At 70.8% G+C, this 55,256-nt stretch carries 52 protein-coding genes and 2 pseudogenes (2 of these 54 only partly in view); 24 read left to right on the forward strand and 30 right to left on the reverse strand.

Going from position 1 to position 55,256, the window contains the following annotated elements:
- From ACFVXG_RS15205 to ACFVXG_RS15240, 8 genes are all read left to right on the forward strand, one after another.
- Positions 1 to 75, forward strand: the final stretch of a protein-coding gene (locus ACFVXG_RS15205; protein ID WP_387927667.1) for an exodeoxyribonuclease III. The gene continues 729 nt to the left of window position 1, outside the view; only the last 75 of its 804 coding nucleotides appear in the window; the start codon falls outside the window, past its left edge; it ends in the stop codon at positions 73 to 75.
- A gap of 409 nt (positions 76 to 484) precedes the next feature.
- On the forward strand, positions 485 to 1,156 hold the full coding sequence (locus tag ACFVXG_RS15210; RefSeq protein ID WP_387927669.1) for a response regulator transcription factor: 672 nt from the start codon (positions 485 to 487) through the stop codon (positions 1,154 to 1,156).
- A 10-nt stretch (positions 1,157 to 1,166) separates the two neighbouring features.
- Positions 1,167 to 2,435: a sensor histidine kinase gene (locus ACFVXG_RS15215; protein WP_387927671.1), complete on the forward strand. Its 1,269-nt coding sequence runs from the start codon at positions 1,167 to 1,169 to the stop codon at positions 2,433 to 2,435.
- 495 nt (positions 2,436 to 2,930) lie between these two features.
- Positions 2,931 to 4,100 carry a 7TM domain-containing protein gene (locus ACFVXG_RS15220; RefSeq protein ID WP_387927672.1) on the forward strand — a complete coding sequence of 390 codons (1,170 nt, stop codon included), beginning with the start codon at positions 2,931 to 2,933 and terminating at the stop codon, positions 4,098 to 4,100.
- Positions 4,097 to 4,945: a sugar-transfer associated ATP-grasp domain-containing protein gene (locus ACFVXG_RS15225; RefSeq protein ID WP_387927674.1), complete on the forward strand. Its 849-nt coding sequence runs from the start codon at positions 4,097 to 4,099 to the stop codon at positions 4,943 to 4,945. The genes ACFVXG_RS15220 and ACFVXG_RS15225 overlap by 4 nt, the downstream gene beginning before the upstream one ends.
- Before the next feature lie 18 nt (positions 4,946 to 4,963).
- Positions 4,964 to 5,341: a hypothetical protein gene (locus ACFVXG_RS15230; protein WP_387927676.1), complete on the forward strand. Its 378-nt coding sequence runs from the start codon at positions 4,964 to 4,966 to the stop codon at positions 5,339 to 5,341.
- A gap of 626 nt (positions 5,342 to 5,967) precedes the next feature.
- The gene (locus tag ACFVXG_RS15235; protein WP_387927678.1) at positions 5,968 to 7,188 is read left to right on the forward strand and encodes an AMP-binding protein; all 1,221 of its coding nucleotides are present in this window, start codon (positions 5,968 to 5,970) and stop codon (positions 7,186 to 7,188) included.
- Positions 7,079 to 10,570 carry a phosphopantetheine-binding protein gene (locus ACFVXG_RS15240; RefSeq protein ID WP_387927679.1) on the forward strand — a complete coding sequence of 1,164 codons (3,492 nt, stop codon included), beginning with the start codon at positions 7,079 to 7,081 and terminating at the stop codon, positions 10,568 to 10,570. The genes ACFVXG_RS15235 and ACFVXG_RS15240 overlap by 110 nt, the downstream gene beginning before the upstream one ends.
- Before the next feature lie 137 nt (positions 10,571 to 10,707).
- On the opposite strand, the gene ACFVXG_RS15245 is transcribed toward ACFVXG_RS15240, so the two are convergent.
- Positions 10,708 to 12,336, reverse strand: coding sequence for a multicopper oxidase family protein (locus tag ACFVXG_RS15245; RefSeq protein ID WP_387927681.1), 1,629 nt, complete (start codon positions 12,334 to 12,336; stop codon positions 10,708 to 10,710).
- 611 nt (positions 12,337 to 12,947) lie between these two features.
- Between ACFVXG_RS15245 and ACFVXG_RS15250 the strand changes: the two genes are divergently transcribed.
- From ACFVXG_RS15250 to ACFVXG_RS15265, 4 genes are all read left to right on the forward strand, one after another.
- Entirely contained in the window at positions 12,948 to 13,343 is a 396-nt protein-coding gene (locus tag ACFVXG_RS15250) for a ribonuclease domain-containing protein (RefSeq protein ID WP_387927682.1), read from the forward strand.
- Between the two features lie 471 nt (positions 13,344 to 13,814).
- A complete protein-coding gene (locus tag ACFVXG_RS15255; protein ID WP_387927684.1) occupies positions 13,815 to 15,344 on the forward strand; it encodes a serine/threonine-protein kinase in 1,530 nt (509 codons plus the stop codon).
- 290 nt (positions 15,345 to 15,634) lie between these two features.
- Entirely contained in the window at positions 15,635 to 16,627 is a 993-nt protein-coding gene (locus ACFVXG_RS15260) for a LysR family transcriptional regulator (RefSeq protein WP_387927685.1), read from the forward strand.
- Between the two features lie 184 nt (positions 16,628 to 16,811).
- Entirely contained in the window at positions 16,812 to 17,990 is a 1,179-nt protein-coding gene (locus ACFVXG_RS15265; protein WP_387927687.1) for a S1 family peptidase, read from the forward strand.
- Positions 17,991 to 18,135: 145 nt separating this feature from the next.
- Here ACFVXG_RS15265 and ACFVXG_RS15270 read toward each other — a convergent pair whose 3' ends face one another.
- The 14 genes from ACFVXG_RS15270 to ACFVXG_RS15335 all read right to left on the reverse strand — a co-directional run bounded on the left by ACFVXG_RS15270 (position 18,136) and on the right by ACFVXG_RS15335 (position 33,252).
- Positions 18,136 to 19,608: an NADH-ubiquinone oxidoreductase-F iron-sulfur binding region domain-containing protein gene (locus ACFVXG_RS15270; RefSeq protein ID WP_387927689.1), complete on the reverse strand. Its 1,473-nt coding sequence runs from the start codon at positions 19,606 to 19,608 to the stop codon at positions 18,136 to 18,138.
- 35 nt (positions 19,609 to 19,643) lie between these two features.
- The gene (locus tag ACFVXG_RS15275) at positions 19,644 to 20,768 is read right to left on the reverse strand and encodes a hypothetical protein (protein WP_387927691.1); all 1,125 of its coding nucleotides are present in this window, start codon (positions 20,766 to 20,768) and stop codon (positions 19,644 to 19,646) included.
- 400 nt (positions 20,769 to 21,168) lie between these two features.
- Positions 21,169 to 22,332, reverse strand: a complete 1,164-nt coding sequence (gene pcaD / locus ACFVXG_RS15280; RefSeq protein WP_387927692.1) for a 3-oxoadipate enol-lactonase — start codon at positions 22,330 to 22,332, stop codon at positions 21,169 to 21,171.
- Positions 22,329 to 23,717 carry a 3-carboxy-cis,cis-muconate cycloisomerase gene (pcaB, locus tag ACFVXG_RS15285; RefSeq protein ID WP_387927694.1) on the reverse strand — a complete coding sequence of 463 codons (1,389 nt, stop codon included), beginning with the start codon at positions 23,715 to 23,717 and terminating at the stop codon, positions 22,329 to 22,331. Before pcaB ends, pcaD begins: the two co-directional genes overlap by 4 nt.
- The gene (gene pcaG, locus ACFVXG_RS15290) at positions 23,704 to 24,261 is read right to left on the reverse strand and encodes a protocatechuate 3,4-dioxygenase subunit alpha (RefSeq protein ID WP_387927696.1); all 558 of its coding nucleotides are present in this window, start codon (positions 24,259 to 24,261) and stop codon (positions 23,704 to 23,706) included. Before pcaG ends, pcaB begins: the two co-directional genes overlap by 14 nt.
- The gene (gene pcaH / locus ACFVXG_RS15295) at positions 24,261 to 25,013 is read right to left on the reverse strand and encodes a protocatechuate 3,4-dioxygenase subunit beta (RefSeq protein WP_387927697.1); all 753 of its coding nucleotides are present in this window, start codon (positions 25,011 to 25,013) and stop codon (positions 24,261 to 24,263) included. Before pcaH ends, pcaG begins: the two co-directional genes overlap by 1 nt.
- Before the next feature lie 19 nt (positions 25,014 to 25,032).
- A complete protein-coding gene (locus ACFVXG_RS15300) occupies positions 25,033 to 26,223 on the reverse strand; it encodes a thiolase family protein (RefSeq protein ID WP_387927699.1) in 1,191 nt (396 codons plus the stop codon).
- 53 nt (positions 26,224 to 26,276) lie between these two features.
- Positions 26,277 to 26,921 carry a CoA transferase subunit B gene (locus tag ACFVXG_RS15305; protein ID WP_387927701.1) on the reverse strand — a complete coding sequence of 215 codons (645 nt, stop codon included), beginning with the start codon at positions 26,919 to 26,921 and terminating at the stop codon, positions 26,277 to 26,279.
- Positions 26,918 to 27,670 carry a CoA transferase subunit A gene (locus ACFVXG_RS15310; protein ID WP_387927703.1) on the reverse strand — a complete coding sequence of 251 codons (753 nt, stop codon included), beginning with the start codon at positions 27,668 to 27,670 and terminating at the stop codon, positions 26,918 to 26,920. The genes ACFVXG_RS15305 and ACFVXG_RS15310 overlap by 4 nt, the downstream gene beginning before the upstream one ends.
- Before the next feature lie 19 nt (positions 27,671 to 27,689).
- On the reverse strand, positions 27,690 to 29,474 hold the full coding sequence (locus ACFVXG_RS15315) for a bifunctional sugar phosphate isomerase/epimerase/4-hydroxyphenylpyruvate dioxygenase family protein (RefSeq protein WP_387927705.1): 1,785 nt from the start codon (positions 29,472 to 29,474) through the stop codon (positions 27,690 to 27,692).
- A gap of 11 nt (positions 29,475 to 29,485) precedes the next feature.
- Positions 29,486 to 30,355: a shikimate dehydrogenase gene (locus tag ACFVXG_RS15320; RefSeq protein ID WP_387927707.1), complete on the reverse strand. Its 870-nt coding sequence runs from the start codon at positions 30,353 to 30,355 to the stop codon at positions 29,486 to 29,488.
- A gap of 4 nt (positions 30,356 to 30,359) precedes the next feature.
- On the reverse strand, positions 30,360 to 30,806 hold the full coding sequence (gene aroQ, locus ACFVXG_RS15325; RefSeq protein WP_387927709.1) for a type II 3-dehydroquinate dehydratase: 447 nt from the start codon (positions 30,804 to 30,806) through the stop codon (positions 30,360 to 30,362).
- A 107-nt stretch (positions 30,807 to 30,913) separates the two neighbouring features.
- Complete coding sequence (locus ACFVXG_RS15330) at positions 30,914 to 32,278, reverse strand: MFS transporter (protein WP_387927711.1); 1,365 nt, start codon at positions 32,276 to 32,278, stop codon at positions 30,914 to 30,916.
- Between the two features lie 257 nt (positions 32,279 to 32,535).
- Positions 32,536 to 33,252: a TetR/AcrR family transcriptional regulator gene (locus ACFVXG_RS15335; RefSeq protein WP_387927713.1), complete on the reverse strand. Its 717-nt coding sequence runs from the start codon at positions 33,250 to 33,252 to the stop codon at positions 32,536 to 32,538.
- Between the two features lie 158 nt (positions 33,253 to 33,410).
- On the opposite strand from ACFVXG_RS15335, the gene ACFVXG_RS15340 reads away from it, so the two are divergent.
- The gene (locus ACFVXG_RS15340; protein ID WP_387927715.1) at positions 33,411 to 33,743 is read left to right on the forward strand and encodes a hypothetical protein; all 333 of its coding nucleotides are present in this window, start codon (positions 33,411 to 33,413) and stop codon (positions 33,741 to 33,743) included.
- A 426-nt stretch (positions 33,744 to 34,169) separates the two neighbouring features.
- Here ACFVXG_RS15340 and ACFVXG_RS15345 read toward each other — a convergent pair whose 3' ends face one another.
- The gene (locus ACFVXG_RS15345; RefSeq protein WP_387927855.1) at positions 34,170 to 34,679 is read right to left on the reverse strand and encodes a cytochrome P450; all 510 of its coding nucleotides are present in this window, start codon (positions 34,677 to 34,679) and stop codon (positions 34,170 to 34,172) included.
- Between ACFVXG_RS15345 and ACFVXG_RS15350 the strand changes: the two genes are divergently transcribed.
- Entirely contained in the window at positions 34,662 to 34,802 is a 141-nt protein-coding gene (locus ACFVXG_RS15350) for a hypothetical protein (RefSeq protein WP_387927716.1), read from the forward strand. The two genes, ACFVXG_RS15345 and ACFVXG_RS15350, sit on opposite strands and share 18 nt — an antisense overlap.
- Positions 34,803 to 34,935: 133 nt before the next feature.
- On the opposite strand, the gene ACFVXG_RS15355 is transcribed toward ACFVXG_RS15350, so the two are convergent.
- The gene (locus ACFVXG_RS15355) at positions 34,936 to 36,474 is read right to left on the reverse strand and encodes a recombinase family protein (protein WP_387927857.1); all 1,539 of its coding nucleotides are present in this window, start codon (positions 36,472 to 36,474) and stop codon (positions 34,936 to 34,938) included.
- A gap of 122 nt (positions 36,475 to 36,596) precedes the next feature.
- Here ACFVXG_RS15355 and ACFVXG_RS15360 point away from each other — a divergent pair.
- A pseudogene (locus ACFVXG_RS15360) lies at positions 36,597 to 36,710 on the forward strand (exodeoxyribonuclease III); the annotation flags it as partial.
- A gap of 498 nt (positions 36,711 to 37,208) precedes the next feature.
- Positions 37,209 to 37,972, forward strand: a pseudogene (locus ACFVXG_RS15365) (transposase family protein).
- Between the two features lie 168 nt (positions 37,973 to 38,140).
- Here ACFVXG_RS15365 and ACFVXG_RS15370 read toward each other — a convergent pair.
- Both ACFVXG_RS15370 and ACFVXG_RS15375 read right to left on the reverse strand, forming a co-directional pair.
- On the reverse strand, positions 38,141 to 38,500 hold the full coding sequence (locus ACFVXG_RS15370; protein WP_387927718.1) for a nuclear transport factor 2 family protein: 360 nt from the start codon (positions 38,498 to 38,500) through the stop codon (positions 38,141 to 38,143).
- Positions 38,501 to 38,524: 24 nt separating this feature from the next.
- Positions 38,525 to 39,310, reverse strand: a complete 786-nt coding sequence (locus tag ACFVXG_RS15375; RefSeq protein ID WP_387927719.1) for an SDR family oxidoreductase — start codon at positions 39,308 to 39,310, stop codon at positions 38,525 to 38,527.
- Positions 39,311 to 39,418: 108 nt separating this feature from the next.
- Between ACFVXG_RS15375 and ACFVXG_RS15380 the strand changes: the two genes are divergently transcribed.
- On the forward strand, positions 39,419 to 39,919 hold the full coding sequence (locus ACFVXG_RS15380; protein ID WP_387927721.1) for a winged helix-turn-helix transcriptional regulator: 501 nt from the start codon (positions 39,419 to 39,421) through the stop codon (positions 39,917 to 39,919).
- Between the two features lie 32 nt (positions 39,920 to 39,951).
- On the opposite strand, the gene ACFVXG_RS15385 is transcribed toward ACFVXG_RS15380, so the two are convergent.
- A complete protein-coding gene (locus tag ACFVXG_RS15385; protein WP_387927723.1) occupies positions 39,952 to 40,869 on the reverse strand; it encodes a glutaminase in 918 nt (305 codons plus the stop codon).
- Positions 40,870 to 41,086: 217 nt separating this feature from the next.
- On the opposite strand from ACFVXG_RS15385, the gene ACFVXG_RS15390 reads away from it, so the two are divergent.
- Positions 41,087 to 41,338: a hypothetical protein gene (locus ACFVXG_RS15390; RefSeq protein WP_387927725.1), complete on the forward strand. Its 252-nt coding sequence runs from the start codon at positions 41,087 to 41,089 to the stop codon at positions 41,336 to 41,338.
- 295 nt (positions 41,339 to 41,633) lie between these two features.
- On the opposite strand, the gene ACFVXG_RS15395 is transcribed toward ACFVXG_RS15390, so the two are convergent.
- Positions 41,634 to 42,161: a MarR family winged helix-turn-helix transcriptional regulator gene (locus ACFVXG_RS15395; protein WP_387927727.1), complete on the reverse strand. Its 528-nt coding sequence runs from the start codon at positions 42,159 to 42,161 to the stop codon at positions 41,634 to 41,636.
- A 110-nt stretch (positions 42,162 to 42,271) separates the two neighbouring features.
- Here ACFVXG_RS15395 and ACFVXG_RS15400 point away from each other — a divergent pair, with 110 nt between their 5' ends.
- Complete coding sequence (locus ACFVXG_RS15400; RefSeq protein ID WP_387927729.1) at positions 42,272 to 42,847, forward strand: NADPH-dependent FMN reductase; 576 nt, start codon at positions 42,272 to 42,274, stop codon at positions 42,845 to 42,847.
- Between the two features lie 108 nt (positions 42,848 to 42,955).
- On the opposite strand, the gene ACFVXG_RS15405 is transcribed toward ACFVXG_RS15400, so the two are convergent.
- Together ACFVXG_RS15405 and ACFVXG_RS15410 are read right to left on the reverse strand one after the other, a co-directional pair.
- Positions 42,956 to 43,651, reverse strand: coding sequence for an alpha/beta fold hydrolase (locus tag ACFVXG_RS15405; protein WP_387927731.1), 696 nt, complete (start codon positions 43,649 to 43,651; stop codon positions 42,956 to 42,958).
- Between the two features lie 64 nt (positions 43,652 to 43,715).
- Positions 43,716 to 44,561, reverse strand: coding sequence for a helix-turn-helix domain-containing protein (locus ACFVXG_RS15410; protein ID WP_387927733.1), 846 nt, complete (start codon positions 44,559 to 44,561; stop codon positions 43,716 to 43,718).
- Between the two features lie 136 nt (positions 44,562 to 44,697).
- Between ACFVXG_RS15410 and ACFVXG_RS15415 the strand changes: the two genes are divergently transcribed.
- The 3 genes from ACFVXG_RS15415 to ACFVXG_RS15425 all read left to right on the forward strand — a co-directional run bounded on the left by ACFVXG_RS15415 (position 44,698) and on the right by ACFVXG_RS15425 (position 46,975).
- Positions 44,698 to 45,441, forward strand: a complete 744-nt coding sequence (locus tag ACFVXG_RS15415; protein ID WP_387927735.1) for an SDR family oxidoreductase — start codon at positions 44,698 to 44,700, stop codon at positions 45,439 to 45,441.
- Between the two features lie 35 nt (positions 45,442 to 45,476).
- A complete protein-coding gene (locus ACFVXG_RS15420) occupies positions 45,477 to 45,833 on the forward strand; it encodes a nuclear transport factor 2 family protein (protein WP_387927737.1) in 357 nt (118 codons plus the stop codon).
- Between the two features lie 515 nt (positions 45,834 to 46,348).
- Entirely contained in the window at positions 46,349 to 46,975 is a 627-nt protein-coding gene (locus tag ACFVXG_RS15425) for a TetR/AcrR family transcriptional regulator (RefSeq protein ID WP_387927859.1), read from the forward strand.
- 131 nt (positions 46,976 to 47,106) lie between these two features.
- On the opposite strand, the gene ACFVXG_RS15430 is transcribed toward ACFVXG_RS15425, so the two are convergent.
- The 5 genes from ACFVXG_RS15430 to ACFVXG_RS15450 form a co-directional block, all read right to left on the reverse strand.
- A complete protein-coding gene (locus ACFVXG_RS15430; RefSeq protein WP_387927738.1) occupies positions 47,107 to 48,456 on the reverse strand; it encodes a ferric reductase-like transmembrane domain-containing protein in 1,350 nt (449 codons plus the stop codon).
- Between the two features lie 206 nt (positions 48,457 to 48,662).
- Positions 48,663 to 49,007 (reverse strand): DoxX family protein, encoded by a 345-nt coding sequence (locus tag ACFVXG_RS15435; protein WP_387927740.1) that lies wholly within the window; start codon positions 49,005 to 49,007, stop codon positions 48,663 to 48,665.
- 46 nt (positions 49,008 to 49,053) lie between these two features.
- On the reverse strand, positions 49,054 to 50,634 hold the full coding sequence (locus tag ACFVXG_RS15440; RefSeq protein WP_387927742.1) for an FAD-dependent oxidoreductase: 1,581 nt from the start codon (positions 50,632 to 50,634) through the stop codon (positions 49,054 to 49,056).
- The gene (locus tag ACFVXG_RS15445) at positions 50,631 to 51,536 is read right to left on the reverse strand and encodes an alpha/beta fold hydrolase (protein WP_387927744.1); all 906 of its coding nucleotides are present in this window, start codon (positions 51,534 to 51,536) and stop codon (positions 50,631 to 50,633) included. Before ACFVXG_RS15445 ends, ACFVXG_RS15440 begins: the two co-directional genes overlap by 4 nt.
- Before the next feature lie 19 nt (positions 51,537 to 51,555).
- A complete protein-coding gene (locus tag ACFVXG_RS15450; protein ID WP_387927746.1) occupies positions 51,556 to 52,389 on the reverse strand; it encodes an alpha/beta fold hydrolase in 834 nt (277 codons plus the stop codon).
- A gap of 141 nt (positions 52,390 to 52,530) precedes the next feature.
- Here ACFVXG_RS15450 and ACFVXG_RS15455 point away from each other — a divergent pair, with 141 nt between their 5' ends.
- A complete protein-coding gene (locus tag ACFVXG_RS15455; RefSeq protein WP_387927748.1) occupies positions 52,531 to 53,547 on the forward strand; it encodes an alpha/beta hydrolase in 1,017 nt (338 codons plus the stop codon).
- A 27-nt stretch (positions 53,548 to 53,574) separates the two neighbouring features.
- Here ACFVXG_RS15455 and ACFVXG_RS15460 read toward each other — a convergent pair whose 3' ends face one another.
- On the reverse strand, positions 53,575 to 53,901 hold the full coding sequence (locus tag ACFVXG_RS15460) for a putative quinol monooxygenase (RefSeq protein WP_387927750.1): 327 nt from the start codon (positions 53,899 to 53,901) through the stop codon (positions 53,575 to 53,577).
- A 96-nt stretch (positions 53,902 to 53,997) separates the two neighbouring features.
- Positions 53,998 to 54,372 carry a nuclear transport factor 2 family protein gene (locus tag ACFVXG_RS15465; RefSeq protein WP_380405636.1) on the reverse strand — a complete coding sequence of 125 codons (375 nt, stop codon included), beginning with the start codon at positions 54,370 to 54,372 and terminating at the stop codon, positions 53,998 to 54,000.
- Between the two features lie 128 nt (positions 54,373 to 54,500).
- Here ACFVXG_RS15465 and ACFVXG_RS15470 point away from each other — a divergent pair, with 128 nt between their 5' ends.
- A protein-coding gene (locus ACFVXG_RS15470) for a MerR family transcriptional regulator (RefSeq protein ID WP_387927751.1) crosses the window boundary here: on the forward strand, positions 54,501 to 55,256 show its 5' portion. The gene runs 63 nt beyond the window's last position; only the first 756 of its 819 coding nucleotides appear in the window; the start codon lies at positions 54,501 to 54,503; its stop codon lies off the right edge, out of view.

The following is a 55,256-nucleotide window of genomic DNA, read 5'->3' on the forward strand; positions in this document are numbered from 1 at the left end:
GAACGCGCCGCCACCCACGCCGAACGCTGGAGCGACCACGCACCCGTCACCGTGGTGTTCGACGTGAACAACTGACGTGTGCTCTGGCTTCCCATGCAAGCAAGTTTGAGCTCTACTACGACTGCTAAGGGTGCCTCTGACCTGCGGAAACGCGATTCGATCTCTCATCATCCCGCAAGCCGACAACGCTCTGACCTGCGGAAACGCTAGGCCACCCACTCAGCCGGAACGTTCTCTGGCTCGCGATGTGAAATGAGAGTGCACTGGGTTCGATCTCGGCAGGAGTTCTGTGTAGCGCCTCTCGCGCCTGGGTCCACGAAGCACGAGCCGTGCATCCTGTGGGTCATCACGTGAGTGCGCTCGGGCTCTTGCCGAGGTCCGGCCGCAAGCGTCTTGGAGTTCCTCCGAACGCGTGACTGCACGCGTCCTTCCACGGCCCGGACCGGTGAGCCCAGCGGCCCCAGCTGGGGATATAGTGCCGCAGATGCGAGTACTGGTGGTCGAGGACGAGGCAGATCTGCGCTTCGCCGTCGTCGCGGCGCTTCGCGGTGCCGGTCTGGCCGTCGACGAGGCGGCGGACCTTCCTGCGGCGGACGAGGCGCTGTTCGTGACCGAATACGACTGCGTCGTGTTCGACAGGATGCTGCCGTCCGGGGACGCTCTGGAGTACGTGCGGAAGCTGCGCGGCACCGGCCGGACGGTGCCGGTGCTGTTCCTCACGGCCCGCGACACGGTCACGGACCGGGTCGAGGGATTCGCCGTCGGAGGCGACGACTACCTGGTCAAGCCGTTCGCCGTCCCGGAGCTGGTGGCCCGGGTCCACAGCCTGTGCAGGCGGGCCGGTGTGATGCGCCCGCCCGTGCAGCACTTCGGTGACATCGAGATCGACACGGCCCGGCGCTTGGTCCGCCGGGGCGGCGTCCGGCTGATTGTCACCAGCAAGGAGTTCGCCGTCCTCGAAGTGCTGACCGCCAGGGCGGACCAGGTGGTGCCCCGGGTCGAGCTGATCGAGAAGTGCTGGGACGAGATGGCCGAGCCCAACTCGAACGTCGTCGAGGTGCTGGTGTCGCAGTTGCGCCGCAAGCTGGGCGACCCGTGCCCGATCCTCACGGTGCGCGGAGTGGGCTACCGGTTCGTGACCGACGCTTGCCGGTGAGATCGCTCGCATGCTGACCGCCGAAGCCCGTATCCGCAGACTGCGCTGGCGCCTGACGGCGCTGTTTGCGCTGACCAGCGCCCTCGCCCTGGTCGGCCTGGCAGGGTTCGCGATCTACAGCGACAGCAACGCCCGCCGCGACCAGCTCGACGACAGGCTGCGGATGAGGGGAACGGCGGCCGTCGGCCTGATCATCTACGACGATCAGGACAAGCTCGACATCGAGTCGCTGCTCGATACCGTGGGCACCGACTGCCCGCAGCTGACCGTGGTCACCGTCACCTCCAGCACGCCCGCCACCGCCTATGCACCGCCCAAGCCCTGTGTGCACGCGGCGGAGGCGGACATCCGTGGGCTCGCCACCAGGGCGGTCGCGCAGCACGGCACGGTGTCGGCGGACGGCCGCGCCACGGACGGCCGACCGGTGCGCCTGTTCGCCGCGCCGTTCGACGGGCCGGGCGGAGAGACCGTGGCCGGCGCAGTGGTCCTGGCGGCCGACGCCTCCGTCACCAAGGCCCAGAAGCAGCTGCGGCTCGTCCTGATCACCGGCAGCCTGGTGCTGGTGTCGGTGTCGGGCCTGGCGGGGCACCTGCTGTCCGGCCGCGCGATCCGGCCGGCCCTGACCTCGCTGCGCCAGCAGGAGGAGTTCCTCGCCGACGCCGCCCACGACCTGCGCACTCCGGCCGCCACCCTGCGCACTCTGGCCGCGACCGCCCTGCACGCCCAGGCCGGGCATCCGCAGGACGCCGTACGGACCAGTGCGCTGCAGCGCACAGAGCACCTGGCGGCCCGGATGGGCGACCTCATCGACGGCCTGCTCACCAGGGCGCGGCTCATGGCCGGCGTCGCCACACCCGTGCGGGAGCCGCTGCGTCTGGACCAGCTGGTCGAGACGGTCGTCGAGGACACCGACACCGACGGGCACCGGGTCACCGTCGTGACCGAGCGGGCCGTCGTCGTCGGCGACCTCGACCTGCTGCACCGGGCGGTGGCCAACCTGCTGGGGAACGCGCTCGCCCACGGCCACGCCCCGGGCGTGCCCGCGGACGTCCGTCTCACCGTGACCGGCGACGGGACCGTCACGGTCGACGACAGCGGCCCCGGCGTGCCGCCCGAGCTCGCCGGTTCGCTGTTCGAGCGCCACCGCAGCGGTTCGGGCTCCTCCGGGCTCGGCCTGTCCATCGCCTCCTGGGTCGCCCACGTCCACGGCGGCTCCCTGACCGTAGCCACCAGCCCCACGGGCGGCGCTCGTTTCGTCCTCCGGCTCGCCACCTCCTGAGACGCCGCGGGGCGGCCCGGCGCGGCACCGGCTCCGCCGCCTCAGGAAAATCTCAGGCTGCTCCCGGCAGTCTTCCGGTGAATCACGAAACACCGGAGCACCTGTGAAGTCCACCGTCTGCGACCACGCCGCCGTCCCCACCGCCCACCCGGCCCACCCGGCGGGCGCGGCCGACCCCCGCGGTGTGGTCGGCGAGCCGCCTTCCGCGGCCCTGCCCGGCGCGAATGGTGAGACACGGCCGAGGGCCGCGTCGGCCTCGGCTGCGGTGCCGTCCGCACCCAGGACACCATCGGCGTCCCTCTGACCTTCCCGGGCCGTCGGCCCCACCACGGGACGGCCGAAAGTCCCAGCGCGCCGCACGAGCGACGCCCAGGCGACCGGCTTCCTCCCATCGGGGTGCACGAGACGCCCCCAAAGAGCGCACCAACGAACACGTCGTCGTTCGCCTCGCGCACGCCGCTGCGCGTCCGCTCGGCGAGGATTCGAGGAGAAGAATTGCCCACGCTGTCACGACCGAAGACCTACGACCGGACCCGGCGACGCCGCAAGAGGGCACCTGCGGTCCTGATCGTTCTCACGGCCGTCATCGGATTCTGCGTCCTGCTGTCCGGTCTGCTGTTCTCCCCCGAGCGCACGCTCACGGGCTCGCAGGCCAACACGGTCGGGGAACGGGAGATGGTCCGCATCATCGGGCCGGACGGGCGCAGCACCGAACTCCCCGCCATGATCGACACCGGCGCCACGGCCTCGTCCCTCGACACCAAGGTCGCCAAGGGGCTCGGCTTCGACCTCGACCACGCCCCCAAGGTCCTGGTGGGCTCCGCGCTCGGCCGGGAGGAACGCCCGGTCGTCGACGCCACCGTGCAGATCGCCGGGCGCACCGTGCACACGCACCTCAACGTCAACAGCCGCACCAGCCGCCCGACCCCGGTCCTCATCGGACGCGACGACCTGCAAGGCGCCCAGGTCGCCATCGGCAGAAGGATGCTGACCAGCCCGGAAGGACACGGCGCTCCCTCGGCCCTGCGCGTGCTGCTCACCAAGGCCCCCGCCATGGACCCGCTCTCCCTCACCGCGCTCCTCCCGCTGGTCGCGCTCCTGATCGTCGTGCTGCGCGTCGTCGTCGGGCTGAACACCCTGGGCACCTTCAGCCCGATGCTCCTCGCCCTGGCCTACACCCAGGCCGGACTGCCGCTGGGGATCGTCCTGACGCTGGTGATGTTCGCCCTGGGCTTCGCCGCACAACCGCTGCTGCGCCGCTTCCACCTGCCCCGGGTCGCGCGGCTCGGCGTCCTGATCGGCCTGGTCACCAGCGGTGTGGTCGGCACCCAGCTCCTGCTGAAGTCGGAGGGCCTGACCGAGTCCTGGGGCGCCTCCCTGCCGGTCGTGGTCACCGCGATCATCACCGAACGCCTGTGGGAGCAGTGGGAGCTCGACGGCGTGAAGTCGGCGGTGAGCGGGGCGGTCGTGACCATCGGCGTCGCCGTCGTCCTGGCGCTGGTGCTGCTCACCCCCCTCGCCCGGTACGTCGCCGACCGGGTGCCCCTGCAACTGGCCCTCGCCTGCGCGGTGTGGACGCTGGTGGCCGGAACGTACCGCGGACTGCGGCTGGTCGAGCTCCTCAGGTTCCGGCGGGCGTCGCGAGCGAGCGAGGCCGTGGCATGAGGTGGCTGCACAGCTGGGACGGGATACTCGGGATGAACGCCCGCAACGCCCGCATCTCCCGCACCAATTCGCCGACGGCCATCCGTCTGGTCAACAACAAGTACGCCACCAAACAGGCCCTGCTTGCCGCCGGGGCGCCCACCGCGCCCACGCTGCGCCTGGTCCGCTCCCGGCAGGAGAGCAACCGCACGGACTGGAACGAACTGCCCGACACCTGGGCCTGCAAGCCGAACCAGAGCCTCGGCGGCAACGGGATCCTCCTGTCCTTCGGCCGCCGCGACGGCATCTGGGAGAGCCCGTCCGGCAAGCCCATCACCGAACAGACCGTCAAGAACCACCTGCGGCGGATCCTGGACGGCGACTTCTCACCTCGCGAACGCGACTGGGCCCTGTTCGAGCCCCTGATCACCGCCCACCCCGACCTCGCCGCCCTGTCCCACCAGGGGCTGCCGGACATCCGCGTCATCTGCCTCGGCGACGAACCCAGGCTCGCCATGCTGCGCCTGCCCACCAGGTTCAGCGGCGGACGCGCCAACCTGCACCAGAAGGCCATCGGCGCCGCCGTCGACCTCGCGAGCGGCCGGATCGTGCGCGCGCTCATGGGCGACCGCCCCGTCTCCGCCCACCCCGACACCGGCCACCAACTGCTGGACGCCCGCGTGCCGCACTGGGAGACGGTCCTCGACGCCGCGAGCCGCTGCGCCAAGGCCACCGGACTGCGGTACCTCGGCGCCGACATCGTCGTCGACGCGGCCCGAGGACCACTGATCCTCGAAGTCAACGCCCGGCCGGGACTGCAGATCCAGAACGTCACCGGACACGGACTCCACTCCGCCATCGCCTAGACCACCCACCAGGACACCATGCGGTACACACCGGAACACGGCTGGCCCCTGCTGCTCGGGCGGTTCACCGCCGTTGTCGCAGCGGCCGCCTTCCTCACCGTCAGCCTCCAGCACGCCCCGCACCCGATCAGGGCCCAGGAACCCCCGGCCATCGCCGACGCGGCACCACAGCCGTCACCCCCGTCCGCGTCGCCGACGCACAAGCACGGGCCGACCCACATCCCCAAACCGAGCCACACCCCGACAGCCCCTGCCGCCACGCCCGCCCCGACCCCGAGCGTGCGCCAGCCGCCGTCACAGGAGCCCGGTCAGGACGCGCCCGCGATCGAAACGCAGGAGGAGGACGACGCCGAGACCGTCCAGGGCCAGGCACCGGCCGATCCCGGCTCAGGCTGACTCGCCCCTGCGACCGTCGTACGAGAGCACCGCAGCCGGCACCCGACCGGCCTGCTGGGTGAGCGGGCGGCGGGTGCACGGCGAACGTGCCTTCCTGCTGGCACGACGGAACTTGGAAAGTCTCGTCATGACAGCCGGGAAGGCACGTTCGCTTCAGAAGTCATCTCATTTGGAGCGTCGAATGAGATGACTTCTGAATCAGTCCGCCTATCGCGCCGATCCTTGTCCGGCCCCAGCGGCGGCCGTCCTTGTCAAGGGACAGTGGGATCTCACACGTCGCGGAGTCTGCCGCGTCCACTGACGCGTCCTCATCAAATCCTCAGGTTTCCTCAGCGAGACTTCCCTCCTGTCAGACGCCCGTCGGGGAGCCGACGTGGGGAGAGTCGGCGGTCTGGCGGCAGCAGGGATCAGCCAGAGCAACTCTGTCCGGGCATGCCGTTGAGTTGCGACCTCTCCACACCGGAGGGATTCGGCGCGAAGCAACGCCCATGGAAGCGCCAGGCGCTTAACGGGATCGCCTGCATTACAGAAAGAGGTCCGTGATGACGATCAACCCATCCGTCGCGGCGCATCCTCTGCGACATCGACTGCGGGAGTGGAACGCCGCCTGGAAACGCGGGGAGGTCATGGGAGAGCGTGTCGCGCGAGAGCTGGACTTCGGATCGCTGCTGGACCTCCTGCCCGCCGATCCCGGCGCGTGCGCCGTCGCGGCGCCGTCCGCGCGCGGGCGCAGCCCGCTGTCCTACGCGCGGCTGCACGACTTCCTGGGCGGCGGTGGGCCGTTGGACGACCTCGGTCTGCGCCCGGGGGACCGGTGCGCGATCGCGATCCCTGAAGGTCCCGAACTCGCGGTGTGCCTGCTCGCGGTCAGCAATCGCTGCGCCGCCGTACCGATGAACCCGTGGAACCCCGAAGGGGAAGTCGCCACGGACCTGGCCGAGACGGCGGCGAAGGTGTTGATCGTTCAGGTCGGCACGGACTTCGACCACCTGCGGCGCGCGGCGCGGACGGCCGGGGTGAACGTCGTGGATCTGCGCCCCGACCCGTCGACGGCCGGACTGTTCGCCCTGGAGGTCGACGGCCGGGCCGCTGCGGCGGCGGACCTGCCCGCCGCCGGGCATGCCAGGCAGCGGGTCAACGGTCCGGACGACGTCGCGCTGGAGCTGTTCACCTCCGGCACCTCCGGCCGCAAGAAGCGGGTGCCGATCCTGCTGCGCGACCTGGTCGTCGGCGCGTCCTGCATCGCCGCCGCGCTGGAACTGGGCCCTGAGGACCGCGGGTTCAACATGATGCCGCTGTTCCACGCCGGTGGCATCGTGCGGAACCTGTTCGCCCCCTTGCTCGCGGGCAGCTCCATGGTCTACTCCGACGGGTTCGACCCTGCGGCGTTCTGGGACGAACTCGTCGGCGGCGGGGGCTTCACCTGGTACTACGCCTCGCCCACCATGCACGACGGCATCCTGCACGAGGGCCAGGCACGGACGGCCACGGCCCGGCTGCGCTTCGTCTGCAACGCCGCCGGCGACCTGTTACCTTCTATGGCCGCGCGGCTGCGCGAGCGCTTCCAGGCCGCCGTCCTGCCCGGCTACGGCATGACCGAGTGCATGCCGATCGCGATCCCGCCGCTGGACTACCGGCTGGAACGCCAGGGCGCGAGCGGCCTGGTCCTGGGCCCCCGGGTGCGGATCCTCTACGAGTGGGGGGAACCAGGCCCCGACCGGTGTCGACGGCCGGATCATGATCAGCGGCGTCCCGCTCGCGCGCATCGTCCAGGACGAGCCCGGGCCGGGCGAGCCGCCGGTCCCGGCGGGCTGGTTCGACACCGGCGACATCGGCCGGTTCGATGAGGACGGATACCTCTATATAGTCGCCCGCGCCAAGGACGTCATCAAACGCGGCGGAGAGACGATCGCGCCGGCCGAGATCGAGGATGCCGTGGTGGCGCACCCGGACGTGCGCGCCGCGCTGGCCTTCGCGGTCCCGCACCCGGTGCTGGGAGAGGTGGCCGGCTGCGTCGTCGTGCCGCACGCCGACCGGCGCGTCGACCTGGACGGCTTGGCCCCCATCCTGTCGGCGAACCTGGCCCCGGCCAAGTGGCCGATGCTCCTGGTCTACATGGACGACCTGCCCAAGGGCCCGACCGGGAAGGTCCTGCGCCTCCGGCTCGCCGGCCGGCTCGGGATCGACCAGGTCGACGAACGGACGCCCGCGCGCCGACGCCTCCACGAAGCCATCTGCCCGCCGGTCGGCGCCCCGCTCACCGGCTCGATCCCGGCCGAGCCGGTCGTCATCGAGCCGGATGAGCTCGTCGCCGCCATCCGCTCGTCCTGGCCGGCCGCGACGGACGTGTACGTCAGCTGCGATCCGGACTCCGGCGTGCTGCGTGCCGCAGTCGAAATAGCCGGGGCGGGATGTCCGGGAACAGCCGTCCCCGACGGCGACGCCCTCCGGGAAACGCTGCGGAGCGTCGTCCATGACTATCTGCTGCCGCGTACGGTGACGGTGCTCGAAGCGTTCCCCCGGCTGGCCGACGGCGAGCCGGACCGCGAGCAGCTCCAGGCCCTGACCGCCACCAAGCACCGTCCCGCGGGCGGGGCGGGCGACGAGATCGAGGCGTACCTCCTCGACCAGTGGCGGACGCACCTCGGCGCGGACCGCGAGATCGACCTCGACAGCGACTTCTTCGACGACCTGGGCGGGGCCTCGCTCGTCGCCGTGCAGATCATCGCCGAACTCCGCACGCACTACGGCATAGCCCTGCCGCCGACCGCCGTCTTCCGCAACCGGAGTGTGCGGGCCCTGGCGGCACTGGTCCGAGCCCGGATCGCGGACCTCGGGGCCGACACCGACGACACCGACGGCGCCGGCGGGCCGACATCGCCGCTGCCCAGCGGGCCGGCGCCGAAGCCGCAGACGGCGGTGGCGGCGCTGCTCACCCAGCTGGCGCCGCTGGCGCTGGTGCCGACGGCTCTGCAGATGGGCCAGTTCGCCGCCTGGATCGTGTTCTGGTGGTATCTGCGCGCCGACCTCGGGCTCACCGGTCTGTGGGTGATGTTCGCGGCCCTCGCCGCCGCCGTCGCAACCCGCAAGCTGGTCGCCCCGATCGTGGCGATCGGCCTCAAGTGGGCCCTGGTGGGCCGCTACCGCCCGGGTGCCGCGCCGCTGTGGGGCCAGGCCTACCTGCGCTGGTGGCTCGCGCACCAGATCCAGAGCACCGTCGGACTGGGCGTGTTCGGGCTCTCCTACCCGCTGACCGCGCTGTACTACCGGCTGATGGGGGCCCGGGTCGGGCGCCGGACCCGGATCGCGGAGACCGCGGACCTCGGCGAGTTCGACCTGCTCACGATCGGCGACGACGCGGTCGTCGACGAGGGCGCGATCGTCCGCCCCTTCGGTTTCGAGGGCGGGGCCATGAGCCTGCGGCCGATCCGCCTGGGCGCCGGCTGCTCGATCGGCACCCGCTCCACGGTGGTCCCCGGCGCGGACGTCCCGGCCGGCACCGAGCTGGCGCCGCTGGGCACCTCGACGAACCCGCGCTCCCTCGACCAGGGCACCCGGGCGCTGTCCCGGGCGCTGGTCTACTCCCCGCCGTCCTGGCTCAAGGGCCTGGGCATGCTCATCAAGGGCGCCGTGACGGTCGGGGCCTGGATCCCGATGATCCTGGTCATCCACGCGCTCATGTCCACCGTGATCACGAGCGGCGTCCACCTGCACGGCCCGGTGGACCTGCTGGTGCGGATGATGTCCCCGGAGCGCCTCCTGCGGTCCGTCACCGTCCTGGCGGTCTCGACCGTGACCGCACCCTTCCTGTACCTGGCCGGCGTCATCGTCGTGAAGTGGACCGTGATCGGCCGCTTCCGGGCCGACGACGACATCACGAAGGCGTGGCCGAAGTTCGAGCGCTGGCTGATGTGGAAACTGCTCCCGGACGGCCGCCTCGGCGGCGCCGGCCGGATCCTCGGCGCGAACTTCGCGGCGATCAGCGTCGTCTTCCGGCTGCTCGGTGCCAAGGTCGGCAAGCGCATCTACTGGCCCGGCTCCGGCCACATCATGACCGAGTACGACCTGTTCGAATGCGGCGACGACGTGACGTTCGGCTCCCGCTCGACCTACCTCATGACGGACGCGCACGGCTCGCGCCCGATCCGGATCTTGGCGGGCGCCAACGTCGCCGACCGCTGCGTCCTGGCCCCCGGCGTGGTCGTGGAACGCAACGCGGTCCTCGGCTCCGGGACCTACGCCCCGTCCGGGTTCACCGCCCCGGCCGGCTCCACCTGGATCGGCCAGGACGGCCGCCTGCAGCCGATCGAGCTCGAACCGGCGACGCCGCGCCGGGCCGAGGCCGACACGCTGCGCCCGTACGCCCGGGCCGTGTACCACCGTCAGGCCCCGTACCGGGTCTGGCCGCTGGCCGCCCACATCGGGTTCAACCTCGCCAACGCCGTCTGGGCGGCGCTGTACCGGGCGGCCCCGCTGCTCGGCGCGCTGCTGATCACCTGGGAGCTGCTTCTGGTCTCCCACGGCCGCCTGCACAACACCGCAGTCCTGCTGGCCCTGACGCTGGTGCTGTTCATCCCGCTGCACCTGGTCAGTGCCCTCGGCGCCGCGGCCGTCGTGGTGGCCACGAAGCGCGGGATCATCGGCGGCCTGCGGACCAGCGGTGAGCACTTCTGGACACAGGACTCGTACTGCCAGCGCTGGAAGATCCACACCGCGGTCTCCTCGCTGACCGGCAACTGGTTCGGCGGACGCGACCTGCTGGACTTCCTCGGAGGCTCCGCCTACATCGTCTGGTTCTTCCGCTGCCTGGGAGCCCGGATCGGGCGCGGCGTGTGCCTGTACCCCAACGGCGCCGACCCGATGATGGAGGAGGCCGACCTCACCACGATCGGCGACGGCGCCTGCATCGACCAGGCCGTCCTGATAGCCCACCTCAACACCCGCGGCGAGTGGACGATGGGCACGATCGAGATCGGCGCGGGCGCCTGCCTGCGGGCTCAGTCCCGGGTCATGATGATGGGCTCGGTCGCCGAGGGCGCCACCCTGCTCGAGGGCACGCTGCTGCTCGCGGGTGACGCGGCCATGCCCTTCTCGGTCTGGGACGGGTGGCCCGGCCAGGCGATCACCGGCGGCGCACTCGAGCACCGGGTGGGCACGGCCAGCGTCGGCACCAGCACCAACACTGGCACCGTGGACGCGGATATGGCAGGCGAGCACCACTTCGCTTGATACCGGCAGCTCCCAGGACAGGACGAGTCCCGCCCCGGGATGAGCGGGAAGACGCGCGCGGCGGCGGCCTGTGGTGCAGTGATACTGCAACACAGGCCGCCATTTCTCTCGACTAAGCGATCGTCAATCACCCGGGCTTATCCGTTGCCACCGGCGGCGACGACGTTCAGGGAGCCCATCATTCCGTTGTCCTCATGCCCGGAGATGTGGCAGTGGAACATCCATTGCCCGGGGAAATCCGTGAAGCGAATCCGGATCACGACCTTTCCGGGGGCCCCGTTGACCGCGTGGGGAACAATCACGCCGTCCATGTAGTCGGCGGGGGGCTGGGCGACGCCGTTCACACTGAGGACCTGGAACGGTGCGGTGTGGAGATGGAACGGATGGTTCTGCCCGCTCGTGTTGGTGAGCGTCCATTCTTCGACGGTACCGAGGGTGGCCGGTGTCGTGAACGTCGGCTTCATGTCGAACAACTTGCCGTTGATGTAGAAGTTGTTGCCGCCGTCGTCGCTCAGTTCCACGTTCCGGGACTGGGCGAGGGGTTCTCGCGACAGGTCGGGAAAGGAACCAGGAAGCGGCCCGGGGACCTTCGGCGAGGGTGCCATGCCCGACGGCGCCCCTGCGGGTGCCGATCCCGCGCTTCCACTGCTCTGCTGGACGTCGACCTTCATGAGGGTGGTGTCGGGGTATTGGTCTGCGGTCGGCCCCCCGTTCGCGTAGGCGAGGGTCCTGAGCGTGGTCGATCCGGGGGCTCCTGCCGTCACCAGGACGTCGAAGCGCCTGCCGGGCGGCATCAGGAGGTGGGACGCCTGCGCCGGCGCCGCGGAGGGATTCCCGTCCTGACCGACGACCGTGAAGCTGCCGCCGTCGAGCTGGAGATCGTAGAAGATCGCGTAGCCTTCGTTGACGATTCGCCACAACTGGGTTTCGCCGGCTTCCAGTTTCAGCGTGGGCTGGTACTGGCCGTTGACCAGGCGAACCGTCGGCGACGCGGGTTCGAGGACCCCGTCCGGGTAGACGATCGAGCCGGCTCCGCTGATCTGGGCGTCCTTGAGCGCCAAGGTGTGAGCGGTGATCCCGCGGTAGGCCGGCGGCAGCGATTCGCGAACGTCCCCGACGATGATGGTTCCCGACAGCCCCGCCCCGATCTGGCTCTCGGTTCCGTCGCAGCGAGCGTTCGCCGGGGCAGGGGTCATCACCATCCCCGGCATCGAGTGGCCGTCCTTGGGACACATGTCGTGGTCGTGGTACCAGTACGTCCCGGGAACCTGGTTGGCAGGGATGTCGAGATGGTAGGTCAGAGTCTGGCCGGGCTGGGCGGACAGCATGATGTTGTCCGCGCTTCCCTCCGGGGAAAGGTGCATCCCGTGGAAGTGCAGGTTGGTCGCCGTGCCGAGATCGTTGGTCAGATTCAAGGTGACGCGCTGCCCGGGAACCACGTAGAGGGTCGGCCCGACGAGGCTACCGTTGTAGGTCTCCGCAACCACCTTCTTACCCGAGATCATCACCTCCTTCTGGGCCGTCGTCAGCTGAACCGTCAGATCCCCCGGGGTTGCCGTGTTGAGTTCGGGCGGATCCACCAGCGCACCACCGGGAACCATTCCGGCCGCCTGCTCCTCGGAATTCCGCAGTGGCTTTCCATTGGCCCCCGAATCCGGCTCTCCGCCCTCGCAACCCACGAGGGTGGCAAACAGGAGAGCAGCACCGACGACGAAGACTCCGGGGCGGGCGATACGTGATCGACGCGTGATCGAGCGTGAGGTCAAGAGAAACTATTCCTTTCTGGGCTCCGGCACGAAGATATCCCCGCTGCTGAACGGAGAGCATATGGACGCAAGGCGGGCCATCCGGGCCAAGCCACGCCACGGGCCTGAGCGCGAAGGCGAGAATCGAGTGCTTCGCCGACAGTCATCTCCGCCGATGCGGGGGGCCTTCCGTGCCGGCCGGGAGCCGGCGACGGCGCGGCGGCCAGGATCGCCGGCGGTACCGGTGACCGGAAGCGAGCGACAGGACCACGACGGTGTCACCAGCGACGGAGTCGTGGATCGAAATGTGCCGCCGGACGGCGACAGCCGCAGAGGAGACGAGGCCGACCGGTGCGGCGACAACCAGGGCCGAAACCTCCTCAAGCGCGCCCAGAGCGTAGATCAGGGGTCGCGCCGACTGCAACCGAGGCGGAACGCAGAGCTGTCGGGGCCTACTGCCTGGACGATCAACTCACTGCCACGGACGACCACTTGCACCACAGGATCTCTGTGTTAGCGCTCACATTTCGTTACGAGCGGTACACATGGATGTCACTCAGGACCAGCAGAGTGTCATGTCCATCCACACTCCCACACTGGAGGGTCCTGTGCTCACTCGGCGTCGTCCTCAGATGTCCTGGGCGAAGCGTTTCGCGGTGTTCGCCGCCGCCGTCGCGTCCGTGCTCGGCATGTCCGTGGCCTACAGCCCCGCCGCCAGCGCGGCGGTCGACAACTCCTGCACCATCGCCGGCTGTTCCGCCGCCGCCTCGGCCAACTCGACCTGGTCCTCCGGCGGTTATCCGACCAGCCGTGGCTGGTACAACTGGCCGAACGGCCAGTGCAGCTTCGCCGGCGGCCAGTTTTACAACAACGACGGGCAGTTGCCCGCCGGCGACACCTTCTACGAGTACAACGTCTACCCGCGCGCCTGCGGCGCCCGCCGGGACGCCTACCGGATCGTCGTCGACGCCAACACCGGCGTCGTCTGGTACTCGCCCAACCACTACGCGGACTTCTACCAGCTGTAGAGGAGGTCCGCCGCGCAGGGTCGGCCCCGACCCCGCCAGGCAATCCCATGAGCCCACGGGCCCCGCCATCGACCGGTGGGGCCCGTGGGCTCATCAAATCCTCAGGTTCCCTCTGAGATGGTCGCCCGTGTCGGCAGCGACGACCTCCGGCCTCCCGGGGCAGGCAAGCGCGCCGCCGACGTCCGTCGGGCCGCGACCGTTGGCGGCGGTCGTCGCCCGGCGGACGGCGGTGTCCCTACGGCGATACATCCCCCCGGGTCATCGGAGGGGCACCGCCGCTTCGCAGCACGTCCCGCTGCGGGCCATCGGCGCCCGCCACGGCAACCGCGCCGTGGCGGGGAGCCGCCTCACCAAATCCTCAGGTTTCCCGGAGCAGACTTCCCCGCGGTCCCGGAACAGCAGCAACGAGCAAGGGCCGTGCGCCACCCCGCGGGGACCGGCCGGGGGTGCACGCCATGAGGAATCGGTTTCATGACCCGGATGCAGGAACACACGGTCGGCGACGTGGTGGCCGATCGGTTCGAGCTGCTGGCACGGCTGGGCGCCGGCGGCATGGGCACGGTGTGGCGAGCCCGCGACCTCGTCCTGGAACGCGAAGTCGCGCTCAAGCAGATGCGCTCGGCCGACGAGGACGCGAGCCGGTCCGCGGCCGCGCGCTACCGGGTCCTGCGGGAGGCTCGAGCGCTCGCCAGGATCGATCACCCCAACGTCGTATCCGTCCACGAGATCCTCGACCAGTGGCCCCACCCCTGGCTGGTGATGGAAGTGGTCGAGGGACGGTCCCTCCAGGAGGTCCTGGAGGACGGCCCGCTCGCCCCTGGCCGCGCCGCCCGCATCGGGCTGGACGTGCTCGGCGCCCTCGATGCCGCCCACGCGGCCGGCATCCTGCACCGGGACGTCAAGCCGGGGAACGTACTGATCCGCCCGGACGGTTCCGCCGTACTGACCGACTTCGGCATCGCCACCCTTCAGGGTTCGCAGACCCTCACCGCCCCCGGCGACATCATCGGCTCCCCGGAGTACATGGCACCGGAACGGCTCCGGGGCAGTGTGGCCGGCCCGGCCTCCGACCTGTGGTCCCTGGGCGTGCTGCTCTACGTCTGCGTCGAAGGCGCCAACCCGCTCCAGCGCGACTCCGTGTGGGAGACCATGCGGGCGATCTGCGACGAGCAGCTTCCATCGCCGCCGAAGGCCGGTCCCCTCGCGACGGCGATCGATGCCCTGCTCGCGCACGACCCCGAGGGCCGGCCGGACGCGCCGCGGCTCGCCGCGATGCTCCGCGCCGTGGCCGGGGACGACGGGCCGGAGGCGATGAGCGCGGCGGAGACCGTCGTGGTCGACCGCGGCACGGCGGCCGCCGTGAGCGAGGTGAGGACGGCCGTGGTCGGCCACCCGCCGGTGCTCGTGCCGACTCCGACGCTCCTGGAGGCACCCGGGCAGGGGGCGGTGGCGGCCGGGCGAGCCGCACGCGTTCCCACGCCGAGGGGCGATGTGCGGGCTCCCCGGCGGCGCCGCCGTCTGACCCTCGGGCTCGCCGCGGTCGCGGTCGTCGCCGTCGTCGCCTCGGCGGTCGCGTTCGCCCTGCCCGGCTCGGACGGCACCGCCGGGGACACCCAGCCGACCCCGGTCGCCGAAGCGCACGGCAGCTGGATAGCGCAGCTGGCGCAGATCCCCCACACCACGGACCCCGACGAGCGGGACCAGGAACTCACCGCCCTCCAGCAGCAGGTACCGGGAGCCTCCCTCGTCGACAGCGACAACTGGGCGTCCCTGCCGTCGGGTTACTGGATCGTCCGCGCCCCCGGCGAGTTCGCGAACGGCTACGACGCGCTCGCCTACTGCGCCAAGGCCACTGAGGAGCAGTGCTCCGGGCGCTACCTCAGCGACAACAGCGCCGATCGCGCGTACCACTGCCAGGCCCAACCCGCGCCCAACCCCGTCGCATGCCGGCGCCTCGACGACCACGCCAGCCCGGCCGCCACCACCGTCAAGAAGTCCTGAAGGACCGGCTCCGGCGTTCCGGCGTCCCGTCGGGCACCACCGGCAACCAGCCGCACGCGGATGCGCCGTATCCGAATGTCCGCACCGATCCCGTCTCCCCGGCGGGCCACAGTGTGCCTTTTCATTCGAACGACACCGGCATTCTTGACGAGGCTCCGACTCCGATTCCATTTCTCCATCGGCGACGCGGTCGACCTTGTTTTTCAGATTCCGGCCGTACTCTCGAACTCCCTCGAATCTTCACTTCAGCAGCCGTTCTCCGGAATTAACCTGCCGTATAGATTTGCGCCATGGAACTGGAGTTTCGTCATCTGAGGATGATCCGGGCCATCGCCGACGCCGAAAGCGTGACCAAAGCAGCGGATCGTCTAGGACTTGCCCAATCAGCGCTTTCCACCCAGCTGAAGAGAATCGAGGCCGCGGTGGGCGGGCCGCTCTTCGAGCGGGGCCGGAAAGGCGTTCAGCCGACCCCGCTGGGCATTCTGGTCCTGGAACGGAGTCGCGTGCTGCTGCCCGCGATGCGCCAACTGCGGGAGGACGCCCTGCGCTTCGCGAACACGGTGGGCGAGGACGGCGGACTACGCCTTGGGGCGACGCCCGGCCCCTTCCTCGGCACCCTGGTGAACCGACTCGATGCGGCACGGCCCGGTCTGGTGAAAAGCACCCAATCCTCGACCTCGGTGACGGAGTTGGCGACAGGGGTGGCCGACGGGCGACTGGATCTCGCGCTCACGGGGTGCTGCGGACACGGGAAGGCGCTGGACGAGGATCGCCTGGCCTGGCGGGAGATCGCCGTCGACCCGGTGTTCATCCTGCTGGCCGAGGACCATCCGCTGGCGCGGGAAACGGAGTTGGAAATCGGACAACTCATGGAGGAACACTGGGTCCTGCCTTCCGGGGAGAGCTGCTGCGGCGAATGCCTCGCCGCCGCCTGCGTGCGCGCGGGTTTCCTGCCCCGATCGGTCTACGAGACCGATGCCGCGTCATGCCTCCACCTCGTCCGGTCGAAGAGAGCCGCAGCTCTGTGCAGGGCGACCTTCCTTCCGCCGCCCGGACTGGAACTGATTCCCCTGGCAGCATCCGAGTTGAGCTGGCGCCACCTTCTCCTCTGGCATGCGCCCACCCTGGCGTGCGGACTCACGGACATGCTGCTCCGTCACGCCATGGCGGTTCACGTCGAAGCGGTGGCCCACAGCCCGGTGTATGCGGCATGGCTGCGAAAACAGGAGGAAGTGACCGCGCGACATGGAGGACACCTCACTCCTCCACCGCCGGAGCGATGAGCCCCCTGGGCCGGACATGCCTCGATCCACTCGACACCGTCCGGGTCCGCCACCCTGAACGCCCCCATTCCCCGCGTGTTACGGCCACGTACATCACGTCGAGCCGGGAGCTTCTTGGCATGTCCCCAACTATCTCCGTCCCGGGCTAGGGTTCCGGCAACCCCCACACTCCAAGGAGAGCCCAATGCTCCGACGTCACAAGGTAGTTGCCGCTTGTGCCCTGGCCGTCGCCGCCCTGGCCACCGCCGTCGCACCGGCGGGCGCCAGCACGGACGCGCCCGCGACCGCCCAAGCCGCGACCGCCGAACACGGGACCAGCACCCCGGTACCGGCAACGCTGCTCCAGGCGCTCCAGCGTGACCTCGGCCTCACCCCGCAGGCCGCCGAGGACCGCCTGGCCGGCGAAGCCCGTGCCGCCGCGACCCAGGAAACGCTCCAGCAGGCACTCGGCGAGCGCTGGGCCGGCGCCTGGCTCGACGGCTCCGACACCACCCTGACGGTGGCCACCACCGACCCCGCCGTCGCTCCGTCCATAGCCGCCCACGGCGGCCGGGCCAAGGTCGTCCGCAACACCCTCGCCACACTCGACCGGGCCCGGACCGCACTCGACGACGCAGCCCGCACCACCGCACCGGAGAACACCCCGCTCTGGTACGTCGACCCGACCTCCAACACCGTGGTCGTCCAGACCACCGACACCGACCGCACCGAGGAGTTCCTCACCCGCGCCGGAGTGGACCACGCCCTCGTCACCGTCACCCAGGCCGCCGACGCCCCCCAGCCCCTGGCCGACCTGGTCGGCGGGAACGCCTACTACATCAACAACCGCGCCCGCTGCTCGATCGGCTTCCCCGTCACCCAGAACGGCAGCCCCGGCTTCGTCAGCGCCGGCCACTGCGGCACGGCCGGCGCGAGCGCCTCCGCCCCCGACGGCACCTCCATCGGCACCTTCCAGGGCTCGGCCTTCCCCGGCAACGACTACTCCTGGATCCAGGCCGACTCCAGCTGGACCGCCCAACCCCAGGTCAACAACTACGCCGGCGGCACCGTGACCGTCTCCGGCTCCACCGTCGCCCCCATCGGCTCCTCCGTCTGCCGCTCCGGCTCCACCACCGGCTGGCGCTGCGGCACCGTCCGCCAGTACAACGCCACCGTCAACTACGCCCAGGGCTCCGTCTACGGCCTCACCCGCACCAGCGTCTGCGCCGAGCCCGGCGACTCCGGCGGCTCCTTCATCTCCGGCAGCCAGGCCCAGGGCGTCACCTCCGGCGGCTCCGGCAACTGCACCTGGGGCGGCACCACCTACTTCCAGCCCGTCAACCCGATCCTCGACGCCTACGGCCTGACCCTCGCCACCAGCTGACCCCGACCCACGGTGCCCGTCTCCCGACCCCCGGCGGGAGACGGGCACCGTGCTGTGCCACGAAGGCCCGCCGACCGGGCTGCCCAACCGTCACCGAGAAGACCGGCCCTTCAACGCCGTCCTCGATGCCGTGCCTGGCCGGCCGTCAACGGCCGGACGCGGCCAGGCGCAGGGCCAGGGCCGGGCACTGGCTGACCGCCCGCTTGGCGGACAGCGTCAACCAGACCGGCACGGGGCCCTCGCTGATCACGGGGAAGCCGTTGCGGTCCAGGGTGATCAGCTCCGGGGCGATGACGGCGCACAGTCCGTGTCCGTCGCACAGCGCCCAGTCCACCTTCATGCTCACCCGGCCGGCCGGGGCGGCGTTCCGCTCCGGGCTCCAGGGCTCGGTCGGCAGCACCGCGCGCACGCGCCGTCCGCAGCCGGCGTGCTCGGTGTGCAGGCGCACGTCCTCGGCGAAGGCACTGAGCGCGGACCGGACGAACCCGGCGGAACCGTCGGGGTGCGAGCAGGCCCCCTGTCCCACGACCGCGGCGGCGAGCCGGCGCACGTCCTCCACTGCGCCCGTGCCGCCGCCGGCGACCATCACGCCGAAGGCCCGTGCCAGCTCCGGCAGTCCGCGTCGACAGGGGCCGCACTGGCCGGCCGACTCCGCGGCGAGCCACTGGACGATCCGGTGCGCCTCGCCCAGCGGGCAGGTGTCCTCGGGCAGCGGTACGACGATCCCGGCGCCGAACGTCCCGCCGGACTGCCGCATCCCGGCCCGGGAGCAGGGAGCGGACACCGCCGACGCCGCGTCCAGGAACATGCCGTGATAACCGCCGACCAGCACACCTTGGCCAGGCCCCGTCCCGCAGGCGTCCAGCACCACGCCGAGCGGTGTCCCGGCAGGGGCCTCCACCACCACCGGCCGCCGGGCACCTGGCCGGTTGACCGTCAGCAGCACCGTGCCCGGCTCGTCCGCCGGGCCCACGGCGCAGTACGCCTCCGCTCCGAGCCGGGCGGCGACGGCCAGTTGGGCGTACGTCTCGGCGTTGGACAGCAGCGTCGGCAGTCCGTCCACGCCGCCAGGCCCTCCGTCGGAGGAGCGGACCTTGCGGCTCGGAGGCAGGGTGACCAGTCCGTTGATGCCGCGGACCAGCGAACCGGACTCGCCGGAGACGAAGCGGGCGGGCTGCTGCACCACGCGGATCGGCAGCCGGGAGCGGCGTTCCGCGACGGCCGCGGGCATCGAGGTGACACCCGGGCTGCCTTCGTCCACGCCGATGGCGACGCTTCTGGCGCGCAGCGCCCTGGCGACCAGCAGCGCGCCGTCCAGGACGAGGTGCGGGGCGCGGGCGAGCAGCATCCGGTCCTTGGCGCTGCCCGGTTCGCCCTCGGTGGCGTTGACCACGACGGCTGCGGGAAGGCGCCGGCGGCGCGCGGAGTCGATCACGGCCTGGAGCTTGCGGGCGAAGGGGAAGGCCGCGCCGCCCTTGCCGGTCAGCCCGATCTGCCGGGCGAGTTCGACCAGTTCCTGCGCGCCGTACTCGGGCAGGGGTCCGTGGACGGCGAGGTGGGCGCCGTGGCCCATCCGGAGGTAGCGGTCGAGCCCTGCGGTGAGCCGCGGCGCTCCCATGCGGATGACCTCCGGAACGTCCGCAGGGGCGGCCGTCATCGGTTCTGCCAGGGGTCGGCGTCGTGCTCGGTGGGCGGTGGCCACGGGGGTTGGTACCAGGAGCCGGGGCCCGCCCAGGACCCCTGCGCGGGTGGAGCCTGCGGGGCGCCGCCGGGCTCGTACGGATACCCGGGGAAGGCGGCGGCCGTCTGGGGCGGATAGTGCTGGGCGTACGACTGCTGGTGGTACTCGGCCTGCTGCTGTTGCCGCTCGTGCTGGAGCCATGCCTGTTCGGCGAGGTACTGCTGCTGGCCCGTATCGAACAGGGCGTTCAGCTCACCGCTCTCCCAAGGCACGGAGGGCGTGTCCGCGGGAACCGGAGCGGGCACGGTGGTGGCGGCGGCCGGGGCGGGATCCGGTATCACCACGTCCAGCGCCAGCAGGGCGGAGGATTCGCCGAAGACGGGCAGCTGGTCGCCGATCGGCCGGTGCTCCGCGTTCGCGCCTGGGCCGACGAGGTCGACGGCCATCAGGCGGCGGTTCGCGTTGACCCCGATGGTTCGGCGGCCGACTCCGTGCAGGAGCTTGACGAGCAGGACGAGTGCCACGGCGGCCATGTTGACGCCGTACGACCACAGGACCCAGGTCGCGGCCGGCCGTCCGGCCTTCAGCCCGTGGGCGAGGGCGAGCGGCCACGCCCCGTAGGCGACCCAGTGCAGCGGTCGCCACAGCCGGGTGAGACGGGGGTTGGCAGCGAAGCGGCCGCGGAGCGCTCCGGTCACCGCGGCCAGGACCAGGAGCGCTCCGGCGACGGAGCCGACGCCGACGGCGAAGCCGGTGTCCGGGGCGAAGGGCACCACCGCTGCCATCGGATCGGCATGGCCCTCGGCGACCTTGTCGGCGATGTGGATCATCAGCGTCGCCACCGCGGCCACGGAGACGGCACGGTGCAGGGATTGCACGGCGACCCGGTGACGCGGCGTCAGCAGCCGTCGCTCGGCGGCGAGGAGCCCCAGGGTGACGCTGCCGCTGAGCGCCATCAGCGTCAGCACGCCGAAGAAGAAGTCGACGAACTGGTGCACCGCCTCCGCTCCGCTGCGGGTGTGTTCCGTCGCGGGCAGCCGCAGGGCCTCCAGCACGGTGGCGACCACGGCGAGCACCACCACGGCCGCGGCGGCCATGACCAGCAGCGGGGGCCTCGGCAACCCCGGTGCCGAGCCGGCGGCCGCCGCGCGAAGGCGCGCCACAGCGCCCCGCAGGGACCTCCGGGCCCGCCTCGTCGAATTCCTCAAACCCTGTCCTCGTCCGTAGTGGTGGTGACACGGCGGTCAAATGCGAACCCGCTGCACACGCGCGTGGAATTCCCCGGGAGGACGCCTGGGTCCGCAGCGCTGGGGAAGGCGGGAAACCCGCTGCCTGGGCGGCGAGTGCCCCCTGGACGGACCGGGACTCTACCAGCGGCGATCCGTCCTGGCACCGGCTCCGCCGCCTCATGAAAACCTCAGGTTTCCTCAGGCATTCTTCCTGCGGAGCCCGAGCACCCGGAGGACCTGTGAAGCCCCTCACCATGTCGAAGAACGATCAGTGCGCCTCCCCGGGGGTCTCCTGTTCGGCCAGGACCCGCTGGGCGACGGCGAAGGCGGAGTTCGCGGCGGGGACACCGCAGTAGACCGCCGTCTGGAGCAGCGCCTCGCCGATCTCGTCGGCGGTGAGGCCGTTGGTGAGGGCGGCGCGGACGTGCAGGGCGAGTTCCTCGTGATGACCTTGGGCGACGAGGGCGGTGAGGGTTATGCAGCTGCGGGTGCGGCGGTCCAGGCCGGGGCGGGTCCAGATCTCCCCCCAGGCGTAGCGGGTGATGAAGTCCTGGAAGTCCGCGGTGAGTTCGGTGGTCCGGGCAACCGCACGGTCCACGTGGGCGTCGCCGAGGACGGCCCGGCGCACGGTCGTGCCGGCCGTGCGCCGGACGTCGTCGTCACCACCGGCCGTCGCGAAGTGGCCCTTCAGAGCGTCGAGTACGGCTTGCGGCCGTTCGACCGGGGCCAGGTGGGAGGCGCCGGCGATCTCCAGGAGGGTCGCCCGGGGGATGCCGTCGGCCAGTTCGCGGGCGTGGGCGGGCGGGGTCGCGGGGTCCGCCCGTCCGGCGAGGACCAGGGTGGGCGCGGTGATCCGGTGCAGGTCGGCGCGCAGGTCGTAGGCCGACAGGGCGTCGCAGCAGGCCGCATAGGCTGCCGGATCGGCCTCGCACAGGTCGGCGATCAGGTCGGTGGCCGCGGGCGCGCTGACGAAGGCCGGGGTGAACCAGCGGCCGGCGGCCGTCGCGGCGACCTCGCCAGTGCCCTTCTCGCGGACGGCTTCGGCCCGCTCCCGCCAGCCGGACGGCTCGCCGAAGCGGGCCGAGGAACAGACGACGGCGAGCGCCTGGACCCGCTGCGGGTGGTGCACGGCGAGGTGGGCGCCGACCGCGCCGCCGAGCGAGATGCCCGCGTACCCGAAACGGTCGAGCCCGAGGTGGTCGGCCAGGGACAGCACCAGTTCGGCGAGGTCACCGACGGTGGCGCCCTCGGCGAGGAGGCCGGCGGGTGAGTGGCCGTGTCCGGGTAGGTCCCAGCGGATCACCCGGTGCCGTCGGGCCAGCGCGGGGACCTGCGCGTCCCAGACGGCGAGCGAGGTGCCCAGGGACGGTCCGAGGACCAGCGGCGGGTGTTCCGGGGCTCCGTCGATCCGGTGGTGGAGAAGCTGCTTCACGGGTGGTTCCTCCGCGTTGACGGCGCGTGGGGTTCGCGTTCCAGGGCCCGGTCGACCAGAGCCGCTGCGGCGCCCGGGTAGCGGGCCGGGTGGGTGAGCTCGTGGAGCGTGTCCGGGTCGAGCCGGGCCATCAGCGCGGGGTCCTCCAGCAGCACCTCCTCCAGGCTCAGCTCCTCGGCCACGGCGCGGCGGGCGGCCCGGTCGAGCAGGTCCCTGGCAGGGCCGCGTCCGAGCAGTGCGCCGACTTCGGCGGCGAGCCGCTCGCTGACCACCAGCCCCCGGGTGAGGTGCAGGTTGTCGAGCATCCGGTCCGGGAACACCCGTAGCCCCTCCGCGAGTTCGGCGCCCGCGTGGGCGGCGCCGCCTGCCAGGCGCAGCAGGTCCCGCAGGGCCTGCCACTCGGCGTGCCAGGCCCCGGCCGGGCGTTCGTCCTCGGCGGCGAGCGCGCCGAGCAGGACGGCGGCGAGGGCAGGTGCCTGGCGGGCGGCCGCGGCAATGAGGGTGGCGTGGACGGGGTTGCTCTTGTGGGGCATGGCGGAGGAGCCGCCGCCGCTGCCCTCCGCGAGTTCCGCCACCTCGGTACGGGCGAGCAGGAGAACGTCCGCGGCGAGCTTGCCAAGCGCCGACGCGGTGAAGGCGAGCGCCGTCCCAAGGTCGGCGACCGGAGTGCGCAGGGCGTGCCAGGGCAGGACAGGGGCGGCGAGGCCCAGCTCTCCGGCGAAGCACTCGACCAGCTCGGGGCCGCTGCCCGGTGCCTGCGCCAGGATCTCCAAGGCGGCCAATGTTCCTGCGGCGCCGCCGAGTTGGGCGGGTAGGCGGACGGCTGACAGCCGGTCGGCGGCGTCCAGGACGAGGCTGCGCCAGCCGGCCGCCTTGAGGCCGAACGTGGTCGGGACGGCGTGCTGGGTCAGCGTGCGGCCGGCCATCGGGGTCGTGCGGTGCCGGGCCGCCAGGCGGCGCAGTGCCTCGGCGGTATGGCGCAGGTCGTCCTGGATCAGCGGCAGGCTGCGGGCGGCGACCAGCATGGCGGCGGTGTCCAGGATGTCCTGGCTGGTCGCACCGCGGTGCACGTACGGGGCGGCGTCGCCCGGTACGGCGGCCGTGAGCGCGGCGACCAGCGGGATCACCGGGTTGCCGCCGGATCGGGCGCGCAGGGCGAGGCCGCGCAGGTCGAAGCGCTCCGCGTGGGCCGCCGCCGAGACGGCGGTGGCGGCCCGCGCCGGGGCCTGGCCGAGCGCGGCCTGCGCCTGGGTGAGGGCGGCCTCGGCGTCCAGCATCGCCTGGAGGAAGGCGAGGTCTCCGGTGGCCGCTTCGACGGCGGTGCCGACCCTGATGGGGGCCAACAGGCCGACGTCGGCGGCAGGTTCCTGCTCAGCGGAAGTCAAGGAAGACCGTCTCCTCGGGTCCCTGCAACCGCAGGTCGAAGCGGTACGTGCGCGGGCCGGTCGCGGTGGCAAGCAGCGTCTCGCGGCGGCCCGGGTCGAGCGAGTCGAGCAGCGGGTCGGCCGCGAGGTCCGCGCCGGGCAGGTAGATCCGGGTGAACAGGTGGTGCAGGAGGCCCCGGGCGAAGACGCACACCGACAGGTACGGCACGCCGCCGGGCGGCAGGGTGCGCACCGCCCAGTGGCCGTCCGCGTCGGTGGCGACACGGCCGAAGCCGGTGAAGTCAACGCCGTTGCGCCCGAGGTGGCCGCCGGTGACCGGGTCGCGGCGCAGCGAGCCCGGCACGCCGGTGCGGCTCCCGTCCGGGGCGGGCTGCCAGATCTCCAGGAGCGCGTCGGGGATCGGTGCTCCCGCGCCGTCGTACACGTGGCCGTGGACGGTGACGGTGTCCGGGTGCCCGGCGGGGGCGATGTCGCCTCCGCCGGGGAAGGGCAGGGCGTAGCCGTAGAACGGGCCGACGGTCTGCGCGGGGGTCGGGGGGAGCATCAGCGGCCTTCCTCGGTCCAGGTGGCGGCGGGCCCGTCGAGGACGATGTCCCAGCGGTAGCCGAGCGACCACTCGGGGACCGACAGGTCGTGGTCGTAGGCGGCGACCAGCCGGGCCCGGGCGGCGTCGTCGGTGACGGACTGGAGGATCGGGTCGTACGGGAAGAGCGGGTCGCCGGGGAAGTACATCTGGGTGACCAGGCGCTGGGTGAAGGCGGTGCCGAACAGCGAGAAGTGGATGTGCGCGGGCCGCCAGGCGTTGGTGTGGTTGCGCCAGGGATAGGCGCCAGGCTTGATCGTGGTGAAGCGGTAGCTCCCCTGGTCGTCCGTCAGGCACCGGCCGGCGCCCGTGAAGTTGGGGTCCAGCGGGGCGTGGTGCTGGTCGCGCTGGTGGGCGTAGCGGCCGGCGGCGTTGGCCTGCCAGACCTCCACCAGTTGCCCGCGCACCGGGCGCCCGGCCCGGTCGAGGACCCGTCCGGTGACGGTGATCCGCTCGCCGAGCGGCTCGCCGGTGTGCCGGCGGGTGAGGTCGGCGTCGGACTCGGTGACGTCGGTGACGCCGAAGGCGGGCCCGGTGAGTTCCACTGCCTCGGGGTCCTTCACGACGACCAGGGGCCGCACGGGATGGCGCAGCAGACTGCTGCGGTACGGGGCGTAACCGCGGCTCGGGTGGTGGCTGACCACGCCGGTCTCGGCATGCGTCCGGGCCTGCTGGGCGATCTCCTGCGAGATGTCCTGTTGGGTGGGGGACATGTGAGGTGCCTTTCCGGTCTTACCGTTCGAGGACGAGCGCGAGGCCCTGGCCGACGCCGATGCACAGGGAGGCGAGCCCGGTGCCCGAGCCGGCCGCGGCGAGCTGGTGGGCGACGGCTCCGGCGAGCCGCGCGCCGGAGGCGCCGAGCGGGTGGCCGACGGCGATCGCGCCGCCGCGCGGGTTGACGACGGCGGGGTCGAGCTCGGGCCACTCGGCCAGGCAGCCGAGGGCCTGGGCGGCGAACGCCTCGTTGAGCTCGAACACGGTGAGGTCGCCGAAGTCGCGGCCGGCCCTGGCGAGAGCTCGCCGGGCGGCTTCGACCGGGCCGAGGCCGAAGTACTGCGGTTCGATGCCGGTGGCGGCGCAGGCGCTGATCCGGGCGAGCGGCTCGCGGCCGACGGCGGCGAGTCCGGCCTCGTCGACGAGCAGCAGCGCCGCGGCGCCGTCGCTGAGCGGGGAGGAGTTGCCCGCGGTGACGGTGCCGCCCTGGCGGAACACCGGCCGCAGCCGGCCGAGCGCCTCGATCGAGGTGTCCTCGCGGATGCTCTCGTCGCGCACCAGCTCGACGCCGTCCACGGGGACGGTCTCGGCGTCGTACGCGCCGGCCGCCCAGGCGGCGGCCGCCTTGTGGTGGCTGGTGAGAGCGAAGGAGTCCTGGGCCTCGCGGGTGATGCCGTACTTGTCGGCGATCAGCTCGGCGCCCTCGCCGAGGGCGACGGTCCACTCCTCGGGCAGGCGGGGGTTGACCATCCGCCAGCCAATGGTGGTGGAGTACAGCTCCTGGTGCCCGGCGGGGAAGGCCCGCTCGGGCTTGGGCAGCACCCAGGGCGCGCGGCTCATCGACTCGACGCCGCCCGCGACGGCGATCGAGGTGTCGCCGAGGGCGACGGCGCGGTACGCCTGGATCACGGCTTCGAGTCCGGAGGCGCAGAGCCTGTTGACGGTCACCCCGGGTACGGCGACCGGCAGGCCGGCCAGCAGCACGGCCATCCGGGCGACGTCGCGGTTCTCCTCCCCCGCGCCGTTGGCGTTGCCGAGGAACACGTCGCCGATCCGGGCCGGGTCGAGGCCGGGGCTGCGGTCGACGAGTGCCCTGAGCACCCCGGCGGCGAGGTCGTCGGGGCGGACGGCGGCGAGCGCGCCGCCGTACTTCCCGACGGGTGTGCGGACGGCGTCGACGACGTAGACGTCGCGGGGGCGGTCGGTCATGGGTGGGGCTCCTGCTGATGGGGGCGCCGGGCGCCCTGCGGGTACGGGGGCAGTCAGCCGACCGGGACGGCGACGCGTACGGGGGCGGCCGTGCGCTGCCGGATCTCCTCGGGGGTGACGCCGGGGGCGGTCTCGACCAACACCAGGCCCTCGTCGGTGACGTCGAGGACGCCGAGATCGGTGATGATGCGGTGGACGCAGGCCCGGCCGGTGAAGGGCAGCGTGCACTCCTCGACGATCTTGGGCGAGCCGTCCTTGGCGGTGTGCTCCGTCAGCACGATGACCCTGCGGGCGCCGTGGACCAGGTCCATCGCGCCGCCCATGCCCTTGACCATCTTTCCGGGGATCATCCAGTTGGCCAGGTCGCCGCGGGCCGAGACCTGCATGGCGCCGAGGACGGCCGCGTCGATGTGGCCGCCGCGGATCATCCCGAAGGAGAGGGAGGAGTCGAAGAACGATGCACCGGGCAGCACGGTGACCGTCTCCTTGCCGGCGTTGATCAGATCCGGGTCGACCTCGTCCTCGGCCGGGTACGGGCCGACGCCCAGCAGGCCGTTCTCGGAGTGCAGGACGACGTCCACCCCGGCCGGCAGGAAGTTCGGCACCAGCGTGGGCAGTCCGATGCCGAGGTTGACGTACCAGCCGTCGCGCAGTTCTCCGGCGGCGCGGGTCGCCATCTCGCCCCTGGTCCAACTCATCGAACTGTCCTCTTCTCGATGCCCTTGTCAACGGCCTGTTCCGGCGCCAGTTCCACGACCCGCTGCACGAAGACCCCCGGCAGGTGGATCTCGTCCGGGCCCAGCTCCCCTGGTTCGACGAGTTCCTCGACCTCGGCGACGGTGATCCGCCCGGCCATGGCGGCGAGCGGGTTGAAGTTGCGCGCGGCCTTGTTGAAGACCAGGTTCCCGTGCCGGTCGCCTCGGGCGGCGCGGACCAGGGCGAAGTCGGTGGTGATGCCGCGCTCCAGCACGTAGCTGCCGCCGTCGAACTCGCGCACCTCCTTCGGCGGCGACGCGAGGGCCACGCCGCCGTCGGTCGCGTAGCGCCACGGCAGGCCCCCCTCGGCGACCTGGGTGCCCACCCCTGCCGGGGTGAAGAATGCCGGGATTCCGCAGCCGCCGGCTCGCAGCCGCTCGGCCAGCGTCCCCTGCGGGGTCAGTTCGACCTCCAGCTCCCCGCTGAGGTACTGGCGGGCGAACTCCTTGTTCTCGCCGACGTAGCTGCCGGTGACCCGGGCGATCCGGCCGGCCGCCAGCAGGATGCCGAGGCCGCCGCCGTCCACGCCGCAGTTGTTGGAGACCACGGCGAGGGAGCTCGCGCCGTGCTCGTACAGGGCCCGGATCAGCACGTTCGGCACGCCGCTGAGGCCGAAGCCGCCGACGGCGAACGACGCGCCGTCCGTCACATCCGCCAACGCCGCTGCGGCGTCGGCCACCACCTTGTCCATGAGGTCCTCTTCCCGTGGGTCAGATCGGCTGCTGTCGGCCGGCGTGCTGGGCCGCCAGCCGGACGGTGGCGTTGTACGCGCCGTAGCCGCGGTAGTCACCGGTGCGCTGGACGAGTTCGAAGAAGACCCGTCCGACGGTCGGTGTGTAGCAGTGCAGGAACTCGCCGTACTCGTCCCGGTCGTAGAGCAGGTCCAGCTCGCGCAGCTCGGCGAGGGTGGCGGGGTCGAGCTCGTGGCGGGCGTCGAGGTCGTCGTAGTAGTTGGCCGGAATGCGCAGGAAGCTCCCGCCGCGTTCGCGGATGCGCCGCGCCGCGGCGATCAGGTCGTCGGTGGCGAACGCGATGTGCTGTGGGCGGGCTTCGGCGTCCTCGGGGCCGGGTGCGACGTTGAGGGCGATCCGTACCGTCCCGGTCGCGTTGGCGACGGCACGGCTGCGGTACAGGCCGTACGGGTCGGCGAGGTCCAGGCTCTCGTCCGGCCTCAGTCCGAGGACGGTGCGGTGGAAGAGCGATGCCTCGTCGAAGTGGTGCCAGGGCTGGGGAATCGCCACATGGTCGACGGCGGTGATGCCGGTCGGCTCCGCCGTCGCGGCGCTGGGCGTGAAGTCCCCTCGCCAGCCAGGCAGTTCGGTGCCGCAGAAGAACAGCTCGGTGCCGTCCGGCGCGGCGACGGCGTCCAACGGGGCCTCGCCGAACGTGCGGCGGCGGGGAACCACCGGGGCCAGCAGCGCCTCCGCGCGCCGCACGGCCGCACGAGGGTCGGCGGCGTCCAGGCCGAGCGCCGTGATCGAGGCTCCGTCGCGCAGGTGGCCGGCGGTGGTGTTGAGCAGGACCCGGGCTTCGCCCTGCTGCCACAGCTCGACGGGTTTGCCGGGGTGGCGTCCGGTGCGGCTGAAGCCGAGGGCGCCGAGCAGGCCGCGCAGCGGTTCGGTGTCTGCGGCGGCCAGTTCGGCGAACGCGAAGCCGGACGGGACGACCGGCTCCGGCAGTACGGCGGTCCCGGCCGCCTCTTCCAGGGCGATCAGCGAGCGCAGCGCGTCGACGGCGGTGCGGCCGGCGTCGGCCTGCCGGAAGACATCGTTGAAGACCTCCAGCGACAGCGGCCCCCGGTAGCCCGCCCGTACGGCGTGGGCGACCACTGCGGCGACGTCGAAGCCGCCCTGCCCGGGGAAGCAGCGGTAGTGCCGGCTCCACTGGAGCACGTCCATCGCGACCTGCGGTGCGTCGGCGAGCTGGAGGAAGAAGATCTTGTCGCCGGGGATGGCCTCGATGCCCTTCGGGTCGGAGCCCCGGGAGAGGATGTGGAAGCTGTCCAGGCAGGTGCCGAGCCCCGGGTGGCCGGCCTGCTCGACGATCCTCCAGGCGTGCTCGTACGTGTTGACGTGCCGCCCCCAGGCGAGGGCCTCGTACGCGATGCGGATGCCGAACTCCCCTGCCAGCTCGGCCAGTCGGTGGAGCTGCTCGGCGGCGAGCGCATCGTCGTCCAGGGCCTCGGGCGAGACGCTCGAACACACCAGAAGAAGGTCCGCGCCCAGCCGCTGCATCAGGGCGAACTTCCGCTCGGCGCGCCGGAGGTTGCGGGCGAGCAGGTCGTCCGGGACGGCCTCGAAGTCACGGAACGGCTGGTAGAGCTCGATCCGCAGGCCGAGGTCGGCGGCGCGCATCCGCACCTCTTCCGGGGCGAGCGGGCTGGCGAGCAGGTCGTTCTCGAAGATCTCCACCCCGTCGAAGCCCGCTGCGGCGATGGCGGCGAGCTTCTCGGAGAGCGAGCCGCTGAGCGACACGGTGGCGATGGACTTGCGCATGGCGCTCCTCCTCATCGAACGGTCGCGCCGACGAGGTCGGCGAGGTCGGCGAGCATCTGCTCGGTGTGCGGTTCGCGGCCGGTGAAGAGGCGGAAGGCGTCGGCCGCCTGGAAGACCGCCATCCCGCCGCCGTCCAGCGTCCGGCAGCCCAGGGTGCGGGCCTGGCGCAGCAGTTCGGTCTCCAGCGGCCGGTAGACCACCTCGGCAACCCAGAGTTCCGGGCGGAGCAGCTCGGGCGGCAGGGGCAGGCCGGGGTGGGCGGCCATGCCGGTGGGGGTGGCGTGCACCAGCCCGTCGGCGAGGGCGAGTTCACCGCCGAGCTCGTCCGGGGCGACGGTGACCGCGCGCCCCTGTCCGAAGCGGCGGGTCAGGTCGTCGGCGAGGCCGGCGGCGCGGGCCCGGTCGGTGTCGACGAGGGTGAGCCGGTCCGCGCCGAGGGTGAGCAGGGCGTGGGCCACGGCGGCGCCGGCGCCGCCGGCGCCGAGCTGGACCACGCGGCGGGTGGGCGCTTCGGGCAGGCCGCGGGCGAAGGAGCGGGCGAAGCCGGTGACGTCGGTGTTGTGGCCGACGGTCCGGCCGCCCCGGAAGACGACCGTGTTGACCGCGCCGAGCTCGGCGGCCTCGGGCGCGAGCTCGTCCAGGTGCTCGATCACCAGCTGCTTGCAGGGGTGGGTGATGTTGAGCCCGTCGAAGCCCAGCACCCTTGCCGCGTTGAGGAGTTCGCCGACGGACTCGGCCGGCAGGCCGAGGGTGTCGATGTCGATGGTGCGGTACAGCAGGCGCAGTCCGTGCCGGTCGGCCTCCCGGGTGTGCAGTGCGGGGCTGAGCGACGGGCCGATGCCGGAGCCGATCAGGCCGGTGAGGTAGCTGGGGTCGGTCATGGGGTCACCGGTCCTGGGGGATCAGTCGGGCGAGGTGGGCGAGGGCGAGCTGGTAGCCGTGGGCGCCGGCCCCGCAGATCACCGCGTCGGCGACGGCCGAAACGTAGGAGTGGTGCCGGAACGGCTCGCGCCGGTGGATGTTGGACAGGTGCACCTCGACGACCGGCAGCGCGACGGCGGCGAGCGCGTCGCGCAGCGCGACCGAGGTGTGGGTGTAGCCGGCCGGGTTGACGACGATGCCGCGGTGCGCGGTGCGAGCCTCGTGGACGGCGTCGATGAGCACGCCCTCGTGGTTGCTCTGGCGGAAGTCCACCCGCAGCCCGTGGTCGGTGGCGGTGGCCCGGCACAGGGCCTCGATCTCGGCGAGGGTGGTGCTGCCGTAGACCTCGGGCTCACGCAGGCCCAGCAGGTTGAGGTTGGGTCCGTTGAGGACCAGCACAGGGTTCGTCATCTTCCAATCCACTAACTGGATAGTTCATTGTTCAGGCCGACTGCGGCCGCCCGTCGGGACGTCGATGCGTCAGTACATCGGGGGCGGACGGCCGCGGACCGGTGGGGTCAGACGCGCTGCGGTTCCCTGGCGGGCGCCGGCCGCGCGGCCGGCTTGAGGCCGAGATCCGCCGTCGGCACCTTGAAGGTCTCGCGAGCGGTGAGCACGGCGAGGGTGGTGACCGCACACATGGCGGCCGTGAAGACGCCGACGCCGACCCAGTTCGTGCCCTTCGGCCCGGCGATCTCGGCGGCGAACGTGACCGCGAAGCCCGCGATGGCGAAGCCGATCTGGGTGCCGATCGCCATGCCGGAGAGGCGTACCCGGGTGGTGAACATCTCGCCGTAGAACGATGGCCAGACCGCGTTGGCGGCGCTGTAGACGACCCCGAAGGAGAGCACGCCGGTCAGGAAGATCAGCGGGTAGCTGCGGGAGCTGACCGCCCACAGGTAGACGAACACCATCACGGCGCTTCCCAGGGAGCCGACCAGGAAGACCGGCTTGCGGCCGATCCTGTCGGACAGCCGACCCCACAAGGGGATCGCGCCCAGCGCCACCGCATTGGCGAGCACGCCGACCCACAGCAGGGTCGAGCGCTGGAGCCCCATGGTGGTCGCGCCGTACGATAGCGCCCAGACGCTGAAGATGGTGCTGACGGTCGCAATCAGCGCCCCCGCGATGACCCGCAGCACGTCCGCCCAGTGGTCGCGCAGCAGCTCGGCCAGCGGCAGCCGGGCCACCGCGCCCTTGGCGGCGGCCCGCGCGAACTCGGGCGTCTCGTCCAGGTGGCGCCGGATGAAGAAGGCGGCGACCGTGACCAGGGCGCTGAGCAGGAACGGGATGCGCCAGCCCCAGGTGAGCAGGTCCTCCGCGGGCAGGTCGGCGATCGGGATGAAGATCAGGGTGGCCAGCATCTGCCCGGCCTGAGTGCCGTTGAGGGTGAAGCTGGTGAAGTAGCCACGACGCTCCGGCGGCGCGTGTTCGAGCGTCATCGAGTTGGCACTGGCCTGCTCGCCGGCGGCGGAGAGGCCCTGCAGCACGCGCATCAGGACCAGAAGGGCGGGCGCGAGCGTCCCGACCTGGGCGTACGTCGGCAGGCAGCCGATGGCGAACGTCGACAGGCCCATCAGCATGACGGTGAAGACCATGATCTTCCGGCGGCCGACCCGGTCGCCGAAGTGCCCGAGGAAGAGCGCGCCGACCGGGCGGGCCGCGTACGCGACACCGAAGGTGGCCAGCGAGACGAGGTTGGCCGTCCAGGGGTCGCTCTTGTCGAAGAAGACCTTCGGGAAGATCAGCGCGGCGGCGCTGCCGTAGATGAAGAAGTCGTAGTACTCCAGGGCGGAGCCGATCCAGGCGGCGAACGCGGCCTTACGCGGCTTGCCCTGCGGGGCCGCGGCTCTGGCCTCGGCAGGAGGGGTGTGAGCTGTCACGTGCGCTCCTCAAGGAGCCACCGTCGCGCCGGGGGAACGGAACGGACGGGTGGGGTGGGTGGGGGTCGGGCGCCGGCGCGGCTCCTCGGGGGTGTCCCGCTTCGAGCACAGGGCGCGGCTGCTGCAGCCCGGGGTGGTGCGGCTTCACTTAACGCACTAGATAGTTAATAGTGCGCTTGGACAGCCAGGCTCGGGCCAGGAACGCGCCCTGTCAAGACATCTCCAGGAAACAGTTCAGTCCGGCCGACGGCCGGCCGTCACTCCGCCGGCTTCGTGGAACCGTTCGCGAGGTACGCGACCACCATGTCGCCGAGCATGGTCCGGTAGTGCTCCCGCCGGGCCGGATCGGTCATGTCCCGCCCGAAGATCGCGCCGAAGGTGTGCCGGTTGCTCACCCGGAAGAAACAGAACGAACTGATCATCATGTGGACGTCGAGAGCGTCCACCTCCGCGCGGAACACCCCCTCCGCCCGGCCGGCCTCGAGGATCCCCGCGATCACCTCGACCGCCCGCACGTTCGCGGCGGTCACCGAGGTCGAGCCGGTCAGGTGCACGGCCTCATGGATGTTCTCGATGCTCACCAGGCGGATGAAGTCAGGGTGTGCCTCGTGGTGGTCGAAGGTCAGCTCGGCCAGTCGGCGGATCGCGGAGACCGGGTCGAGGTGCTCGACGTCCACCTCCTGCTCGGCCTGCCGGATCTCGGCGTACGCCTGTTCCAGGACGACGCCGTACAGCTGCTCCTTGCTGCCGAAGTAGTAGTAGATCATCCGCTTGGTGGTGCGCGTCCGGGCCGCGATCTCGTCCACCCGGGCGCCCGCGAAGCCGTTGCGGACGAACTCCTCCCGGGCCACCGCGACGATCTCCGCCCTGGTGCGCGCGGCATCGCGCTGCCGCTCGGCACCGCCGGACCGCGAGGCGCGCGGCGCGCGGGGCTGCTCCACCGGGGACGGGCTGGCGGGCTTCGAGGCGGGCATGCGACTCCCCCGGGCGATTCGGCTGACGGACCAGGTCATCGTAGCCGCGCGGCTAAACGGCGGGCCCGTCCAGCTGGACCGAGGCTTGCAGGAATGTACTATCCAGTGAGTACACTCCAGCCGGCAGTCCGACCCCCGCGCCCCGGAGGCGACGCACCATGACCGCAGCATCCGGTCCCACCACCCAACACACCCCGGCCGACTGGTGGGTGACCGCCGACCGCGCCTCGGTCGCCGCACGCGAACACCTTCGCGCCGCCGAGTCGCAGCCCGACCTGCTGCACACCCTCAGCGAGATCGGTCGGGCCCAAGCCTCCGCCACCATCGCCCTCGGCGCTGCGGTCAACGCCATGCTGGCCTCCGGCCAACCGTGGGACTCGATCGCCACCGCCCTCGACCACCCCGGCGCGGAAGCCGCGCAACGGCACACCGCCGGCGCCCGGTCCGACGCGCACCGGGCGCTGCTCGCCCGGCTCGATCACCACCACTGACCCCGCCGATCACCACCCGATCCAGACGTGCCGCGACCGGCACACCCACCCGCCCGTCCGAGGCCGCGCGGCGCACCTATGCCCACCCGGCCAGCGCCGCCTCCTCCCATCGGACGGTACGGGCCACGCCGGGGCGCGGGTCGTGCCCGGCGCGGCGTGGCGCGACCGGGGCAGAGCGTTGGAGAAGGTCCTGTACGGAGTGCCGGCAGCCGGTCGCGCGAGACCCGGGGCCGAGCGGGAGCGCACAGGATTGCGGCGTGGAAGAAAGGGCGCACCTGGAACGTGCTCCCCTGCTGCCGTGTCTGCGACTTGGCATGCCTCGCTGGTTGGTCCGTCACGGTGGCTCGGGCGAGGTCGCGTCCGAGGAGTGCGCCTTGCAGGAACGGGGGGTCCTGCAAGGCGCGTTGGGGTCTGATCAGTCCTGGGTCACCAGGCGACCGGGAGTTCTGCAATCCCGTAGGCGAGGGTGTGCGATCGGAAGCGGACGTCCTCGAAGGGCACGGCGAGCCGGAGTTCGGGCAGTCGGCGCAGGAGTGTCGGCAGGGCGATCTGGAGTTCCGTTCGGGCCAGGTTCTGGCCCAGGCACTGGTGGGTTCCGTAGCCGAAGGCGAGGTGGCCGCGGGCTTGCCGGTGGATGTCGAAGCGGTCGGGGTCGTCTTGCAGGAAGGCGCTGTCCCGGTTCGCCGCGGGGAGGCTGAAGATCAGGCCCTCGCCGGCGCGCACCGGCTGTCCGCCGATGGTGGTGTCCTCTTGGACGAAGCGGACGATCCCGCTGTCGGCGATGGTCAGGTAGCGCAGCAGTCCTTCCACCGCGTCGGCGATGAGCCGGGGGTCGTCGGTTTCGCGGAGCCGGGCGAGTTGGTCGGGGTGTCGGAGCAGGGTCAGGGTGCCCAGGGCGATCATGTTGGCGGTGGTCTCGTGGCCGGCGAGGAGCAGGCCGACGCTGTAGCGGGCGAGTCGCTCGCGGGTGAGCTGGCCGGTGGCCTACTCGGCATCGCTCAGCGCTGCCTGCTGCATCTCATCGTCAAGGCCGCCGAGTGTGCACTGGTTGTGAAATGATCTTGCCAGAAGGCCCTGTTTTTGCAGGTCAGGGGCATGTTCGATCAGAACTACGACAAGTGCAGAGCCTGCGTAGTCGGGGATCTCGGGTCTGCCACGACCCCGGTCAACCGACCTACACCGTGCTGTCGGCTCATTCCAGCCGTCCAACACATGCTTCGAGCTCAGCAGGTAGGTACCAGCCTTCGATAGTAGGTGTCATGTAGAGGCGGGCCTTGAGGCCGAGGAGAAGCTGGCGGCGGTGTTCCTGGTCCGCCTGGGTCCAGGCGTCGGCGAAGGTCTGGCCGGTCTCGACCTCCACCCAGGCCGAGGGGCGTTGCGGGAGGGCTGCGAGGCGCCGACGTTCGTCAACCAGGGTCTCGAGGGCCTCGGAGTACTCCTCGTCGCCGCCGGGGTAGTCGAACAGGTTGCGGCGTTTCTCCTCGCGCAGGTCGCGCATGGCCTGGGTGACGTGGTTGAGCTGCTCGGTGTGGTCCTCGCCGGGGATGAACCTGCGCACCGTCATCGCCAACCCGGCCAACCGATCCACCAGGGCAGTGATCGCCACGGTGACGCGCTCGCCCTTGATGGACTGGCCCTTGCACGCGGGCTTCCCGGCCGTTTTCGCACACCGGTAGTACTCGTAAATCTTGCCGTTCTTGGCGAGGTTCACCTGCCGGTAGAACCGGCCCCCGCAGCGATCGCAGTGCGGCACGCCAAGCCAGGGCGAGGCGCCGTTCGAGCGCTCCTTCGTGATGGACCGCTCGTCCATCGCGGCCTGGACCGCGGCCCACTCCTCCTCGGTGAACAGGGGCTTGGCCATCCGGATCGGCAGGCCCTTCGCGTCGCGGGCGATCTTGCGCGCCTTCACCGAGCGGCCGGTCAGCTTCAAGCCCATCGTCGCCGGCGAACGCAGGATCTTCCCCACGCTGGTCGGGTTCCAGTGGTTCGACGGCGGCGTCTTCCGCTTGCTCGTGTAGGTGTCGCCCTGGTTCTTGTACGCATGGGTAGCCGGGGTGTCGAAGCCGGCGGCCTCCAGAGCTGTGGCGATCATCCACTGGCTCTGCCCCTCCAGGAGAAGCTTGCCCATGTAGCGGACCGCCTCGGACGTCACCGGGTCCGGCTCCAATGTTCGGCCACCACCTGGACGGTCCACGATCCGGTACCCGTACGGCGGCTGCCCGCCGGCCCAGCGGTCCGTCTTGCGTAGGTGCTTGTGCGCGGCCGAGACCCGGGCCTTGATCCGCTTGAGCTCCATCTCCGCGAAGATCGACGCCAGCATCAGGAATGTCTTGGCCAGCTCGTTCCCGAACGACGACTCGCGGCCCTCCCGGTAGTCCAGGGTGATGCCGTCGTCGGTGAAGACCAGGACCTTGTGGTTCTCCTCAGCCCAGTGCGCCACGTCCGCGCAGTCCTTGGCCGACCGAAACGCCCGGTCCACCTTGGCCCACACCATCGCGTCCCACTCGCCCTGCCGCTCAGTCAGCCACGGGCCCAGGTCCGGGCGCTTCCACGGCGTGATCTGGGCAGAGACGTCCAGGTCCTCGAAGGACCCGACGATCTCCCACTCCTTCGAGACCGCGTGCCTTGTCGCGGACTCCGCCTGCACCAGGTGCGACACCTTGCCCTCGTCCCCGTGCGTGTCCGACACACGCGAACCAACCACCGCCCGAACCGGCGCCGAAGCCGTCATGATGCTCACAGGAGGTCCCCTACCGCCCGGGCCAGCGAGCACCCTCGAACAACCTGCACTCGAACGGGTGGACCTTTTTCGAAAAGGTGTCGTTCCGCTGGAGAGTAGACCTAAGTGTTTGCACAAAAGGCCTGGCCGACAGGGCAGTCAAGGCATACGTCGAACGCGCCGCCACCCACGCCGAACGCTGGAGCGACCACGCGCCCGTCACCGTGGTGTTCGACGTGCACAACTGACATGCGCTCTCTCCCCAATACCGGCGAGTTCGATCTCTACTACGACTGCTAGAGGTGCCCCTGACCTGCGGAGACGTGATTCGATCTCTCATCGTTTCCGCAGGTCGGCAACGCTCTGACCTGCGGAAACGCCAGGCTGCCGACTCACGCCGAACGCTCTGGGGATCGCGATGTGAAATGAGAGTGCACTGGGTTCGATCTCCACAGAAGTTCTGTGTAGCGCCTCTCGCGCAAGGGCCCACGAGCCCCGAGCGATGCGTCTTGTGGATCATCACGTGACACCATGCACACGATGAGCAACCGGCCGACGACAGAATCGGTATATCTCGGCAGCGCGTCTCCGCAATGCATCCTCACCCCATGGCCACCAGTGAGCCTTTTCAACTCGGCGCCGATCGGGTGATCTGACGAATCGAGCGGGTGTTCTGCGCAACAGGCAGGGCCTCACGGCCGTTGAGCAGGTTCTCCACGCCTCAACTCGTCAGCGGGGAAGCCCCGTTGATTGCCTATCCTGCCGCACTCGACCTGCCCCACGCACTCGTCGAGCTGGTCACCATACTGATCGCCACCCGAGAGGGTGACCGTCGGCGCAAACTCCCGCCCCACCAACGGGCGCTGCTCGCCCTGGTCTACCTGCGCAAGCACGACACCCTTGCCCAGCTCGCGGCCGGCTCCCGGATCAGTGTCGGCACCGCCCACGCCTACGTGCGGGCGGTCGTCGGCCTTCTCGCCGAACACGCGCCCGGACCTGGCCGAGACCCCCGGCGCTTCACAGCCGGAGTATGTGCTGGTCGACGGCACCCTGGCCGAATGCGACCGCGTCGGCGACAGCGAAGGCGACTACTCCGGCAAGCACCGTCGCCATGGCGTGAACGTCCAGGTGGTCACCGACCCCAAGGGCACGATCCTGTGGTTCTCACCCGCACTGCCAGGCCGCACCGCGGACCTCACGGCCGCCCGCACCCATCGCATCATCGCGATCGGCGAGGACCTCGGGATCGCCGTCCTCGCCGTCCTCGCCGACAAGGGCTACGTCGGCGCCGGTGGCACGTTCGAGACACCGATCAAACGCACCGCCGGATGCGAACTGCCCGACAAGTACCGGGCGTTCAACAAGCTCCACGCCCGTCCGTCTGCGGGTCGCCGTCGAGCACGGTGTCGCCAAGCTCAAAACCTGGCGAATCTTCCGCCACGCCCGCTGCAGCCCGAACTGGCTCACGTCCGCCATCGCAGCGATCCTCACCCTCACGGTCTACAGCTGAAAAGGCTCAGTCGACCGAATACCCGGCATGCCGGAGCAGATAAGAAGTCATCTCATTTGGTGAGTCTGCCGGATCACCTGACTGAGTTGTTGATGTGCTGCTCCCGGTGCAGGGAGTGCTGAGTGCTCCGCAGATTCGGGTTGCCGCGGCGTGGCAGGGCTGCCCCCCTCAGGGTTCGATGACGAGGCGCTGGATGCTGTCGGCGCGGAGGGTGAAGCGGTAGTGCAGGTCGACGACGCCACCGGGGAAGTCGCCTTCGAGGCGGTTGGTGACGGTGTACCGGTCGGCGCCGGTCTGCTCGGCGCCGGTCTGCTCGATGGTGTAGGTGTACTCGCTCGCAGAGCGGTTCAGCCACTTCTCGATGGCGGCCGTTCCGGCGTGGGTGGTGCCGTCGTCGATGACGGTGGCACTGTCGGCGAAGGCGGCAAGGGCTGCGGCGGTGTCATGGTCCCGGTGGGCGCGCAGATAGTGGCTGACCGCGCCGGGGAGGGCGTCGGGGGTACTCAACTGGCGCTGGGGCTGGTTCATGATGATCCATCAGGTTGAGGTGGATTACACGGTGGGTGTGGTGCCGCCGTCGATCACGTATTCGGCGCCGACGATGGCGGAGGCGCGGTCGGAGACCAGGAAGGCCACCAGTTCGGCGACTTCCTCGGGTCGGTTGGGGCGCCCGAGCGGGATGCCGCCGAGCGAGTCCATGAGCTTTCCGAGTGCGGCTTCCCTGGTGATGCCGTCGCCTTCGGCGATCCGGCCGACGAGTTCGTCCGCGGCGGTGGTCTGTACGAAGCCGGGTGAGACGGTGTTGACGCGGACACCGTGCGGGGCAACTTGGTTGGCCAGGCCTTTGCTGTAGGTCGTCAGCGCTGCCTTCGCCGCGGCATAGGCGAGCGTTCCGTTCCACAGGGGCATGCGGCGCTGGATCGAGGAGACATGCACGATGGCTCCCTTGTGGGCTTGGAGCATGCCGGGCAGCAGGCCCCGGTCCAGGCGCACGGCGGCCAGCAGGTTCGTGTTCAGTTCCTTGGCCCACTCATCCTCGCCCAAGGCGGCGAACCCGCCGGCGGGAGCGCTGGAGCCGCCGAAGGTGTTGACCAGGATGTCGATGCCGCCGGTGCGGTCCAACGCTTCGGCGATCACTCTTTCAGCGCCCTGGGCGGTGGAGAGGTCGGCGGCGATGAAAGCCTCCGGGGCGACGTCCTGCGGGCGGCTCCGGGCGGTGACCAGTACCGTGGCGCCCGCCTGGGCGAGGCGGCGGGCGATGGCCGCGCCGGTGCCCTTGGTGCCACCGGTGACCAGGGCGTGTCGGCCCTGAAGGGAATCGCTGGTGGGCTGCGTCATGGTGTTCTCCGTTCGCGGATGCCGACGAGCCGAGCGCGACGTCCGTCGTCCCTGCTAAAATCAAAGCTACTAACTTTGACTTTAGCAGTAACTGGGGAGATGGTCGCGATGGCGAGTCGGATCAGGCTGGAGGACCGGGAGTGCCCGCTGTCCACCACCGTGCAGCACGTCGGCGAGTGGTGGACCCTGCTCATCCTCCACGACGCCTTCGATGGCTATACCCGCTTCGACCAGTTCCAGGAGAGCCTGGGCATCTCCTCCAGCATGCTCACCACACGCCTGAAGGCCCTGGTCACCGACGGGCTGCTGGAGCGTCGCCCCTACCAGAGCAACCCCGTGCGCCACGAGTATGTCCTGACCGACCTGGGCCGCACCCTACGCCCGGTGATCGTCTCCCTGGCGGCCTGGGGCAACTCCCGCCTGGCGCCCGAGCAGCGCAGCATGGTCCTGGTCGATGCACTGAGCGGTGAGGAGGTCGAGCCCGTGGTCGTGGACGCCAAGACAGGACATCGACTCGACGACTGTGGCGCCTACGTCTTCGCTGCGGGGCCCGCCGCGAGCCAGGCCATGCGTGCCCGCTACGCCCACCCTCCGCACAGGGGAGCCTGATTGCCACCGGACCTGCCCACGAGCACCTTCAGTCAGAAGATGGACCAGCCGGTGAGGGTGGTGAGGGTGTCGAGGGCGGTGATGCCGGCGGTGGAGTTGCCGTGGTGGTCGAGGGCTGGGCCCCAGGTGCAGACGGTGCAGCGGCCGGGGATGACGGCGATGATGCCGCCGCCGACGCCGCTCTTGGCGGGCAGCCCGACGCGGTGGGCGAATTCGCCGGCGGCGTCGTAGGTGCCGCCGATCAGCATGACGGCGTTGATGCGCTTGGCCTCGCTGCGGGTGAGCAGGCGGGTGGCGTCGGCGCGTAGCCCGTGGCGGGCCAGGAAGCCTGCGGCCCGGGCGAGGTCGCGGCAGTTCATGGCCAGGGAGCACTGCCAGAAGTAGTGGTCCAGAACGTCGGGGACGGGGTTGTCGAGCCGGCCGTGGTCGGCGAGCAGGTGGGCCAGGGCGGCGTTGCGGTGCCCGTGGCGGCTCTCGCTGAAGGCGACTTCGGCGTCGAAGTCGATGCGGGGGTTGCCGCTCTCGGTGCGCAGGAAGTCGCGCAGGGCACCGCGAGCGTCGCCGGTCAGGGTCAGCAGCCGGTCGGTGACGACCAGGGCTCCGGCGTTGACGAAGGGGTTGCGGGGGATTCCGTGCTCGCGTTCCAGCTGGGCCAGGGAGTTGAAGGGTGCCCCGGAGGGCTCCTTGCCCACCCGGGTCCACAGGGTGTCGCCGTCGGCGGCCAGGACCAGGGCCAGGGTGAAGACCTTCGACAGGGACTGGATGGAGAAGGGCTCCAGCCAGTCTCCGGTGCCGTGCGGTTTCGATCGGTGGTTCAGCTCGGCGATCGCGAGACCGAAGCGGCTCGGATCGACGGAGGCCAGAGCCGGGATGTACTGCGCGACGCGACCACCGGCCAGTGCCGGTTGGACCGCACGGGTGACGTCCTCGAACAGCCCTCGGTAGTCCATGGCACCCCCGGGATGTGACGCCGTTGTCACTGCCTGCCCCCAGCATCGGGCGGACCGTCGGATGCCGGAAGAGCCGGGGCAGAGGTTTCGTACGCACGCTATGGTTACGCTGAGAGTGAGCGGAACAACCGAGAGTAATACTGGGATGTTGGACCATGTCGATCCGAATGACGATGCCGCCCACACCCGACCGTCCGACCCTCCGGGAGCGGACGAGGTGACTCTGCGCACCACAGTGTTCAAGTGCATGGGCCGCACCTACGGGACCATCCCCTTCCAGGGCGCGGTGGTCATCACCGGCATCACCGACATCACCTGCCCGGTGCCGCTGGGCGACGCGCTGCCGGACGGCACCGGCACCTGGGAAGTCCGAAGTGTCGGCGGCAGAAGCCTCACCCCGGCCCGGGACCTCCTGCACGCGGTCGCTGTCCTGCACGAGCTCCGCCGACCGCCCCGCAACCTGCGCTGACCCGGCGGTGCCGGCCGGGTCTCCGTTCCGCCAGGCGTCTCTCGCCCCGAGGGGCTCCGCAGCATGCCGGACCGGCACGGTGTGCCATGGCGAAGGCCGCCCTGAATCTCCCGCCCGGACCGGAGCGCGCCCGGCGGCCAGTTGACGCCGAGCAGGTTCAGGTCCATGACGTCGATCTTGATGGTGTCGGCGGCGGGGCTGCTCCAGGGACGGCTGTTGAGGAAGTTCTGCGCGGCGTTGCGGACACCCTGCCAGTGGTGGCGTCGGTCGGGGCGCCGATGGGCACGCGGTCGGGCTACGGCCCGGGTTCGGCGGCGTCGCACGGGTCGGATGTGACGTCGCAGGGAGCGGCGGCCAAGTCCAGGCCCCGGACGTCGCAGGCGATCCGGCCGAGTAGGGTCCGGAACGCTAGGCGCTCGTTCTCGTCGAGTGCCTCCAGGAGCCGGTCTTCGGCTTCCCGTACCTGTCGCCGCAGGTCCTGGAGGGTGGTGAGGCCCCGGGTGGTGGCGACGACCTTGCGCTGGCGGCGGTCGACAGGGGTGAGCCGACGCTCGACCAGGCCGGCCGTCACGAGGTCGTCGATCAGGTAGGTCATCACCGTGCGGTCGATCCCCAGGTACGTGGCCAGGGCGAGCTGGTTCGGCTGGTCGCCTCGGACGACGACGGCGAGCGTCTGGTAGCCGCGGGCACCCTGCGGGACGTCGCCGAGGGCCGCCTCGACGACAGTCCGGTACGCGCGCATCAGGACGAGGAGGGAGAGACCGAAGTCCCCCTCGAAGTCGACACCGTCGGCGACCGGCGTGGCCGGTGTCTCGGCGCTCATAACTGGAATGGTACCAATCCACTCATTGTTGGACAGATCATCTGCACAGCATGCGATCTATCGGACAACGCACTCCGCGACGAAGCGCCGCAGATGAGAAGGCAGACGTCATGCTCAAGATCGGCATCATCCTCGGCAGCACCCGCCCCAACCGCAACGGTGAACAGGTCGCGAAGTGGGTGCTCGACCTCGCCTCGCGCCGCAGCGACGCCACGTTCGAACTCATCGACCTGCGCGATCACCCCCTGCCACTCCTCGATGAGCCGCTGCCGCCGATGTTCGGCCAGTACCAGCACGAGCACACCAGGCAATGGGCGGCCAAGATCGCGTCGTTCGACGGGTTCGTCATCGTGACGCCGGAGTACAACCACGGCATCCCCGGCGTGCTGAAGAACGCCCTCGACTTCCTCTACGCCGAGTGGAACAACAAGGCGGTCGGCTTCGTGTCCTACGGCGGGGTCGGCGGGGTGCGGGCCGTCGAGCACCTGCGCCTGGTCGTCGCCGAGCTCCAGATGGCCGACGTGCGCCAGCAGGTCGCCCTGTCGATGATCACCGAGTTCGAGAACTTCAGCGTCTTCAAGCCCGGCGACCACAACCTGCCCGCCCTGAACACGATGCTCGACCAGGTCGCCGCCTGGAGCACCGCGCTCGCACCACTGCGCACGGCCCCGGCCGTCGCAGCCTGAGCCCGCCGCCCGGCTCATCCCCACTGCCGCAACCTTTGACCGGCCCAACCAAGCGGGCGGGGAGAAACAGCCCTGACCGCGTCTCCGCGAACGATCTTGTCGCTGCCGTCACAGGCTCAGCAGCAGGTCCCGGACCGTGGCGGGCTGGGACAGGAACGGGTGGTGGCCGGCGTCGAGTTCGACGACGCTGCCCGCCCGGCGGGCGAACTCGCGCTGCAGGCGTGGCGGGGTGCCCCGGTCCTGAGCGCAGACGAGGTACGTCGAGGGCACCCGCTGCCATGCGGCCGCCCCGACCGGCTGCCCGGTGACCTGCACGCTCTGCCGGGCGAGGTGATCCGCCGCCTGCGCCTGGTCATCGGGGTCGCAGTCCTGAAGGAACGTGTCCACGAGCAGCTCGGGGCGGACTCCGAACGTGCCGGCGTCGGGGTCGACGTCGAGGAACGGGGCTGGGCTGCCGTCCCCGAAATCCGACAGGCTCTGGCCGACTTCGGGCAGGTAGCTGGAGACCAGCAGCAGGTGGCGTACCGACCCGATTCCGGCGGCGGCTTCCGCAGTGACGATGCCGCCGTAGCTGTGGGCGACCACGACGGTCGGCTCGTCGCCGGCCTGTAGCACCTGCCGCACCGCGGCAACGTCCTCGGGCAGCCCCGGACCACGGACGCCGCCGGGCGGGCCCGCCTCGCCGCAGCTCGGTAGCGCCGGGGCCACGCTCAGCACCCCTCGCTCCTGCAGCAGCTCGGCGGTGCGACGCCACCACCACGACCCGTCCCGCACACACGCCCCGTGCACGAACACGACCCTCATCGCTGCCTCCACACCTGCCTGGGCTGCCTTGGCTGTCTTCGAGCAACGGGAACGCCGGTGTCCGCTACGGGTGTTGGGCGCCGGCCTGGTGGTTCGCGGTGCGGTGGGGGTCGAGCAGAGCCAGGCGGTCGGCGTCGGGGCTTCCGGGCTCGGAGGTGCCGACCAGGAGGTGCTGGCCGGGCGCGTCCTGGACGTCGAAGGTCTGGTAGGTGAGGGTCAGCCGTCCCGCCGTCGGGTGGTGGAAGGTCTTGGTCTTGCTGCCCAGGCGGTTGACGTCCTGCTTGGTCCACAGGGCCGCGAAGTCCTCGCTCTCGGCGAGGAGGCCCTCGATCAGGGCTGCGGTGCGGGGGTCGTGGCGCTCCAGTCCGTGGGCCAGGCGGAGTGCGGCGACGGTGTCGCGGGCCACGGTGGGCCAGTCGGCGAACAGGTCCCGGGCCGCGGGGTCGCAGAACAGGGAGCGGGCCATGCCGCGCGGGTCCGTAAGCGGGGAGAGCAGCGCGTCGGCCAGGGTGTTCGAGGCGAGGATGTCCAGGCGCCGGTTGACCACGTAGGCCACGGCCGCTGGGAAGGCGTCCATCAGCCGCAGCAGCTCCGGTGCGACCCGCTCCTCGCCGGGGCGGGGGATCTCGGGTGCGGGGACGAGGCCGGCGAGGCGGTAGGCGTGCCACCAGGCGTCGGCATCCAGGCACAGGGCCCGGGCGAGGGCGTCGAGGACCTGGCCGGAGGGGTGCCGTTCGCGGCCCTGCTCCAGACGGGCGTAGTAGTCGGCGCTGACCCCGGCCAGGACGGCGACCTCCTCGCGCCGCAGTCCGCTGACCCTCCGGGTCTGGGAGCGGGAAAAGCCCACGTCGGCCGGGCCGAGGCGGGAGCGACGCGCCAGCAGGAATTCACCCAGTTCGTTGCCGCTCATGTCTGGATCGTACGTCGCCGCTTCCTGGGAGTGGCGCACCCAGGATGACCCGTCCTGCCCCTTGCGCGCGATCGGCCCCAAGCTGGCAGGACCGGCCGACGCACCCTGTGGCCGTCGGCATATCGAAGGGCAGACCATGACCAACTCCTCCACCGCACCCGGCCCGAAGGTGGTCCTGATCACCGGGGCCAGCAGCGGCATCGGCGAGGCCACCGCCCGGCGGCTCGCGGCCGCCGGCCACCACGTGGTCCTCGGAGCCCGGCGCACCGACCGCCTCGCCGTCCTCGCCAAGGAGATCGAGGCCCGGTCCGGCAGCGCCCTGGCGTACGAGCTGGACGTGACCGACCCGGCCGGCATGGCCTCCTTCGTGGCAGCCGCCCACGACCGGTACGGGCGCCTCGACGTCCTGGTCAACAACGCCGGCGTGATGCCGCTCTCGCGCCTGGACGCGCTGCGGGTCGAGGAGTGGAACCGCATGATCGACGTGAACCTGCGCGGGGTCCTGCACGGCATCGCCGCCGTCCTGCCGGTCATGAACGCCCAGGGCGCCGGGCACATCGTGAACATCTCCTCCGTCTCCGGGCTGCGGGTCGACCCGACTGCGGCCGTCTACGCCGCGACCAAGCACGCGGTGCGCGCCCTGTCGGAGGGCCTGCGCCAGGAGAGCCGACACGTGCGGGTCACCGTGATCAGTCCGGGTCTGACCCGCAGCGAGCTGACCGCGTCCATCGCCGACGGCGCGGTCAGGGACGCGGTCGAGGGGCAGATGGGCATCGCGATCCCCGCCGCCGCGATCGGCGAAGCGGTCCTCTTCGCGATCTCCCAGCCCGCCGAGGTGGACGTCAACGAACTCGTCGTCCGCCCCACCGCCCAAGGCTGAACAGCACGATGGCACAGCACGGAAGGACAGAACCGATGGTGACCGAGCAGCAGGTCCGCACCTGGGTCGAAGGCTACGTGCGGGCCTGGACCACCAGCAGCAAGAAGGACATCAGCACCCTGTTCACCCCGCAGGCCGAGTACCACGAGTGGCCCTACGAGACCGACTGGATCGGCCGCGAGGCGATCATCGACGGGTGGCTCAGCCGTGTCCCCTGGCAGGAGGGCGGCTGGGACTTCGAGTGGTCTCTCCTCGCCATCAACGGAGATACCGCCGCCATCGAAGGCACCGGCCGGTACAAGGAGTTGGGCACCTTCGCCAATCTCTGGACCGTGACGTTCGACAAGAACGGCAAGTGCACCATGTTCCGCATGTGGAACAACCAGATCTGAGCCACAGACACCGCCAGAGCCCGACTGTCCGGGTGCCAGCAGCGCTGGTGCGGAAAATCCAGCGCTCACCAGAAATGCCAACCGGGGGAACAGCACCAGCTGGTCCCCCGGCACAGTCGCAGCTCAGCGTTGTCCGCAGCACCTGTCGGACGTGGCATCCGATGGCCGACCAACTCGGCCGCGGCTTGGACGCCGAGCTCACCGCCATGGACCCGCTGTGGTGCCTGGCCTCCGTACGGGAACCGGACATGCTCGACATGGCGCCGCGGAAATGCGGTGAGCTGACCGTCCGGGTCCCTGCAGATCCGCGAGACCTCGCCCGCCGTCGAACTCCGTAGGAGCGGTCATCGATGAGCGGATCGAAGGGGGCCGTCATTCGGTGTCCAACCGGCGGCCCCCATAGTGGATACGGTGTTGCTGTTATGGTGCTGTCCGAGGAGGTGGACTTTCCCGTGGCAGCAGCTGATCGTACGCAGGCGACCCCGGTATCAGGTCGGGGCCCGGGGCGTCCGCCCGTGCCGCTGGAGCGCATCGTCTCCACCGCGTTGCAGATCGTGGACGACGAAGGGGCCGACGCTCTCTCGATGCGGACGCTGGCCCAGCGCCTGGGCTCGGGCACGGCGACGCTGTACCGGCATTTCGACAACCGGACAGCGCTGGTCGCCCATGTCGTGGACCGCGTGTTCGGCGCCGTGGAACTGAATGGCGACGAACTCCTCGCGATGGGCTGGCAGCAAGCGCTGCGGACGGTCGCGCACTCCATGTTCGAGGCCCTGGCCCGGCACCGGAACGCGGCGCGCCTGCTGGTCGAGGAGATGCCCCTGGGGCCGAACGCCATGGCGCTGCGGGAGCACTGTGTCGCGGCGCTGCTCGACAGCGGCTTCCCGCCGCGACTGGCTGCGCACGCTTTTGCCACCCTCGCCCGCTACGTCCTCGGATTCGCCATACAGGTCAACGGTCATGGCGGCAGCGGGCAACTCGACGACGCACAACTGTCCGCCGTCTTCCAGAACGTCGATCCAGCCTTGTTCCCGGCAACGAGCACCGTCGCCGGGTCGATGCCTGTTCCGATCAAGGACGAGTTCTCCTTCGGACTCGAACTCCTCCTCAGCGGGCTTGCCCACCTGCACGACGACGCCTGACCAGCCAGGACGACGCGAACCTGAGCCGCCCGCCTGCGGAGTCATCTCGGCCGGCGCCCCGGCGTCCGGGGGCAACCGGTCGCCGGATGTTCAGGCCTCCAGCTGTCGTGACCCGCGTGGTCGGCGGTTCGTCAGCGGAAGGCGAAGTGTTCGGCGTGGAGGTGCTCGCGGGGCACGCCCTGGCGGTGGAGGGCGCGGGTGAGGTTTTCGATCATTGAGGCGGGGCCGCAGAGGAAGACGTGCGTGTCGGGGGTGATCGGTCCGGCCTCGGCCTGGATTCTTTCGGCGGTCAGACGGCCGTGGCTGCGGCTGAACGTCGGGTGGAGCCGGAACTCGGGGCGGTGTGCTGCCGCTGCGGTGAGTTCCGGGAGGAACGGGGCGTCTTCGGCGGTGGGGGCGCAGTAGAAGAGGTCGGTTTGGGCCGGCACCGCACCGGGGTGGGTGAGCCAGCCGAGGAAGGGCGCGATACCGATGCCGCCCGCGATCCAGATCTGCCGGGGTCCGCCGAGGGTGTGGTCGAACATGCCGTAGGGGCCCTTGAGGGTTGCGGGGTGTCCTTCGCTCACGTCCGTGTAGAGGCCGCGTGTACCGCGGCCCAGGGCACGGATGGTGAGGCGTACCGAGCCGTCGGCCTGCGTTCCTGCGACGCTGAAGGGATGTTCGTGCCAGCCGCCGACGCGCAGGTAGACGAACTGGCCTCCGGTCACGGGAAGCGCCGTCCTGCCGGTGGGCGTGAGGGTGAGGTCGAGGATGTCGGGCGTCGGCCGCTCGACCCGGTGGACGGTGTAGTCCGCCCGGGGTTCCCTGTGCCGTAGCACCAGTTCGTCGTAGGCGTAGGCGGCCATGCCGATGGCGGCCATGGTGACGTAGATCGCCAGGAGGGGCGTGGATCCGTTGATGACGAGATCGAGGAACCAGCCGTGCAACAGCGCCGACAGGAGCAGCAGGCCGGTGAGGCGGTGCAGGAACAGCCAGCGCTCGTAAGGCAGTCGCAGGATGCGGCCGACCTGGCCGAGCGAGATGAGGACGAGCAGCAGCAGACCGATGGCGGAGACGGCACCGAGGAGATGGCCCATCCCTACCGACGCGGTTTGGTGGGCGTAGCCGTACGGGCTCCCGTCGAAGCCGGAGAGGAAGTGGAGGAGCAGGTGGGGGGTGAGCAGGAGGATGGACCATATGGCGTACCGCTTGTGCTGGTGGTACATGCGGTCCAGGCCGCCGAACCACTGCTCCAACCACTTCAGGCGGGTGGCCAGCACCAGGGTGCAGGACATCAGGTAGGCGGACAGGACGCCGGTGAACTCGCCGATGAAATAGACGGCGCTGAGGCCCTCGGGCCTGAGCCAGTCCCAGGCCAGGTAGAGCATGACCGCTCCGGTCGTGACCGACAGGGGGCCGACGTGGCGCTTCTTCAGGCGTGCGTCCAAGGGGGCGCGTGCGATCCGGATAGCGTAGATCGCTATCGCGATCAGGATGGGCATCGTCTCCCCCTCGGGGGTCGGCACTGTGGACGAAGGGGCGCTGGTGCGGTCGGGCGGACCGTGGGGTCGCGGCTTGAGCGCCATCGGGCCCAGGTGGCTGCGGTTCCGGCCACTCTAATATTGGCTACAGTGTAGCCGTTTGTCTGCTTTCAGGGCGACTGCCGGCGCTGCCCATCTGTGGAGCCGTGGACTCGATCGGCAGCGCTTCAGGCGAACAAGGCCGCGAGGTATGAGGCGACAAGCACCGCGCACACGGCGGCGGGCACGAGTTTGGCAATCGGGTCGCCCTTGCGCAGGTGTACGACCACAGCTCCGGCGAGCAGCAGGAGAAGCCCGGCCCCCGCGAGGCCGCCGAGCGGCGGCACGGCGAGGCCGAGCGCCACGCCGGCGACTCCTGCCAGTTGCAGCACGCCTATGCGGCGGTAGGCGGCGACCGAGAAGCCGGTCTCGGCGGCCAGCTCGCGTGCCTTCGGCAGTGCGAGTGTGTTGAGCACTCCGCTTGCCCCGAAGATCAGGGCGATGAGGCAGGCGAGGGTGATGGCGAGGATCATGAGGTACTTCCAGGGTGTCGGCGTGGTGGCGGCGTCACGGTGTGGCTCATGCAGGGCGGTAGGTGTGGCTCGACTGGGAGATGGTGCGGCTCCTTGCTTGCGGCGTCATCGCCCGCACGGCGGCTTGGGTGGAGGTGCGGAAGTCCCGGGTGGCGATGTGCCCGAGGTAGCCGTCGGGACGGATCAGCAGCAGGGTGTCACCGGTCAGGCCGTAGGCACTGCGCAGCGTGTTCTTGGGGTCGGAGAAGGCGCGGCGGTCGCCCGCGGCCGGTCCGACGGTCAGCCGCTTCAGCTGGGCGCCCGTCGTCGGCCAGTCGAGGAGTTCGAGGTCTCGGGCTGCGCCGGGGCCGTAGGCGATGGCGGTGAAGTGCGGTCCCTGGAGGAGGTCGAACAGGCGGGTCTCGGCGCCGTCGGCGCCGAGCAGTCGGGCGTCCGGGGCGCGGTCGCCCACGCGCAGCGTGGCGGTGTCGGTGCCGTTGGCGGGGGCGAGCGGGCCGCCGTAGTAAGTCAGGGCGAGCTGCTGCTCGTCCTTGCCGCGCTTCATGCTGGAGGGGTCGAGCTTGGCGATGCCGCCCCATTTCTCCGTGGACAGTCCCAGGACCCCGGCGGCGATCGGCTGCCGCTCGGCCTCGTAGGTCTCCAGCAGGGCCGGGTCGGCGCCGGCGACGACCTGGCCGAGCTTCCAGCCGAGGTTGTAGCCGTCCTGCATGCCGGTGTTCAGGCCCTGGGCACCGGCCGGGGTGTGGACGTGCGCCGCGTCGCCGACGAGGAAGACACGTCCGCGACCGTAGCGCTCCGCGAGACGGATGTTGGGCCGGAACACGGACTTCCAGCGGATCTCGTGCAGCTGGATGTGCCGGTTGCGGGTGTGGGAGTGGATCCGGTCGATGATGGCGCCGATCTCCTGGGGCGGCACCTCGTCGGGCGTGAGCCGGATCATCCACTGGAACATGTCGCTGCCGGGGAGCGGGCAGGCGGCGATGAGCTTGCCGCCGAGGCCGGGCCACATGTGCCACCGGTTGCGGGCCAGGCCGCTGACGGAGGCATCCACGATCAGCACGCGGTCGGACTCGTCCGTCGTCCCGGCGAAACCGATGTCGAGCTGCTTGCGCACCGCGCTGGAGCCGCCGTCGGCCCCCACGGCATAGCGGGCGACGATCTCCTCGACCCCCTCCGCGCCCACCACCTTGGCGAGCACCGTGTCCTCGTCCTGCGTCAGCTCGGTCAGTGCCTTGTTGAACTCGACCTCGCGGCCGAGCTCACCGAGCCGGGCGTGCAGGGCGCGGTCCGTGCGGAACTGCGGGATCAGCCAGGTGTTCGGGTACGGGACGTCCGGAGTTGCCTCTCGGTGGGGGAACATCTTCCACGGCACACTGAGGGGTCCGGCATGGAGCCCGAGCTTGGGATAGAGGTCGCCGCCGGCCAGCACGTCGTCGAGAGCGCCAAGGTCTTCGAGGACTTCGAGGCTGCGGGGCTGGATGCCCTTGGCGCGCGAGCCGTCGAAGGTGTGGGGGGACCTGTCGACGATCCGGACGTCGAGTCCGCGGCGTACGAGGTCGATCGCCAGGGCGGAACCCGAGGGGCCGGCACCGATGATCAGTACGTCGATGGGCTGCGGGTTGTTCATGAGTCGAGCCTTTCAGCGCGTGCGGACACGAACGGGACGAGCTGATCGGCAACGTCGCGAGGCCGTTCGAACGGGGCCATATGCCCGCACTTGGTGATGAGGTGATGGTGACGGGGCTTCAGCAGGGCGCGCGCCGTGTCGAAGTGCACCGGCGGCGTGACGGTGTCCTCGTCGCCCCACAGCAGCAGCGTCGGAATGCCCAGCGCCCCCGTCCGCCGGAAGAGGTCGTCACGGCCGGCGAGAGGCAGGTGCTGCAGGGTGTCGAAGACCGCGTACAGCGAGCCCTCGAAGCGGAGGGTGCCGAGGACCATCTCGGTCAGTTCCGCGCCGAGCTCGGGGTCCCGGACGTTGTGCCCGAGATGCCCGTGAAGCAGCCGGAGGCCGCGACGGCGGGCGACCACTCCGGCCAGCAGATCGCTGCGCAGCAGCCGGTCAGGGGAGGCCAGCCGCGGTTTGGCGAGACCAGCGGGTCCGACGATGGTGAGCGTGGACACCGACCGGCGGTACTGGGCCGCGTACGTCATGGCGACGAGCGCGCCCATGGAGGTGCCGACCAGGTGCAGGGGCCGCGCCGTCAGGCCGAGCCGGTCCGTCAGCTCGGCCAGCTGCCGCGTGAACAGCGTCTCGTCGTAGCGCGCCTGGACCCGGTCGGAGTAGCCGCGGCCGTAGGCGCTGCAGGTCAGCGTGCGCATCCCGTGGGCGTGCAGCTCGCTGACCAGGCCGTCCCAGTAGGACAGCGGGATGGTCAGACCGCCCGCCATCAGGACCACATCCCCGTCCTCGGGCCCCGTCAACTCGTAGTGGGTGACGCCGTCGGACAGCTCGACGAAACTGCCGCGCAGCTCCTTGCGCGAGTCGGCGGTGAGCTTGCGGTCCTCGCCCGGGGCGACGAAGTACTTCATGGCACGGGTCTCCTTGCCCTCAGTTCGCGGGGGTGCCGGCGCAGGAGCCGAGGAACTTCGCGATCGCGTACGCGACCCACAGCGGTTCCTCCTCCGGCAGCAGATGTCCGCCGTGGGGGTGGACCAGCTCCTGGGCGCCGGGAATGTCGCGGGCGAAGTGCTGGCCGTCGAGGCCCGCGCTGCGCAGCACCAGCGTGGGCACCGTGATGCGGGGGATCTGCGCGCTGCGGTCCGGCTGGTCGGTGTTGCAGAAGTCGACGAAAGCCGAGCGGTTACCGGGGCGGCTCATCAGCTGGTAGGCGCGGTCCACCATGGCGTCGTCCACGATCTGCGCATGCGGCCCGACGGCCTCCCGCAGGCTGCGTTCCACTGCCCCACGCGGCATCACCCGCCTCAGCAAGGGCCGCACCAGCGGGTTGCGGGCCAGGCGCATCCCCGCGGGCACCGTCTTCTCCGGATAGCCAGTGGCGTTGACCAGCACCAGGCCGGTCAGCCGCTCCGGACGGTCCAGCGCGACGTTCCAGGCGATGTTGCCGCCCAGGGAATTGCCGGCCAACGCGTAGCGCGGCACGCCCAGCACCTGCGCGAAGCCCGCCACCGTCGCGGCGTACACCGGAACCCGGTAGTCGCGGTCCTTGCGCGGGCCCGTCAGCCCGAACCCCGGCAGGTCCGGACGGATGACGTCGAACGACTCCGACAGCAGATCCGCCGCGCGGTCGAAGTGCTGCAGGGACGAGGCACTGCCGTGCAGCAGCACGAGTACCGGGCCGTGCCCGGCGCGCTTGTAGTGGATCCGCAGGCCGTCCACCTCGACGAACCGGGAATCGGGCTGGGGCTCAGACCAGGTACTCATAATGGATACAGTGTTACCGATAAGGTGGTCGTGTCAAGCGGAAGCCCTCGTCGCGGGCGCGGCGCCCGCCTCAGCCGACCGACAAGGCGCCACCGCTTGAAGCCGAGAACCGCGACCACCCGAACGAAAGGTGCGCAGTACATGACACTCCGACGCGTTCTCAGCGGCCTGGGCGCCGCAGCAACCCTCGGCGCTGCCGCGGCGATCAGCACACGTCGCCGCGCTCTGGTGGCAGTCCCCCGCGAGCTGCGGCACCCCGTGCTCCTCCTCCCGCTGAACTTCGGCAACCCGGTCACTCTGGCCATCGCCCGCCGCCTCGTGCCCCTGGCGGGAGCCGCCTCCAGGCCCGGCGTCCGCATCGAGCGGCGCACGCTGCCGGCCACGACCGACAACCTCCCCGTCGAGGTGCTCACCTACCAGGCATCAGGCCAAGCGCCACGCACCGCACTGCTCTGGATCCACGGCGGAGGAACCGTCATGGGTGCCGCTCGGCAGGAGAACACCTGGTGCAGCCGCGTTGCCGACGAACTCGGCGTTCTGGTCGTCAGCGTCGACTACCGCCTCGCACCCGAAAATCCGTACCCCGCAGCCTTGGACGACTGCTTCGCTGCGCTCCGCTGGCTTCACGCCGGCGCCGCCGACCTCGGCATCGACCCCGCCCGCATCGCCGTCGGCGGCGAAAGTGCCGGAGGTGGACTCGCCGCCGCCGTGGTCCAGCGCGCCCATGATGCAGGAGTGCCGGTCCGGTTCCAACTCCTCCTCTACCCCATGCTCGACGACCGCACGGCCCTACGCGCCGACCCTCCCAACAGCGCCATCTACACGTGGACCCCGGACTCCAACCGCTTCGCCTGGACCTCCTACCTCGGCCGCCCGCCACAGGACCACGACGACCGCCCCTATATCGCAGCGGCAAGGCGCAGGGACCTCGACGGGCTGCCGCCCGCGTGGATCGGAGTGGGCGACCTCGACCTGTTCCACGACGAAGACGTCGACTACGCCCGACGCCTGGGCGAGGCCGGCGTCGCCTGCGAGCTGCGGGTCGAACCAGGCATGTACCACGGTGCTGACGCCTTGCTCGACGGCAAAGCACCTTCAATGACCGCATTCCGCACTGCCGCCCTCGACGCTCTGCGAACTGCCCTGGCAAAACCCTGACCGCCCTGGCCTGTCCTGCCTGCGGCCCTACTCCTCGACGGCGACAGCGGCGATGCCCTGGCCGTGGTAGATCTCGTCGTAGTAGTGGATCACCAGGGGGCGGGTGAGCATGGCCTCGAAGGTGGCGGTGAAGCCGTTCGCGGTGCGCCAGGCGAGGTAGTCGGTGTAGTTGTGTGCCTCGGTCCACCGGGTCAGGCCGGCGACGTGGTCGGCGTCGCCTTGGTCGCGCAGGATGCGGATGTGTTCGCAGCCCTCGTGCTCGAGGCTCTCACCCAGGATGTCCAGCAGTAGTTTTGCGACGTCGTCGCCCCGGCCGGGCTGGGAGAAGAGCTCGGCGATGACCACTGTGCTCATGGGGTGCTTCCTGAGGGGTGTTGGTGCTGTCCGGTCACCGGGCAGCGGTGGGGTTCGGGAGATTCGCGCCGGTCGGCCGCCGGAGCGGACAGGTCTTCAGTAGGGAGCCGGCGCGTTGTGCACGATGATCAGTGAGCTGATCCTGCCGTCGGTGACGGTGAAGTAGTTGGTCAGTACCAGCTCGTCGGGGAGGTTCGTCTTGTCGTACTCGCCGTCGTAGCGCGCCCGCACGATCGTCAGGGTGCGGTGGGGGACGACCTGCGTCACGTCCATGGTGACCTTGGCGTCCACCAGTTCGCGGCTCGCCCAGGCGCGGATCGACGCGGTGCCGACGAATTCGCGCAGCGCGTCGTTGACCAGGGCGTCGTTGGTGAAGGTCGCCATGATGGCGTCCACGTCGAAGGCGTTGACCGCCGCGATGTGGGCGGTGACGACGTCGGGCAGTGCATCGGCTGGGCCGGTGGTGTTCATGGTGGCTCCTTCGTCGGCCTGTGACCGTTGGGGTCCGTACCGAACACGTTGGGTGCTCCCCGTGCGGGAGGGTCAACCGGTGGTCCGGTGCTGGACCCTCCGGTGGGGGGAAGGTTCATACTGGCGCCATGCACACCGGTCTGACCGTCGGCGAGTTCTCCCGCGTGTCCCATCTGAGCGTCAAGACGCTGCGGCACTACCACGATGTCGGGTTGCTCGCGCCGGCCGACGTCGACCCGGGAACCGGCTACCGGTACTACTCCCTGGACCAGGTGCCGACGGCGCAGGTGATCGTTCGGCTGCGCAACCTGGAGATGCCCGTGGCGGATGTCAAGGCCGTGCTCGCCACTGAAGACGTTGGCACCCGCAACGAGCTGATCAGCGCGCATCTCGCGCGGTTGGAGGACCGGCTCGCGCAGGCGCAGAGCTCCGTCGAATCGCTGCGCGAGCTGCTGGCCCGGCCCGCGCGCGGGTCAGCCATCGAGTACCGCACGGTCCACGGGCAGCCGGCCATCGGCATCCGCGAAGTCGTCGACCGGCAGGACGTGGTGAGCTGGTGGCAGGGCGCCCTCGGCGAGCTGCACGGCTTCGCCACGGCCCGAGGACTGCGCCGGACGGGCCCGATGGGCGGCCTGTTCGCCAGTGAGCTGCTCCAGGACGAGCGCGGCGAGGCGCTCGTGTTCCTTCCGGTCGACGGTGACGCGCGCCCGGTCGGCCGGATCGACGCAGTGGTCGTGCCCGGCGCGGAACTCGCGGTCGCGGTCCACCACGGGCCCCTGGAGACCATCGACCTCACCTACGGCGACCTGGGCACCTACGCCGCACGCCACGAGATCGGCGTCGACGGCCCGCTGCGCGAGTTCTACCTGCGCAGCCCCCTCGAC

The organism is Kitasatospora sp. NPDC058162 (assembly GCF_042884005.1).
Classification (GTDB): domain Bacteria; phylum Actinomycetota; class Actinomycetes; order Streptomycetales; family Streptomycetaceae; genus Kitasatospora.

Coding starts and splice junctions, on each gene's coding strand:
- ACFVXG_RS15385 (WP_387927723.1), bottom strand. CDS start 40,869: ATGGACTACCGAGGGCTGTTCGAGGACGTCACCCGTGCGGTCCAACCG.
- ACFVXG_RS15435 (WP_387927740.1), bottom strand. CDS start 49,007: ATGATCCTCGCCATCACCCTCGCCTGCCTCATCGCCCTGATCTTCGGG.
- ACFVXG_RS15455 (WP_387927748.1), top strand. CDS start 52,531: ATGACACTCCGACGCGTTCTCAGCGGCCTGGGCGCCGCAGCAACCCTC.
- ACFVXG_RS15380 (WP_387927721.1), top strand. CDS start 39,419: ATGGCGAGTCGGATCAGGCTGGAGGACCGGGAGTGCCCGCTGTCCACC.
- aroQ (WP_387927709.1), bottom strand. CDS start 30,806: ATGACGAACCCTGTGCTGGTCCTCAACGGACCCAACCTCAACCTGCTG.
- ACFVXG_RS15230 (WP_387927676.1), top strand. CDS start 4,964: ATGCGGTACACACCGGAACACGGCTGGCCCCTGCTGCTCGGGCGGTTC.
- ACFVXG_RS15405 (WP_387927731.1), bottom strand. CDS start 43,651: ATGAGGGTCGTGTTCGTGCACGGGGCGTGTGTGCGGGACGGGTCGTGG.
- pcaG (WP_387927696.1), bottom strand. CDS start 24,261: ATGCTCCCCCCGACCCCCGCGCAGACCGTCGGCCCGTTCTACGGCTAC.
- ACFVXG_RS15235 (WP_387927678.1), top strand. CDS start 5,968: ATGGGAGAGCGTGTCGCGCGAGAGCTGGACTTCGGATCGCTGCTGGAC.
- ACFVXG_RS15450 (WP_387927746.1), bottom strand. CDS start 52,389: ATGAGTACCTGGTCTGAGCCCCAGCCCGATTCCCGGTTCGTCGAGGTG.
- ACFVXG_RS15215 (WP_387927671.1), top strand. CDS start 1,167: ATGCTGACCGCCGAAGCCCGTATCCGCAGACTGCGCTGGCGCCTGACG.
- ACFVXG_RS15270 (WP_387927689.1), bottom strand. CDS start 19,608: ATGGGAGCGCCGCGGCTCACCGCAGGGCTCGACCGCTACCTCCGGATG.
- ACFVXG_RS15305 (WP_387927701.1), bottom strand. CDS start 26,921: ATGAGTTGGACCAGGGGCGAGATGGCGACCCGCGCCGCCGGAGAACTG.
- ACFVXG_RS15440 (WP_387927742.1), bottom strand. CDS start 50,634: ATGAACAACCCGCAGCCCATCGACGTACTGATCATCGGTGCCGGCCCC.
- ACFVXG_RS15255 (WP_387927684.1), top strand. CDS start 13,815: ATGACCCGGATGCAGGAACACACGGTCGGCGACGTGGTGGCCGATCGG.
- ACFVXG_RS15395 (WP_387927727.1), bottom strand. CDS start 42,161: ATGAGCGCCGAGACACCGGCCACGCCGGTCGCCGACGGTGTCGACTTC.
- ACFVXG_RS15275 (WP_387927691.1), bottom strand. CDS start 20,768: ATGGCCGCCGCGGCCGTGGTGGTGCTCGCCGTGGTCGCCACCGTGCTG.
- ACFVXG_RS15225 (WP_387927674.1), top strand. CDS start 4,097: ATGAGGTGGCTGCACAGCTGGGACGGGATACTCGGGATGAACGCCCGC.
- ACFVXG_RS15250 (WP_387927682.1), top strand. CDS start 12,948: ATGTCCTGGGCGAAGCGTTTCGCGGTGTTCGCCGCCGCCGTCGCGTCC.
- ACFVXG_RS15300 (WP_387927699.1), bottom strand. CDS start 26,223: ATGACCGACCGCCCCCGCGACGTCTACGTCGTCGACGCCGTCCGCACA.
- ACFVXG_RS15240 (WP_387927679.1), top strand. CDS start 7,079: ATGATCAGCGGCGTCCCGCTCGCGCGCATCGTCCAGGACGAGCCCGGG.
- ACFVXG_RS15460 (WP_387927750.1), bottom strand. CDS start 53,901: ATGAGCACAGTGGTCATCGCCGAGCTCTTCTCCCAGCCCGGCCGGGGC.
- ACFVXG_RS15355 (WP_387927857.1), bottom strand. CDS start 36,474: ATGACGGCTTCGGCGCCGGTTCGGGCGGTGGTTGGTTCGCGTGTGTCG.
- ACFVXG_RS15260 (WP_387927685.1), top strand. CDS start 15,635: ATGGAACTGGAGTTTCGTCATCTGAGGATGATCCGGGCCATCGCCGAC.
- ACFVXG_RS15420 (WP_387927737.1), top strand. CDS start 45,477: ATGGTGACCGAGCAGCAGGTCCGCACCTGGGTCGAAGGCTACGTGCGG.
- ACFVXG_RS15265 (WP_387927687.1), top strand. CDS start 16,812: ATGCTCCGACGTCACAAGGTAGTTGCCGCTTGTGCCCTGGCCGTCGCC.
- ACFVXG_RS15335 (WP_387927713.1), bottom strand. CDS start 33,252: ATGCCCGCCTCGAAGCCCGCCAGCCCGTCCCCGGTGGAGCAGCCCCGC.
- ACFVXG_RS15315 (WP_387927705.1), bottom strand. CDS start 29,474: ATGCGCAAGTCCATCGCCACCGTGTCGCTCAGCGGCTCGCTCTCCGAG.
- ACFVXG_RS15210 (WP_387927669.1), top strand. CDS start 485: ATGCGAGTACTGGTGGTCGAGGACGAGGCAGATCTGCGCTTCGCCGTC.
- ACFVXG_RS15465 (WP_380405636.1), bottom strand. CDS start 54,372: ATGAACACCACCGGCCCAGCCGATGCACTGCCCGACGTCGTCACCGCC.
- ACFVXG_RS15375 (WP_387927719.1), bottom strand. CDS start 39,310: ATGACGCAGCCCACCAGCGATTCCCTTCAGGGCCGACACGCCCTGGTC.
- ACFVXG_RS15445 (WP_387927744.1), bottom strand. CDS start 51,536: ATGAAGTACTTCGTCGCCCCGGGCGAGGACCGCAAGCTCACCGCCGAC.
- ACFVXG_RS15320 (WP_387927707.1), bottom strand. CDS start 30,355: ATGACCGACCCCAGCTACCTCACCGGCCTGATCGGCTCCGGCATCGGC.
- pcaH (WP_387927697.1), bottom strand. CDS start 25,013: ATGTCCCCCACCCAACAGGACATCTCGCAGGAGATCGCCCAGCAGGCC.
- ACFVXG_RS15340 (WP_387927715.1), top strand. CDS start 33,411: ATGACCGCAGCATCCGGTCCCACCACCCAACACACCCCGGCCGACTGG.
- ACFVXG_RS15400 (WP_387927729.1), top strand. CDS start 42,272: ATGCTCAAGATCGGCATCATCCTCGGCAGCACCCGCCCCAACCGCAAC.
- ACFVXG_RS15310 (WP_387927703.1), bottom strand. CDS start 27,670: ATGGACAAGGTGGTGGCCGACGCCGCAGCGGCGTTGGCGGATGTGACG.
- ACFVXG_RS15370 (WP_387927718.1), bottom strand. CDS start 38,500: ATGAACCAGCCCCAGCGCCAGTTGAGTACCCCCGACGCCCTCCCCGGC.
- ACFVXG_RS15415 (WP_387927735.1), top strand. CDS start 44,698: ATGACCAACTCCTCCACCGCACCCGGCCCGAAGGTGGTCCTGATCACC.
- ACFVXG_RS15410 (WP_387927733.1), bottom strand. CDS start 44,561: ATGAGCGGCAACGAACTGGGTGAATTCCTGCTGGCGCGTCGCTCCCGC.
- ACFVXG_RS15430 (WP_387927738.1), bottom strand. CDS start 48,456: ATGCCCATCCTGATCGCGATAGCGATCTACGCTATCCGGATCGCACGC.